Below are 57,150 nucleotides of genomic sequence, written 5' to 3' on the forward strand. Positions count from 1 at the left end.
CCTGCCTGTCACGCAGGGGGTCGCGGGTTCGAGTCCCGTCCGTTCCGCCACCCTAATTAGGGGCGTAGTTCAATTGGTAGAGCACCGGTCTCCAAAACCGGGTGTTGGGGGTTCGAGTCCCTCCGCCCCTGCCAGAAATAATCCTTAGCATCTGCTAAGGATTTTTTTTTGCCTTTTTTCAGGCAAATCACCTCTTGCGCTAGTACCTTTCTGATACTTCAAAAGATCTGAAGAGCATCCTTGCCCTTCAGAACGCCCTATTCGATAACGTTAACCTTCAAAAGATCCTTTATCTGGTTCTGTTTATCACTGTTTTGCAGCCAAATCGCATATAACGGGCGAGACAATGTTTCTGTGTCCATCACAGGATAAAGACTCTCTTTCGGCTCAGCCCACGAAACCGGTAACCAGGTACAACCATTCAGTTTTGGTAATTGCTGATGGGCCACTTCCGCTGAACTGGTCGTTAAAGTCGGCACATCATCACTGGCGATCAACCCAGACTCATGCTGCTGAAAATCCGGCCCCCATTCCAGGCGCAAATAATTGAGATCGCTTTTCTTCTTCTCTGGCTCGGCGCTATAGAGAGCAAGCGTGAAATGGCCTAATAACTGGCTGCTGAACTCATCCATCTTTGGCGTCTCGGTCGTTATCAGTAGATCGAGTTGCCTCTCATGTAATTGTTTTACCAGAGATTGTCGTTGGGCAATGCGCGCTTCAAACTGAAGGTTATCTTGCAAATGGTAAAGCCGTGAGAGCCAGTCACTCAGCATGCATTCCCAAAGCGATGCGCTGGCACCAATTGAAAATTGATGGTGCCGAGAGGTATGCGCGACCTCTTTACGGGCGGCTTGCCAGGTACTCATAAGCGTTTCTGCATAGGGCAGCAGCTTCTCGCCGGCCGCGGTCAGGCGAATATTATTACGATGGCGGGTGAAGAGATTAACCCCCAGCTGGTTCTCCAGTTGGCGAATACGAAAGCTCACCGCGGATTGCGTCAGATAAAGTGCTTCCGCTGCGCGCCCGAAGTGACGAGTCCTGCTCACTTCGAGGAAAGTTTTTAACAATTCCGTATCCACTGTTTTCTCCGCAAAATTTTTTGTCGTAATGATTTAAATGTTTTGTTTTACACTCTGTCAAGCGTAACTAATACTCCGCGCCATAAATAGCTCGGCCAAAGAATTAGGAGCGTGCAGGATGGCGGAAAGCTTTACGACGACTAATCGTTTTTTCGACAATAAAAATTATCCTCGCGGGTTTTCCCGTCACGGTGATTTCACCATCAAAGAGGCGCAACTGCTTGAACGTCATGGTTATGCTTTTAACGAGCTGGAACTCGGCAAGCGTGAACCGGTGACTGAAGAAGAGAACCAGTTTGTTGCCGTTTGCCGTGGTGAGCGTGAACCCAACACGGAAGCTGAACGTGTATGGATCAAGTATATGGCACGTATTAAACGTCCGAAGCGTTTCCATACTCTCTCAGGTGGAAAACCGCAGATGGAAGGCGCGGAAGATTACACTGAATCCGAGGATTAAGAAAAAAGGGGCTACGGCCCCTTTTTTTATGCCAACATATTTTGCAGATGAATGAGTAGCCTGTCGATTGCCCGATAACTTAACGCTTCCTGCAGATGTTCCCGACGAATGGTTTCCTGCTTTTCAAGATCCGCGATGGTTCTGGCTACCTTCAGTAACCGCTGCCAGGCGCGTACGGATAAACCCAGCCGTGTCAGCGTCTCTTCCAGCCATTTCCCATCTTCTTTCGTCAGTGCACAGAAGCGCCTGGTTTCACTGCTCTCCAGCTGCGCGTTGAGCTTATGCTGGCGTTGATGCTGTCGCGCCTGCGCCTCAACTACTCGCGCACGAACAGCATTACTGCCTTCACCCCCTTGTTGAGGTTCACTCATTAAACCGCGTGTGGGCAACGGTATCTCCAGGGAGAGATCGAAGCGGTCGAGGAAAGGGCCGGATAACTTTCCCAGGTAACGTAATGTTTGCTCTGGCGAACAGCGATTATGTTTGCCCTGATAATGGCCGGTTGGGCTTGGATTCATAGCTGCGATCAATTGAAAGCGGGCGGGGAAAGTGACTTTTGCCCTGGTGCGTGAAATATGGATCTGCCCGGATTCAATTGGTTCACGTAATGCATCGAGAACGCGGCGTTCAAACTCGGGGAGTTCATCAAGAAAAAGCACGCCATTATGCGCCAGAGAGATCTCGCCCGGTGCTGGTATCGATCCTCCACCAACCATGGCAGTTAATGAGGCGCTGTGGTGCGGCGATCGAAAGGGCCTGTGCTTCCAGTGACGGGTCAAGCTCGCGCTATTGATTAAGCTCATCACCGCCGCGCTCTCTAATGCTTCGGTATTAGAGAGCGGAGGAAGTAAGCCGCTCATTCGGCTGGCCAGCATGGTTTTCCCCGTACCCGGCGGGCCAATCAGAAGCAAGTTATGTCCTCCGGCCGCTTTAATTTCCAGCGCACGTTTCCCTTGCTCCTGACCGATAATGTCCCGCAAATCTTCTCTGCGCTCATCCTCCAGCTCAGCCAGGGGAGCAGGGTTCAACAACGTCTGTTTACCTTCCAGAAACGCACACACCTCCAGAAGATGATTCGCCACCAGGCACGCCTGGGTCTCAGCCAGACTCGCTTCCGCTTCGTTCTCTTTCGCAATAACAATTCGCCTGTTAGCCTTCACGGCTTCCATAACGCACGAGATAGCGCCGGGAACGCCGCGTAACGCGCCCGTAAGCGCTAACTCACCCACGAATTCGTAATGGTCGAGTGATGCCGCGTTCACCTGCTCAGAGGCTGCCAGGAGCGCGATAGCGATAGGTAAGTCATATCGTCCACCCTCCTTAGGGAGATCTGCGGGTGCCAGGTTAATGGTGATCCGCTTTGCGGGGAAATCATAACCACTATTGATAACGGCACTACGTACGCGATCCCGGGCCTCTTTCACCGTTGTCTCAGGCAGCCCGACAATGGTTAACCCCGGCAGCCCATTGCTGATATGGACTTCGACGGTCACAAGCGGCGCGGCGACACCTAATACCGCTCTTGTATAGATTACTGACAACGCCATAGACCCTCCTTGTCGATAGCATTATCTTGCCGCCTCCAGCTTGTTTCATCAGGCAGATATCGTTACTACGCGTTTGTTTCCAACATATCGCTGCAATTTCATATGTGTTTCCCCACGCTGGAAGGAAGATCGCACTTTGCTAACCAGACTATAAATCCTGAAATATTTTCACCTCATATTTTTGCTATATAAAACAAGCGCTTTTAAGTTAATCCTCTTGCCTGTCAAAAGAGGCGTCATAATTTTTTCTTGTGCCTCATTGCAAATCTGTGTTAACTCTTTAGGCATTCCTTCGAACATGAAGCAAGAACAGACAACTATGACAGCCCTTCTACGAGTGATTAGCCTTATCGTGATTAGCGTGGTGGTGATTCTTATCCCACCGTGCGGGGCTGCACTTGGACGAGGAAAGGCTTAAAAATCAAGCCTTAACGAACTAAGACCCCCGCACCGAAAGGTCCGGGGGTTTTTTTATCACCAAAAAACGCAAATCAGGAACAGAAATGAATATCAGCATAAAATTCTGTTTCTCACGATATTCGACGGGGATGTAGCTATGAATGGAGCACAATGGGTGGTACATGCGTTGCGAGCGCAGCAGGTCGATACGGTTTTCGGCTATCCTGGCGGTGCAATCATGCCGGTTTACGATGCGCTATATGACGGCGGCGTGGAACACCTATTGTGTCGGCATGAGCAGGGCGCGGCGATGGCGGCCATCGGTTATGCTCGCGCAACGGGTAAAACCGGCGTCTGCATCGCCACTTCTGGCCCTGGTGCGACAAACTTAATCACCGGTCTTGCGGATGCGCTGCTGGATTCCGTTCCGGTGGTGGCGATCACCGGGCAGGTTGCTGCGCCGCTGATTGGCACTGACGCTTTTCAGGAAGTGGATGTGCTGGGCATGTCCCTCTCCTGTACCAAACACAGCTTCCTGGTGGACTCCCTGGATGCGCTGCCGCGCGTGATGGCGGAAGCGTTTCATATCGCCAACTCCGGCCGCCCCGGCCCGGTGTTAGTTGATATCCCGAAAGATATTCAGCTCGCCGTCGGTAACTGGGAGCCTCACTTCGTTACTGAGCAAGAGGAGGTTGCATTTCCACAGGCTGAGGTTTATCAGGCCGCAGAGATGCTCGCTCAGGCGAAAAAACCGATGCTCTACGTTGGCGGCGGCGTTGGGATGGCGCAAGCGGTTCCCGCCCTGCGCGCGTTCCTGGCAGAAACGAACATGCCGATTGCCTGCACGTTGAAAGGCTTAGGCGCGGTAGCATCTGACTACCCCTATTATCTTGGTATGCTGGGCATGCACGGCACGAAAGCGGCTAACTTTGCCGTACAGGAGTGTGATTTGCTGATTGCCGTTGGCGCGCGTTTTGATGATCGTGTGACCGGCAAACTGAACACCTTCGCGCCTCATGCTCGCGTTATCCATATGGATATCGACCCGGCAGAGATGAGCAAGCTGCGCCAGGCGCACGTTGCCTTGCAGGGCGATTTAAATGCGCTGCTCCCTGCGCTGCAACAGCAGTTGGCGATCGATGAGTGGCGTCAATACTGTGCCGATCTGCGCCACGAGCATGCCTGGCGCTACGATCACCCCGGCGAGGCGATCTATGCTCCGCTGCTGTTAAAGCAGCTTTCCGATCGCAAAGCGGAAAATAGCGTCGTGACGACAGATGTTGGCCAGCATCAGATGTGGGCTGCCCAGCACCTGAGCTTCACCCGTCCGGAAAATTTCATCACCTCCAGCGGCTTAGGCACCATGGGCTTTGGCCTGCCCGCCGCCGTTGGCGCGCAGGTTGCGCGTCCGGAGGATACGGTAATCTGTATCTCCGGTGACGGCTCCTTCATGATGAATGTGCAGGAGCTGGGCACCGTAAAACGCAAGCAGTTACCGCTGAAGATCGTTTTACTCGATAACCAGCGATTAGGAATGGTTCGCCAATGGCAGCAGTTGTTCTTCAATGAGCGTTACAGTGAAACCACCCTGACCGATAACCCCGATTTCCTCATGCTGGCCAACGCCTTCGGCATCCCAGGCCAACACATTACCCGTAAAGACCAGGTTGAAGCGGCACTTGACGCAATGCTCTCAAGCGATGGGCCCTATCTGCTTCATGTCTCGATCGACGAACTCGAGAATGTCTGGCCGCTGGTGCCGCCCGGTGCCAGTAACTCACAAATGCTGGAGAAATTATCATGATGCACCATGACGTCGCTGTTGAAGCCCGCTTTAATCCGGAAACCTTAGAACGCGTGCTGCGCGTAGTGCGCCACCGTGGCTTTCAGGTATGTGCCATGAACATGGAAACGGCCTGCGATGCGCGCAACATAAATATTGAATTGACCGTTGCCAGCCCGCGGCCTGTCGAATTACTGTTTAGCCAGTTGAGCAAACTTGTCGACGTTGCCAGGGTCGATATCCGGCAGCGCGCTACATCATCATCATCACAACAAATCCGCGCGTAAGCGCAAAAGGAAGCATAATGACGACGAAAAAAGCAGACTACATTTGGTCCAATGGCGAGATGGTACGTTGGGAAGACGCGAAAGTTCACGTAATGTCTCACGCATTGCACTACGGTACGTCTGTGTTTGAAGGTATTCGCTGCTACGACTCCTACAAAGGGCCGGTTGTTTTCCGCCATCGTGAGCATATGCAACGTCTGCGCGACTCCGCCAAAATCTACCGCTTCCCGGTCTCCCAGAGCGTTGACGATCTGATGGAAGCGTGCCGCGCGGTGATCCGCAAAAATAATCTGACCAGCGCCTATATCCGTCCGCTGGTGTTTGTTGGTGATGTTGGCATGGGCGTTAACCCGCCGGCAGACTACACCACCGATGTCATCATCGCCGCCTTCCCGTGGGGCGCCTATCTGGGCGCAGAAGCGCTGGATCAGGGCATTGATGCGATGGTCTCCTCCTGGAATCGCGTAGCACCGAACACTATTCCAACTGCTGCGAAAGCGGGCGGTAACTATCTCTCCTCCCTGCTGGTCGGTAGCGAAGCGCGCCGCCATGGTTATCAGGAAGGTATCGCGCTGGACGTTCACGGTTATATCTCTGAAGGCGCGGGCGAAAACCTCTTCGAAGTGAAAGATGGCATCCTGTTTACCCCGCCGTTCACCTCCTCTGCGCTGCCGGGTATTACCCGCGACGCCATCATCAAGCTGGCAAAAGATCTCGGTATCGAAGTGCGCGAGCAGGTGTTGTCTCGCGAATCGCTCTACCTGGCTGACGAAGTATTTATGTCCGGCACAGCGGCTGAAATCACGCCGGTGCGCAGCGTCGATGGTATTCAGGTTGGCGAAGGTCGCTGCGGCCCGGTTACCAAACGTATTCAGCAAGCATTCTTTGGCCTCTTCACCGGTGAAACGGAAGATAAATGGGGCTGGTTGGATCAAGTTAATCCATAAATACCCGTCATACTTCAGGTTGTCGGTGTGTTGGCGACACGCGTTCAGCCCAGTCACTTACTTATGTAAGCTCCTGGGAATTCGCTCGCTTGTCGCCTTCCTGCAACCCGAATTATTTAGGGTAGAGCAAATAAATATGGGATGGCACGCACCATCCCATCGACAAGAGAGACGGGAGTAAAGAGCATGCCTAAGTATCGTTCCGCCACCACCACACATGGGCGCAATATGGCGGGCGCCCGCGCGCTGTGGCGCGCTACCGGAATGACCGATGACGATTTCGGTAAGCCGATCATTGCCGTCGTCAACTCGTTTACCCAGTTCGTGCCAGGCCACGTTCACCTGCGCGATCTCGGTAAGCTGGTTGCGGAGCAGATCGAAGCCGCAGGCGGCGTGGCGAAAGAGTTTAATACCATCGCCGTGGATGACGGCATCGCCATGGGTCACGGCGGCATGCTTTACTCTCTGCCTTCGCGTGAACTGATCGCCGACTCCGTTGAATATATGGTAAATGCCCACTGCGCCGACGCGATGGTGTGCATCTCCAACTGCGACAAAATCACCCCGGGGATGTTGATGGCCTCTCTGCGCCTCAACGTTCCGGTCATTTTTGTCTCCGGCGGCCCGATGGAAGCCGGGAAAACCAAACTCTCCGACCAGATCATCAAACTCGATCTGGTGGATGCGATGATTCAGGGCGCTGACCCGAAAGTCTCCGACGATCAGAGCGAGCAGGTTGAACGCTCCGCCTGCCCGACCTGCGGCTCCTGCTCCGGCATGTTTACCGCCAACTCGATGAACTGCCTGACCGAAGCGCTCGGCCTGTCGCAGCCGGGTAACGGTTCGCTGCTGGCCACCCACGCCGATCGCAAAGAGCTCTTTATCAATGCTGGCAAACGCATTGTTGAGCTGACCAAACGTTACTACGAGCAGGATGATGAAACCGCGCTGCCGCGCGCGATCGCCTGCAAAGAAGCGTTTGAAAACGCCATGACGCTGGATATCGCCATGGGTGGCTCCACCAATACCGTGCTGCACCTGCTGGCAGCAGCGCAGGAAGCGGAAATTGATTTCACCATGAGTGATATCGACCGTCTCTCCCGCCATGTGCCGCAGCTGTGCAAAGTGGCACCGAGCACACAGAAGTACCACATGGAAGATGTTCACCGCGCGGGCGGCGTGCTGGGCATTCTGGGCGAGCTGGATCGCGCCGGTCTGCTCAACCGTGAGGTAAAAAACGTGCTCGGCCTGACGCTGCCGCAGACGCTGGAAAAATATGATGTGATGCTGACCCAGGACGAGGCGGTGAAAACCATGTTCCGCGCGGGTCCGGCAGGCATCCGCACCACCCAGGCGTTCTCGCAGAATTGCCGCTGGGATACGCTGGATGACGATCGCGCCGAAGGGTGTATCCGCTCCCTTGAGCACGCTTACAGCCAGGAGGGCGGTCTGGCGGTGCTGTACGGCAACTTCGCGGAGAACGGCTGTATCGTCAAGACCGCAGGCGTTGATGACAGCAACCTGACCTTTACCGGCCCGGCGAAAGTGTATGAAAGCCAGGATGCGGCGGTTGAAGCGATCCTCGGCGGGAAAGTGGTCGCGGGCGATGTGGTGGTTATTCGTTATGAAGGGCCGAAAGGCGGGCCGGGCATGCAAGAGATGCTCTATCCGACCAGCTTCCTGAAATCAATGGGCCTCGGCAAAGCGTGCGCGCTGATCACCGACGGTCGTTTCTCTGGCGGCACCTCTGGCCTCTCTATTGGCCACGTTTCACCGGAAGCTGCCAGCGGCGGCAATATTGGTCTGATTGAGGATGGCGACATCATCGCAATTGATATCCCGAACCGCGGCATCCAGCTGCAGCTGAGTGACCGCGATCTGGCGGCCCGCCGCGAAGCGCAGGAAGCCCGTGGCGATAAAGCCTGGACCCCGGTTAACCGTGAGCGTCAGGTCTCCTTTGCGCTGCGTGCTTACGCCACTCTCGCTACCAGTGCGGATAAAGGCGCAGTACGCGACAAATCCAAACTGGGAGGTTAATGATGGCCGACGCCCAACCCCTCTCTGCCGCCCCCGAAGGGGCGGAGTATCTGCGCGCCGTGCTGCGCGCGCCGGTCTATGAAGTGGCCCAGGTCACGCCACTGCAGAAGATGGAGAAGATCTCTGCCCGGCTGGATAACGTTGTGCTGGTGAAGCGGGAAGACCGCCAGCCGGTGCACAGCTTTAAGCTGCGCGGGGCCTACGCGATGATTGCTGGCCTGAGCGCAGAGCAGAAAGCCCACGGCGTGATCACCGCTTCGGCGGGCAACCACGCCCAGGGCGTGGCGCTATCATCCACCCGGCTCGGCATCAAATCGCTGATTGTGATGCCGGTCGCGACGGCAGATATCAAAGTCGATGCTGTGCGCGCGTTTGGCGGCGAAGTGCTGCTCCATGGCGCAAACTTTGACGAAGCGAAGGCCAAAGCGATTGCCCTTTCACAGCAGCAGGGCTACACCTTTGTGCCGCCGTTCGATCACCCGATGGTGATTGCCGGTCAGGGTACGCTGGCGCTGGAGCTGTTGCAGCAGGATGCGCATATCGATCGCATCTTTGTGCCGGTCGGCGGCGGTGGGCTGGCGGCGGGCGTCGCGGTATTGATTAAACAGCTGATGCCGCAAATCAAAGTGATTGCTGTTGAAGCGGAAGATTCCGCCTGCCTGAAGGCGGCACTGGACGCCGGTTATCCGGTCGACCTGCCGCGCGTGGGGCTGTTTGCCGAAGGCGTGGCGGTCAAACGCATCGGTGATGAGACCTTCCGGCTCTGCCAGGCTTATCTTGATGACATCATCACCGTTGATAGCGATGCCATCTGCGCGGCAATGAAAGATCTGTTTGAAGATGTCCGCGCGGTGGCGGAACCGTCAGGCGCGCTGGCGCTGGCGGGGATGAAAAAGTATATCGCCAAACATAATATTCGCGGCGAACGGCTGGCGCATGTGCTCTCCGGCGCGAACGTCAATTTCCACGGCCTGCGCTATGTTTCCGAGCGCTGTGAGCTGGGCGAACAGCGCGAAGCGCTGCTGGCGGTCACCATTCCGGAAGAGAAGGGCAGCTTCCTCAAATTCTGCCAACTGCTGGGCGGCCGCTCGGTGACGGAATTTAACTACCGTTTTGCGGATGCGAAGGATGCCTGCATTTTTGTCGGCGTGCGCCTGAGCCGCGGGCTGGAAGAGCGCAAAGAGATCCTCGCTCTGCTGCATGAAGGCGGCTACAGCGTGGTGGATCTCTCCGATGATGAGATGGCGAAGCTGCACGTGCGCTATATGGTGGGTGGGCGCCCGTCTAAGCCGTTGCAGGAGCGTCTTTACAGCTTCGAGTTCCCGGAGTCGCCGGGCGCACTGCTGAAATTCCTGCATACGCTAGGCACGCACTGGAATATCTCGCTGTTCCATTACCGCAGCCACGGCACCGATTACGGGCGCGTGCTGGCGGCGTTTGAGCTGGGCGAGCATGAGCCGGATTTCGAAACCCGGCTTAATGAACTGGGCTATGAGTGTCACGATGAGACCCATAACCCGGCATTTCGCTTCTTCCTCGCCGGTTAATGTCCCGGCAGGATCTGCCAGAACGCGTTAATAAGCGGCTCATGCAGCCGCTTTTTTTGTGCGCAGACGCCAAGCTCGAACGGTGTTTTTTCATCGCTACGCTCAAGGATCATCACGCGGTTGCGCACCGGTTCAGGGCTATTCTCCAGCACCACTTCCGGGATTAGCGCCACGCCACAGCCCAGCGCAACCATCGAAACCATCGCTTCGTGGCCGCCGACGGTGGCATAAATCGACGGGTTGCTGATTTTATGGCGGCGGAACCAGAGCTCAATACGGCGGCGCACCGGCCCCTGATCCGGCAGAATAAATGGCACTGTCGACCAGTCCGGATCGGGCTGCGAGACCTGGTTGCGTACCGGGCAGGGCAGCGCCGGGGCAATCAGCACGACCGCGAGATTCTCCAGCATTGAAAAGGCTACGGCACCCGGCAACGTTTCCGGTTTGCCGGCAATCGCCAGATCCGCTTCGCCAGTCACCACTTTTTCCATCGCATCGGCGGCATCGCCGGTAGAGAGCTTAATCTCCACCGACGGGTGTTCCGCGCGAAAGCGATCGAGTATCGGTGGTAAATGGCTGTACGCCGCGGTCACAGAACAGAAGAGATGTAGTTCGCCGGAGAGTGAAGGGCCTTGCTGATCGAGAGTGTGCCGCAGCTGCTGATACTGCAATAACGTCTGCTGGGCAAAAACCCGCAGCTCTTCGCCCGCTTCGGTCAGCGTGACGGTGCGGTTATCACGTACAAAGAGCGGTTGGCCGAGATCTTCTTCCAGCCGCTGGATCTGGCGCGAAAGTGTCGAGGGGCTGACGTGCATGGCGCGCGCACTGCGGCCAAAATTGCGGCTCTCCGCCAGGTGCAGAAACATTTTCAGATCGCGTAAATCCATGAGACCCGCTCCACAAAATTACATTGCAAAAATTGCAATGTCACATTGTTAATATATCAATTTAAGCAACGCATTTCCTGACATATAGTGGGTTCAACCTCGCGCAACAGCGAATCGAACAATAAGCACGACACAACATCTACGGAGTACACCATGGCTAACTACTTTAATACACTGAACCTGCGCCAGCAGCTGGCGCAGCTGGGCAAATGTCGCTTTATGACGCGTGAAGAATTTGCTGATGGCGCAAGCTACCTTCAGGGTAAAAAAGTGGTCATCGTCGGCTGTGGCGCACAGGGTCTCAACCAGGGGCTGAATATGCGTGACTCCGGTCTGGATATCGCTTACGCCCTGCGTGCAGAAGCCATTGCTGAGAAGCGCGCCTCCTGGCGTAAAGCGACTGAAAACGGTTTTAAAGTCGGCACTTACGAAGAGTTGATCCCGCAGGCGGATCTGGTGGTGAACCTGACGCCGGACAAACAGCACTCTGACGTTGTGCGTACGGTTCAGCCGCTGATGAAAGATGGCGCGGCGCTTGGTTACTCTCACGGTTTCAACATCGTCGAAGTGGGCGAGCAGATCCGTAAAGATATCACCGTAGTAATGGTGGCACCGAAGTGTCCGGGTACCGAAGTGCGCGAAGAGTATAAGCGTGGTTTCGGCGTGCCGACGCTGATTGCGGTTCACCCGGAAAACGATCCGAAAGGCGAAGGCATGGCGATTGCCAAAGCCTGGGCCGCAGCGACCGGCGGTCATCGCGCTGGCGTGCTGGAATCCTCCTTCGTTGCCGAAGTGAAATCTGACCTGATGGGCGAGCAGACTATCCTCTGCGGCATGTTGCAGGCGGGTTCGCTGCTCTGCTTTGACAAGCTGGTGGCGGAAGGTACCGATCCGGCTTATGCGGAAAAACTGATTCAGTTTGGCTGGGAGACCATCACCGAAGCGCTGAAGCAGGGCGGTATCACACTGATGATGGATCGACTCTCCAACCCGGCCAAACTGCGTGCTTACGCGCTCTCCGAGCAGCTGAAAGGCATTATGGCGCCGCTGTTCCAGAAGCATATGGATGACATCATCTCCGGCGAATTCTCCTCCGGCATGATGGCAGACTGGGCGAACGACGATAAGAAACTGCTGACCTGGCGTGAAGAGACCGGTAAAACCGCGTTTGAAACCGCGCCGCAGTATGAAGGCAAAATCAGCGAGCAGGAGTACTTCGACAAAGGCGTACTGATGATCGCGATGGTGAAAGCGGGTGTTGAGCTGGCATTCGAAACCATGGTCGCTTCCGGCATCATCGAAGAGTCGGCTTACTACGAGTCTCTGCACGAGCTGCCGCTGATCGCCAATACCATCGCGCGTAAGCGTCTGTACGAAATGAACGTGGTGATCTCCGATACCGCCGAGTACGGTAACTACCTCTTCTCATACGCCTGTGTGCCGCTGCTGAAAGAGTTTATGACCACGCTGCAGACCGGCGACCTGGGCAAAGCGATTGCTGAAGGTGCGGTAGATAACGCGCAGCTGCGCGATGTGAATGAAGCGATTCGCAGCCATGAGATTGAGAAAGTGGGTCACAAACTGCGTGGGTATATGAAAGATATGAAGCGTATCGCCGTCGCAGGCTGATTTTCGCAGAACAGTAACAGAAGCCCGGTAAATGCTACCGGGCTTTTTTATTAGTTGCGGTACAGCACTTTGATGATGTGGTAACCGAACTGGGTGTGCAGCGGGCCGGTTGGCTCCAGCACCGGGCAGGAGAAGACCACTTTATCGAACGCCGGAACCATCTGGCCCTGGCGGAATTCGCCTAAGTGACCGCCCTTTTTGCCTGACGGGCAGATAGAGTGTTTTTTCGCCAGCTTCTCGAAATCGCCGCCGTTTTTGATCTGCTCCAGCAGGTCCAGCGCCAGTTTCTCTTCTTTAACAAGGATATGCAGTGCTGCTGCGGTTTTTGCCATGATCGTGCCTTGAGTGAGGTTATTGAGGCTGGCTATACTACCACGCCTTTATACACTTCGGCCTTCAGCCTGCCTCTTTGTTGGCCCGTCGTCGCCTTGCCGAATCGGTGTATTTTCCCTGACTTTCATTGAGTGATGTTTCTTTATGCGTTTAAACCCCGGACAACAACAAGCCGTCGAATTTGTCACCGGACCTTGCCTGGTGCTTGCAGGCGCGGGATCCGGTAAAACACGCGTGATCACTAATAAGATCGCCCACCTGATCCGCGGCTGCGGCTATCAGGCGAAGCATATTGCCGCCGTCACCTTTACCAATAAAGCGGCGCGCGAAATGAAAGAGCGCGTGGCACAGACGTTGGGGCGTAAAGAGGCGCGCGGCTTGATGATCTCAACTTTCCATACGCTGGGCCTGACCATCATCAAGCGTGAGTATGCTGCGCTGGGCATGAAAGCCAATTTCTCACTGTTTGACGATACCGATCAGGTAGCGTTGCTCAAGGATCTTACCGAAGGGGTGATCGATGACGATAAGGTCGTGCTGCAACAGCTGATCTCAACGATCTCCAACTGGAAAAACGATCTGCTGACGCCGCAGCAGGCTGCCGCGCAGGCGGCGGGCGAACGGGATCGCATTTTCGCGCACTGCTATGGTCTCTACGACGCGCATATGAAGGCGTGTAACGTTCTCGACTTTGACGATCTGATTTTGCTGCCGACGCTGCTGTTACAGCGCAATGAAGAGGTGCGCGAGCGCTGGCAGAACAAAATCCGCTATCTGCTGGTGGATGAGTATCAGGACACCAACACCAGCCAGTATGAGCTGGTAAAACTGCTGGTTGGCCAGCGCGCGCGCTTTACGGTGGTAGGGGATGACGATCAGTCGATCTACTCCTGGCGTGGTGCGCGACCGCAAAACCTCGTTCTGTTAAGCCAGGATTTCCCTGCGTTACAGGTGGTGAAGCTGGAGCAGAACTACCGATCTTCCGGGCGCATTCTGAAAGCGGCCAACATCCTGATTGCCAATAACCCGCACGTTTTTGAAAAGCGGCTCTTTTCGGAACTGGGCTACGGCACCGAGTTGAAAGTCCTCAGCGCCAACCATGATGAGCATGAGGCCGAGCGCGTCACCGGCGAGCTGATCGCCCATCACTTTATCAATAAAACGCAATATAAGGATTATGCGATCCTCTATCGCGGCAACCACCAGTCGCGCGTGTTTGAAAAATTCCTGATGCAGAACCGTATTCCTTACAAAATTTCCGGCGGCACCTCATTCTTCTCGCGCCCGGAAATTAAGGATCTGCTCGCTTACTTGCGCATACTTACCAATAGCGATGATGACAGCGCTTTTCTGCGCATCGTTAATACGCCGAAGCGCGAGATTGGTTCCGCGACGCTGCAAAAACTGGGCGAATGGGCGATGGTGCGCAATAAGAGCCTGTTTGCCGCCAGCTTTGATGTCGGCCTCAACCAGACGCTCACCGGGCGTGGTTATGAAGCGTTAACGCGCTTTACCCAATGGTTAGGCGAAATCCAGCGGCTTGCGGAGCGCGAACCGATCGCCGCAGTGCGCGATTTAATCCACGGCATTGATTACGAATCCTGGCTATTTGAAACCTCGCCCAGCCCGAAAGCCGCTGAGATGCGGATGAAAAACGTCAATACGCTGTTTGGCTGGATGACGGAGATGCTCGAAGGCAATGAGCTGGATGAAGCAATGACGCTGGCCGAAGTGGTCACGCGCTTTACCCTGCGCGATATGATGGAGCGCGGCGAAAGCGATGATGAAGCGGATCAGGTGCAGTTAATGACCCTTCACGCTTCGAAAGGCCTCGAATTCCCCTATGTCTTTTTAGTCGGCATGGAGGAGGGGCTGTTACCGCACCAGAGCAGTATTGATGAGGATAACGTCGACGAAGAGCGACGTCTGGCTTATGTAGGCATTACCCGCGCACAAAAAGAGCTGATCTTTACCCTGTGCAAAGAGCGTCGCCAGTATGGCGAGCTCGTGCGCCCGGAGCCGAGCCGCTTCTTGCTGGAGCTGCCGCAGGACGATCTTATTTGGGAGCAGGAGCGTAAAGTTATCAGCGCTGAAGAGCGGATGCATAAAGGCCAGGCGAACGTCGCTAATATTCGTGCCATGCTGGCCAAAGCGAAAGGCCAATAAAATAAGCGGAAGCTTCCCGAATAAACATCAGGAAGCTTCTGTTTTTATTTCTTTAAATATTATTCGGAAATTTATTTTCTATTGAAGCATATTTATTGTATGCTTCATTTTCTTCGTTATTAATCGTGACCCTCTTCTCACTCTTATTAAATGTAGAGATATATCTCGTATAATCTTTGACATTATCAAATGGCGCTTGTAGTTTAATTTATGTCACACCTCTGCTGTATATCAGTTATTTATATTTATTGTCTAAACATGTTTATAAGGATATGAATATGAGCGAAAACCTCGATCATTTTCTTCGGTCGTTAATTGATAAGCTAACGGATTATGATATCGCAGAGCTTAATCACGATACCCCCCTCGAAGCGCTGGAACTGGTTAGCCTTGATTTTGTGACAATTAAAGTCGAAGCGAAAACAGTGCTCGGCATTGATATCGATTTGAATGCATTAGCCCAGTCGCAGGCTGAAACTTACGGCGATTTAATCCGCTATTTGCAAAAGAACGTTTTTCAGGGGGAATAAAATGGATGCTGCCGCACATCACGGACAACGCGTTGTTATTACCGGCTACGGTGCCATTTGCTCATTAGGTGAGAATAGCGAGCAAATATGGCAAGCGATACGCGATAAAAAATCAGGCTATGAAATATGGGACGACCCGGGAAAAGGCGTCGGTGCTAAATTTTTCGGCCGGGTCACTTCTCCCCTTAATCTCTCTCGCTTCTCCAGAAAAGTCCTTAAAAATGCCCCGCGTTTTGCCGAGTTTGGCCTGATTGCCGCGGATGAAACCATCACCATGGCCTTCGGTAACGAGCAGGATATTTTTTCCCACTACGATCCATGCGACTGCGGCGTCATCTTTGGTACCGGCTGGGCGGGTTTTGATTGCTCAACCATCAACTATTACGCCTATTCCGATCCCCATTCGCTGACCGCATCGGCGCACAGCTGTTTTCACTCGATGCCGAGCATCGGCACCTCACTTATCACCGTCAACTGGAAGCTCAGGGGCTATCAAAATAGCCCGGTTGCCGCTTGTGCCACGGGCAATATCGCCATCGGCGATGCCTATGAAATTATCCGCAGCGGAAAAGCGCGCATGATGATTGCCGGCGGCGGCGAAAGCCTGATGCAGCCTTTCACCGTCTGGTCTGTCGATATTCTTGGTGCCTTGTCGAAAGAGCAGCAGGATGTTGTTAAGGCCTGCTGTCCTTTCAGCCTCGACCGAAGCGGGTTTATCCTCTCCGAGGGCGCTGCAACCGTCTGTCTTGAGCGGCTGGAAGATGCGCTGGCGCGTAATGCGACTATCTACGGTGAAGTGGTGGGCTATGCGAATCACAGCGATGCTTACGTTAATCTCACCGCGCCTGCGCCCGATCTTATTGGCAGAGTGACCACTATCCAGCGGGCGATGGCGTATGCCGGGCTTGGGGTTGAGGATATTGACTATATCAATGCCCACGGTACCTCGACGCCGATGAATGATTACAACGAAACGCTGGTGTTAAAAGAGGTGTTTGGCGAGCGGGCGCAGGCTATTCCGGTTTCCAGCACCAAATCTTATACGGGCCATCTTATTGCCGCGGCTGGTGGGGCGGAAACGATATTCTGCCTGAAAAGTATGGCCGATCGGATGATCCCGGCGACGATAAATCTTCAACGGCCAGACCCGAAGTGCGATCTCAACTATGTCCCGAATGACCATCTGTTCGGTCAGAAATTAGATCACGTCGTGAATGTGAATTACGGCTTTGGTGGGGCAAACAGCTGCCTGGTACTGAAGAGGTTCTCCGCATGATAAGACGCTATGGGGCGCAGGATATCGAGCGATGGGCGCAATTTTCCGGCGATCGCAATCGTGTTCACTTTGATAAAGCCTTTGCCATAAAAAATGGCCTGAAAGGTATTATCGTGCAGGGCATGCTCACTTTGCTTGATGCGAAGTTACTGCTGGCAGAGAGCCTCGGGCAAACCTCTATGCTCCATTTCTATATTAAAAAGCCGGTGCCGATAGATACGGACATTGAGATAAGCGTGAAGGGTGACGGGGAGAGGAAAAGTGTCGCTGTTAAAGTGGGCGGTGATCCGCAGAATATCGCTATTACCGCGGCGGTTTTAGCGCAAAAGCCGCCGGATCCCCCCGTATGCGCCTCTCCTGTGGCAGTCAGCGGGCAAACTATCCAGACGCATCTTGCACAATTGAAAGTCTGTTATCCGCACATTACCCATCAATGGGTCATGTTTGATACGTTGCTCTTTTCAATTTGTTTTAATCAACGGAAAGATGACTACTTTAAAAAGCAGGCTGAGAAAATAGCTAAACATCATCCTTTAGAAAATATTACGACCTATCATGTGGCGAATAAGATTTTTATTCACCAGCGATTACTTACCGGCGGCGAATTAAACTATTCTCACCTCCAGTATCTGGTCGAAGATAAAGATATTTATATCGATAAGGATTCTGCTTACAACACCTTTACTATTCATGTGCTGGAGAATAATGAGATTATTTTCCAGTCCTCTATCGATTGTTTAACCAGAATTTACGATCGCTCGCAGGAAAGTTAAAGGATTAACAAAATGGGTAACAAGAAATGGGTTTTAGTCACGGCAGGTAGCCGTGGCATCGGGGCTGCTATTGTCAAAGAGCTGGTGCGGCAAGATTATCATGTTGTTTTCACCTACAAAAATAATAGCGCGCTTGCGGCCGTACTTATGCACTCGCTTAACGTTAATCACGAGGTTTGCTGGTGCTACCCCTGTGATGTGGCGAGCGTTGAATCGGTGAAAGCACTCAGCGAAACATTACGTAAAAATCATGGCACTCCCTACGCGATTATTAATAACGCCGGCATTACTAAAGATGCGCTCAGCTTTACTATGAGCCTGGATGACTGGCTGGATGTGATTAATACCAACCTCAACTCGCTCTTTTATCTCAATCACTGTCTGCTTAATGAGATGTTAATGCAGAGGGATGGCTGCATTATCAATATTAATTCTGTGGCTGGCTTACGCGGCAACGTCGGTCAGGCGAACTATTCAGCATCAAAATCCGCGCAGTATGGCTTTACCAAAACGCTGGCCCGTGAGGTGGGGAATTTTAATATTCGCGTGAACTGCATTGCGCCCGGCCCGGTGAAGACCGACATGCTTTCGGCGCTGCCGGAAAAAGCCGTGTCACAGCTTGTTAAAATGACCCCGCTGAGGAAGCTGGGGCAGCCCGAAGATGTGGCGCTCATGGTTGCTTTTCTGCTCGGTAGAGGCGGGAAACATATTACCGGACAGACCTTTGTTATCGACGGCGGCTTGTCCATTTGATCAGGACGTTCAAATGAAGAGGAAAAGAGTATGGATCTTAAATTAAGAGCGGTACCGCAGGAAGTGTATGGCGTGATGGAGTTGAATGATAATTTTAATTTTCAGTGGAACCCCGATCCCGTCTCTTCGCTTATTGGCCTTGGTACCTCCTATGTGCTGGAGTTCTTCGAATTCTACGGTGAGCGCATTGGTGATTACTACGATGAGTTTATTCCGGAGTCGCCGCAGAAGGATGAGCGCTTCGCCCTGTTTGTGACGCAAGAAAAGAGGCATGCAGCGGCACACCGGAAACTCAATAACTTTATTACCAAAGGCATCGCTCCGCCGGTCCGGGAGACGTTCCATCCCCGCGTTTATGATTTCCTGTATGGCGCTTATAAAGAGATGGCTGAGCCGATTATTGGCGGCATCGAGCGCGATAAGGCCAACGGTAAAAAAGCCGATGGTGCCTTTTTTAAAGAGGCGGTACGCAGCATTGCGATATTTGAAAGCCAGGTGTGCATGACCGGGCTCTCTTTCTTTGAAAACCTGTTTGAAGACGGCCGCTTTGAACTGGTGAGTAATCTCTCTGGCAACCTCGGCGTGCTCTATTTACTGGGCTATCACTACACCGAAGAGATGGAGCACTGCTGCGTTTCGATCGAAGCGTTCGAAACCATTTATCAGGAAAAAGTCTGGACCCGCGCCTTAGTCGATCAACATATCCACAGCCGCGACCTGCTTGCCAGCCAGGTCCTGCTTTCAACCCTGCATGTCGCCAGAATGCTTAACCAGCCGCTTACCGTTGAGCAGATCACCAACAGCGTGGCCTACCAGTATCGTGAGCAGATGGCGAAGAAATACATCGTTGAAGGGTTCAATGCCCGAGAGCCGGAGATCCTCGCTCGCCGTAAATCGCTGGTCGAACGCTGGGACAACGAGTGGGAACCGCGTTTGTTAGAGAAGATCGCGCAGCGTATCCGCGCAGGTGCCTGAGGGTAACGTTCTACTCTCGCTGATGCCTGACGCCCGTTGGGCATCAGCGAATAACATGCAGAAGAGTGATGATGACGCAGACCAGCCAGATGCAGCACTTTGTCAGCCATGACAATCAGCAAATACCTTATCAGCTCTTTCCGGCGCGCGCGCAAAATGGCCCTGCGGCGGCCATCGTGCTGTTGTATCGCAACGCGGATCTTAAAGAGAAAATTGCCGCACTCGGCTTGCCAGAGTGTACCTTTTTCGCCATCGATTTTACCCCCGGTACGATCAACGCAGAGACGTCCGACGGTTCATCGGTGCTCTCGCTACAAAGCTATTATTTTCAGCAATTTATTGAGCATATAACCACGCAGCACGGGCTGCGCACGCAGGATATTGCCCTGATGGCGCACCATGAGTGCGCGGTAGTTATCGCCGCCTGGGTGGTGGATTATGCCCCTGAGATCCGCGCCGTCACGCTTCTCTCGCCGCGCTTTTTGCTGAGAAAACGCGATCTCTTATTGGCGTTGCTTAAAAAGCCAAAGGCGTGGAATACGCTGCGCGATCTGCGCTATACCAGCCAGCGTATTTTTCGCAGCGTATTCGCCTGGCCAACGCCGACGCAGCTTGTGTTGACGCAAACCGACCGCAGAGCCGCTGCGGGTACGTTAATGACCTTTTATGCCAATCTGGGTAGCAGCGCAAAAACGGTGTTAATGAAGCCGGATAGCGGCTTCGGCTGCCCAGGCCAGTTGTGGGACAAGGCTATGCTGGCCCAGACACGTGCCTTTTTGCGGCTGCACTTCTCTCAGCATCACCCGGTGCCTTCGCTATTTGATTCCTGGCAGCAGGGCGCAACATGGGAGGAGTATGAGAGGCTACGTATGCCGGAAAAAAGTCTGTTACGGCGCGGCTACTGGGCGCTGGCGAATTTTGCGCTGTGCGCCCTGGGGCACTTCTCTTCGGGGATTCGAATAGGGCTGGAAACCGGTTTCGACTCCGGCGCGTCGCTGGAGTATGTCTATCAAAATCAACCAACGGGTAAAGGCGCTGTGGGCAGAGCGGTTGATCGCTACTACCTCAATACGCTTGGCTGGCGCTGTACGCGACAGCGCAAACAACATGTTGAAGCGCTGATCGCCATGGCGGCGTCGCTTCTGGCGCAGCAGGATCAGGTGGTACGCCTGTTGGATATCGCCGCCGGCCAGGGTCGCTATATTCTCGACGCTATCGAAAAAATAGAGCCGCCGGTGGAGCATCTTCTGCTGCGCGATTTTGATACTGCCAATGTGGAGGAGGGGAACCGTCTGCTGCTGCAGCGAGGGTTAAATGAGCGCGCGCGCTTCGAGCAGGGCGATGCTTTTTCACCCGCCGATCTCGCGACGTTGCCTGCTGACCGTACTCTGGCGGTGGTGTCGGGGTTCTATGAACTCTTCAGCGATAACAACCTGGTGCTGGCCTCGCTCAATGGCCTCGCCAACGCGGTGAAAAAAGGGGGATATCTGGTCTATACGACCAAGCTGTGGAACCCAAAACTGGCGCTGATGGCGCGCGTATTGCCCAGCCACCAAAAAGGGGCGTTCTGGTTACTGCGCCGGCGCGCCCAGCGTGAGATCGACCAGATGGTGAAGCGGGCCGGTTTTGCCAAAGTGACTCAGCGGGTAGATGGCTGGGGATTGTTCAGCGTGACGCTGGCGAAAAAGGTGAGGTAGGGTAATCGATTTATCGCCGCGAAAGGAGTTCGCGGCAATAGATTGAGGTGCTTAGCGAATAACCAGCGCCCAGTGAACGTAGCTTTGCCACTGGCTCTCCTGATCGATCAGCTCTGCGCCCAGCGGATGGCTCGCCAGCCAGCCCGGCGGCAGCGCCAGCGTGAGCTGTTCACCCTGCGCGGTGACCGAGATTTCCGGCAGCAAATCATCACGACGACGGCTGGCGAAAATAATCGCCAGGCGCAGCAAGCGGCAGAGATGCTCCGCCACGCGCGGTGGAACGGCATTTTGCTGATGCAGAGAGGAGAGATCGACTGCATTGGTCTGGTTGAGCAGCAGCGTAGCGAGCAGCTTTTTCTGCGCGGGAGTAAAGCCCGGCAAATCAAGGTTACGCACCAGCCAGGCGGCATGAAGCGGTGCCTGTTTAAACTCAATGCTTAAACCTATTTCGTGCAGTTCGCAGGCGACATGCAGGATTTCAGTGCTGTAGGCGTCTAAATCCCAGCTTGTCGAAACACTTTGCGCGAATCGCTCTGCCAGCATTGAGACGCGTCTCGACTGATCGATATCCACCATAAACCGGCGCTGGATGTTGCGCAGGGTACGGCTGCGAATATCCTGATCGACCGCCAGATGAAGCATGCCGTAAACCAGCCCTTCGCGCAGCGCGCCGCCGGCGAGGGTCATGCTCTCAATGTTCATTTCGGTGAAAATGGCGATCAGAATGGCGAGGCCGCTGGGGAAAACCAGCGCGCGCTCGAGGGTCAGCCCTTCGATCTCCAGTTCTTCAAGCCGACCGCACTGGATTGCGCGCTGCTTAAGCTGCTGGAGTTTGGCGAGGGTGATGCGCTCATCCATGCCCTGCGCCATCATAATCTCTTGCAGCGCCTGCACGGTGCCCGACGCGCCGACACACACTTTCCAGCCGTGACGACGAAGCTCATCCGCGACCGGACGCAGCACTTCGCGCGCCGCCTGCTCTGCGGTGTCGAAATTCTCCTGCGCCAGATGACGATCGGTAAAATAGCGCTCGAGCCAGGTAACGCAGCCCATTGACAGGCTGAAAAGCGAGGTGGTTTGTGCCCCGGTGCCGGTCACAAGTTCCGTGCTTGCGCCACCAATATCAACCACCAGACGCTGATCCGCGCCGCCGGTGGTGTGGGCAACGCCCTGGTAAATCAGACGCGCTTCTTCTTCGCCGCTGATCACCTGTACCGGACAGCCGAGGATCTCCTGCGCTTTGTCGAGAAACTCATGCGCATTGACGGCCAGACGCAGCGTGGCGGTCGCCACCACGCGGATCTGCTGTTGCGGGATATCTTGCAGACGTTCGGAAAAGAGGCGCAGACATTGCCAGCCACGCTCCATCGCCTCCTGAGAGAGGCGATTGTCCTGGCTCAGGCCCGCCGCCAGGCGGACTTTGCGTTTAATACGCGACAGAGTCTGGATACTGCCAGCCACCTCGCGCACAACCAGCATATGAAAACTGTTGGAACCGAGATCAATAGCTGCGTAGAGCGAGGCGGAACCGAGCATAGTAATTAACCTGAACGACGACGATTACGCGGCGCGCCACCACCACTACGGCGCGGGCCATTAGCCGGGCGAGAACGCGTCAGGCGTTTCGGCGGCGGCAGTTCGCTGAGCAGCGCATCCGGGTTGTATTTGCTGACCGGAATAGAGTGACCAATATAGGTCTCAATCGCTGGCAGGTTCAGCGCGTACTCTTCGCACGCAAGGCTGATCGAGTTGCCGCTGGCACCTGCGCGACCGGTACGGCCAATACGGTGAACGTAATCTTCGCAGTCATCCGGCAGATCGTAGTTAAAGACGTGCGTTACAGCCGGAATATGCAGACCACGTGCCGCGACGTCTGTCGCAACCAGGATATCGAGATCGCCACGGGTGAACTCATCGAGGATACGCAGGCGTTTCTTCTGCGCCACGTCACCCGTCAGCAGCCCAACGCGATGACCATCGGCGGCCAGGCTGCCCCAGATCTGTTCACAACGGTGTTTGGTATTGGCAAAAACAATGGCGCGATCCGGCCACTCTTCTTCAATCAGGGTCTGCAGCAGACGCATTTTCTCGTCGTTGGACGGGTAGAAAAGCTCTTCTTTAATGCGGTGGCCGGTTTTCTGTTCCGGTTCCACTTCAACATATTCTGCGTTGTTCATCTGCTCGAATGCCAGTTCACGCACGCGGTAAGAGAGCGTAGCGGAGAAGAGCATATTGAGACGCTGGTCGGTTGCCGGCATACGGCGGAACAGCCAGCGGATATCTTTAATAAAGCCCAGATCGTACATACGATCGGCTTCGTCCAGCACCACGACCTGAATCGCGCCCAGGTTAATATGGTTCTGTTTGGTGTAATCGATCATACGACCGGTGGTGCCGATAAGAATATCGACGCCGCTTTCCAGCACTTTCAGCTGTTTGTCGTAGCCATCACCGCCGTAAGCCAGACCCAGCTTCAGTCCTGTTGACTGCGCCAGCGGCTCTGCATCAGCGTGAATTTGCACCGCGAGTTCACGTGTCGGCGCCATGATAATCGCGCGCGGCTGGTTAACTTTACGGTCTTCGATTGCAGGGTGAGAGAGGAGATAATGAAACGTTGACGTTAAAAACGCCATCGTTTTACCGGTACCGGTTTGCGCCTGACCTGCAACATCACGACCCGCCAGCGTTAGCGGAAGGGCGAGAGCCTGAATAGGCGTGCAATTATGAAAGCCTTTAGTTTCAAGGGCTTCTATCACTTTTGGGTGCAGGGCGAAGTCGGAAAACTTCTGTTCTGTTAAATGTGTTTTGCTCATAGTGTGGTAGAATATCAGCTTACTATTGCTTTACGAAAGCGTATCCGGTGAAATAAAGTCAACCTTTAGTTGGCTATTGTGGCATCAACACGTTGCTGTTTTATGCTACACCAACATGCCAGGCTTATTCCTGTGGAGTTATATATGAGCGATAAAATTATTCACCTGACTGACGATAGTTTTGACACGGATGTACTCAAAGCGGACGGGCTTGTGCTCGTTGATTTCTGGGCAGAGTGGTGTGGACCGTGCAAAATGATCGCCCCGATTCTGGATGAGATCGCTAATGAGTACGAAGGCAAGTTGACCATTGCGAAACTGAACATCGACCAGAACCCAGGCACCGCGCCGAAGTATGGTATCCGTGGCATTCCGACCCTGCTGCTGTTCAAAAACGGCGAAGTGGCGGCGACCAAAGTGGGCGCACTGTCCAAAGGTCAGTTGAAAGAGTTCCTGGACGCTAACCTGGCGTAATCCCAGACTCTCACCGGTGCGGCCAGCTATCCTAAATTGCCAGGATTGCTGGACGCCCGACCCCAGCCGTGCTAATTTAGTTTTGACTTCGTTCTAAACATATCTATAGTTGTTTGAACCTTGCGTTACCCCAATACTTCCCGCTGAGCATCTCAGCCGCGTTGAGAAGTAGACAGATTCCGGGCTTGTCGCTCATTCCGTCTTATCGTTTCAGTTCTGCGTACTCTCCTGTGACCAGGCACCGATTAGACATGAGTTGATGGCCGCTAACAGGCATGGATGACCCTGCCATACCATTCACAACATTAAGTTCGAGTATCACCCCGAGTTTAAGAACCCACACCATTATGAATCTTACCGAATTAAAGAATACGCCGGTTTCTGAGCTTATCACTCTCGGCGAAAATATGGGGCTGGAAAACCTGGCCCGTATGCGCAAACAGGACATCATTTTTGCCATCCTGAAGCAGCACGCAAAGAGTGGCGAAGATATCTTCGGCGACGGTGTGCTGGAGATTCTGCAGGATGGATTTGGTTTCCTCCGTTCCGCAGACAGCTCCTACCTTGCCGGCCCCGACGACATCTACGTATCCCCCAGCCAAATCCGCCGTTTCAACCTCCGCACCGGTGACACCATTTCAGGTAAGATTCGCCCACCTAAAGAAGGTGAACGTTACTTTGCACTGCTGAAAGTTAACGAGGTGAACTACGATAAACCGGAAAACGCGCGCAATAAGATTCTGTTTGAGAACTTAACGCCGCTGCACGCGAACTCTCGTCTGCGTATGGAACGTGGTAACGGCTCTACTGAAGATTTAACCGCCCGCGTTCTCGATCTGGCTTCGCCGATTGGTCGTGGTCAGCGTGGTCTGATTGTGGCACCGCCGAAAGCCGGTAAAACCATGCTGCTGCAGAATATCGCGCAGAGCATCGCTTACAACCATCCGGACTGCGTGCTGATGGTGCTGCTGATTGATGAACGTCCGGAAGAAGTGACGGAAATGCAGCGCCTGGTGAAAGGTGAAGTGGTTGCGTCAACCTTCGACGAACCGGCCTCCCGCCATGTGCAGGTTGCTGAAATGGTTATCGAAAAAGCGAAACGTCTGGTTGAGCATAAGAAAGATGTCATTATCCTTCTCGACTCCATCACCCGTCTGGCGCGTGCTTATAACACCGTTGTTCCGGCTTCCGGTAAAGTGTTGACCGGTGGTGTGGATGCGAACGCCCTGCACCGTCCGAAGCGTTTCTTCGGTGCTGCGCGTAACGTGGAAGAGGGCGGTAGCCTGACCATTATCGCGACGGCGCTGATCGATACCGGTTCGAAGATGGATGAAGTGATTTACGAAGAGTTTAAAGGCACCGGTAACATGGAGCTGCACCTCTCACGTAAAATCGCAGAAAAACGCGTCTTCCCGGCGATTGATTACAACCGCTCCGGTACCCGTAAAGAAGAGCTGCTCACCACACAGGAAGAGCTGCAGAAAATGTGGATCCTGCGCAAAATCATTCACCCGATGGGTGAGATCGATGCGATGGAGTTCCTCATCAACAAGCTGGCTATGACGAAGACGAATGATGAGTTCTTCGACATGATGAAGCGCTCTTAATTTAAATAAACCCCCGAAGCGCCACGTTTTTACGTGGCGTTTTTCATTGGTGGGCTATACGCTATAGGCACTGGACCAGGCATTATCCAGGGCTGGCGAGACCGGATAGGTTATTGATCTTCAAAATATCTGCTGGTTTAAAAGAAAAAGATAATATCAGCGTAAGGCTCGCTTTCTCCTTTTATGGGCCATAGCTCTGTCGTTATACTGTTAGGATAAACATTAGCTGAGAGCATGCATTGTGAATCTACTCACTGCTTTTACTGAATTATTCAGTATTTTTTTGTTTACTATGCTTTTCTTATTTGTTGCGCGCAAAGTAGCAAAACGGATCGGTCTGGTTGACAAGCCCAACTTCCGTAAGCGCCACCAGGGATTGATACCGCTGGTTGGTGGCATCTCGGTCTATGCGGGTATCTGCTTTACCTTTGGGATCACAAACTACTATATTCCTCACGCCGCTCTCTATCTTCTTTGCGCCGGCGCGCTGGTTTTAATTGGCGCGCTGGACGATCGCTTCGATATCAGCGTTAAATTCCGTGCTTCTGTTCAGGCCCTGGTCGCCGTCGTAATGATGGTGGTCGGTAAACTCTACCTTAGCAGCCTTGGTTACATCTTCGGTTCATGGGAGATGGTTCTCGGCCCGTTCGGTTACCTGCTGACGCTCTTTGCCGTGTGGGCCGCGATCAACGCCTTTAATATGGTCGACGGTATCGACGGTTTGCTTGGCGGGCTCTCCTGTGTGTCGTTTGCCGCGATTGGCTTCATTCTGTGGTTCGATGGTCAATCAAGCCTCGCGCTGTGGTGCTTCGCCATGATTGCCGCGATTTTGCCCTACATTCTGCTCAACCTGGGCGTGCTTGGGCGCCGCTACAAAGTCTTCATGGGTGACGCCGGGAGTACGCTCATCGGCTTTACCGTGATTTGGATTTTACTGGAAACCACGCAGGGCAAAACTCACCCCATTAGCCCGGTGACGGCGCTGTGGATAATCGCCATTCCGCTGATGGATATGGTAGCGATTATGTACCGTCGCCTGCGAAAAGGTATGAGTCCTTTCTCTCCCGATCGCCAGCATATTCACCATCTGATCATGCGCGCAGGTTTTACCTCTCGTCAGGCATTCGTTCTTATTACGCTTGCCGCTGCGCTGCTCGCAACGATAGGCGTCGTTGCGGAATACCTTCATTTGGTCCCTGAGTGGGTAATGTTGGCATTATTCTTGCTAGCATTCTTTCTGTATGGCTACTGTATTAAGCGTGCATGGAAAGTGGCGCGTTTTATCAAACGGGTAAAACGCAGAATGCGCCGTAGCAGAGGTCAAAAATCAACACTAACCAAGTAAAATCGGGAAAGCGATGATTCAACAAGCGTCGGAAACACCTTCAGCGTTTACGGAAAATGAACTGGATATTCGGGGTTTGTTTCGTACTTTGTGGGCAGGAAAATTTTGGATTGCTGGCGTAGCGCTGCTCTTCTCGTTGCTGGCGCTAGTCTGGACCTTTTTCGCTCCCCAGGAGTGGGGGGCGACCGCTGTTACCGACCGACCGACCGTCAATATGCTTGGCGGTTACTACTCCCAGCAGCAATTTTTGCGCAACCTGGACGTAAAGGCGAACCTTGCGCCCGCCGATCAGGTTTCTGTCATGGATGAAGCGTATAAAGAGTTCATCATGCAGCTTGCAGCATGGGATACGCGTCGCGATTTCTGGTCGCAAACCGACTATTACAAGCAGCGTCGTGTTGGCAACAGCAAAGCGGATGCCGCGATGCTCGACGACCTCATCAATAATATCCAGTACACGCCAGGTGATGTCGTGCGTAACCAGAATGACAACGTCAAACTGATCGCCGAAACCGCGCCGGACGCGAACAATCTGCTGCGTCAATATATTGCTTTCGCCAGCCAGCGCGCCGCCAGCCATCTGAACGATGAACTGAAAGGCGCATGGGCGGCACGTACTATTCAGATGAAAGCGCAGGTGAAACGTCAGGAAGAGGTCGCCAAAGCTATCTATAACCGACGTGTCCACAACGTTGAGCAGGCGCTTAAAATCGCTGAGCAAAACAATATCTCGCGCAATGTGACCGATATTCCGACGGATGAGTTGCCGGATTCCGAACTCTTTATGCTTGGTCGCCCGATGCTGCAGGCACGTCTGGAAAACCTGCAGGCGGTAGGGCCGCAATACGATCTGGACTATGATCAAAATCGGGCGATGTTGAATACCCTCAACGTCGGCCCAACGCTGGATCCGCGTTTTCAGACCTATCGATATCTGCGTACACCGGAAGAGCCGGTGAAACGCGACAGCCCGCGTCGTGCTTTCCTGATGATTATGTGGGGAATTGTCGGTGCGTTAACCGGAGCTGGGGTGGCGTTAGCACGTCGCCGTTCGAACTAAACGCCGTCTGAGATGGAGGCGCTATGCCTCCATCCTCTAATTAAAGAGAATCGTTGTGAAAGTACTGACCGTATTCGGCACGCGACCAGAAGCCATCAAAATGGCACCGCTGGTTCATGCGCTGGCAAAGGATCCTGACTTTGAGGCAAGAGTTTGCGTCACTGCACAGCATCGGGAGATGCTCGATCAGGTGCTGAACCTCTTCTCTATCGTCCCGGATTACGATCTAAATATTATGCGTCCCGGGCAGGGGCTAACCGAAATTACCTGCGGTATTTTGCAGGGATTAAAACCCATTCTTGAAGCGTTCCGCCCGGATGTCGTGCTGGTTCACGGCGACACCACTACCACCATTGCTGCAAGCCTCGCCGCATTTTATCAACGCATACCCGTAGGGCATGTGGAGGCAGGCCTGCGTACCGGCGATCTCTCATCTCCCTGGCCGGAAGAGGCTAACCGCACGCTGACAGGTCATCTGGCGATGTACCACTTCGCGCCGACGGAGAACTCCCGGCAGAATTTACGCCGGGAAAACGTCGCCGATGAGCGCATTTTTGTTACCGGCAATACGGTAATTGATGCGCTCTTCTGGGTACGCGATAGCGTGATGAACAACCCCGCGCAATATGAGGCGCTGGCAGCCCGCTACCCTTTCCTTGATGCAAAGAAAAAGCTGGTGCTGGTTACCGGCCACCGCCGGGAGAGCTTCGGCCAGGGCTTCGAACAGATTTGTCACGCGCTGGCGGATATCGCTGCCCGGCATGATGATGTCCAGATTGTCTATCCCGTGCACCTCAATCCTAATGTCAGCGAGCCGGTAAACCGCATTCTCGGGCCGGTTGAGAACGTTTTTTTGATTGAGCCGCAGGATTATTTACCCTTCATGTGGTTGATGAACCACGCCTGGCTGATCCTGACGGACTCCGGCGGCATTCAGGAGGAGGCGCCTTCACTGGGTAAACCGGTGCTGGTGATGCGTGACACGACCGAGCGGCCAGAGGCCGTCGATGCCGGAACCGTAAAACTGGTGGGCACCGATCGCCAGCGCATCGTCGATGAGGTCACGCTCCTGCTTAATGACAATGAAGCATGGCAGACCATGAGCCGCGCGCACAACCCTTACGGGGATGGGCAGGCTTGTGGCCGAATTTTGCACGCACTTAAACACAATCAGGTAACACTATGAGCTTTACAACCATTTCCGTGATTGGCCTCGGCTACATTGGCCTGCCTACCGCAGCGGCTTTTGCCTCCCGGCAGAAGCAGGTCGTAGGGGTGGACATCAACGCGCGTGCCGTGGAGACCATTAACCGTGGCGAGATCCACATCGTTGAGCCGGAACTGGATAGCGTAGTAAAAGCGGCGGTGGAGGGCGGTTACCTGCGCGCCAGCACCACGCCTGTTGCGGCAGACGCCTACCTGATTGCGGTGCCAACACCGTTTAAGGGCGATTACGAGCCGGATATGGCCTATGTTGAAGCGGCTGCAAAATCCATTGCCCCCGTGCTGCATAAAGGCGCGCTGGTGATCCTCGAATCCACCTCACCGGTTGGTGCGACGGAGCAGATGGCAGAGTGGCTCGCCGAGGCGCGCCCGGATCTCACCTTCCCTCAGCAGGCTGGCGAGCAGGCGGACGTGAATATCGCCTACTGCCCGGAGCGCGTGCTGCCGGGCCAGGTAATGGTAGAACTGATTAAAAATGACCGCGTGATTGGCGGTATGACACCTAAGTGTTCTGCCCGCGCCAGCGAGCTTTATAAAATCTTCCTTGAAGGCGAGTGTGTGGTCACTAACGCCCGCACCGCCGAGATGTGCAAGCTGACAGAAAACAGCTTCCGCGACGTTAACATCGCTTTTGCCAACGAACTGTCGCTGATTTGCGCCGATCAGGGGATCAACGTCTGGGAGCTGATCCGCCTGGCGAATCGCCATCCGCGCGTCAATATTCTGCAGCCCGGTCCAGGCGTCGGCGGCCACTGTATCGCGGTCGACCCATGGTTTATCGTGGCGCAGAACCCCGATCAGGCAAGGCTTATCCGTACCGCGCGTGAAGTGAACGATCACAAACCGCACTGGGTGCTGAACCAGGTGAAAGCCACCGTCGCCGATTGCCTCACTGCGAGCGGCAAGCGCGCCAGCGAGGTTAAAATTGCCTGCTTCGGGCTGGCGTTTAAACCGAACATTGACGATCTGCGTGAAAGCCCGGCGATGGAGATCGCGCATGACATCGCCCAGTGGCACAGCGGCCAGACGCTGGTCGTCGAACCGAATATCCACATGCTGCCGGAGAAAATGGCCGGGCACAGCACGCTGGTCAACACCCAGGATGCGCTGGCGCAGGCCGATGTGCTGGTGATGCTGGTCGACCATAAGCAGTTTAAAGCGGTCGATGCCGCCACCATTTCGCAGCCGTGGATCGTCGATACCAAAGGCGTCTGGCGCTAAGGATTTAGCATGGCGGTGCATGGCACGATAGATGAGCTGGTATGGGAAAGCGCTTTTTTTGGTCTGCGCAGCGCGATTATTCGTCTGAATCCTTCCGCACCCGCGCTTACTGGCGCAGATTTTGCACAGTGGGAACGCCTGCAGGTGAAATTGCCCGCCGCGCAAACCCATCAGCTTGATGCCCTGCAGCAGTTGGGTTTTCAACTGGTCGAAGGTGAGATCGATTTGCGATTGCCGGTTGCCGCGCAGGGTGTCGATCCGGTCGCCACTGTGGCAGGTGAAAGCGATATTCCGGCGCTACGCCAGATGGCGGCAGAGATGTTTGTCCAGAGCCGCTTTCGCGCGCCCTGGTATGCGCCTGAGGCGAGCGGTCGTTTCTACGCGCAGTGGATTGAAAATGCGGTAAAGGGCCTTTTCGATCACCAGTGTCTGATTTTCCGCGCGCAGGAGGATGCCATCAGCGGTTTTGTCTCCCTTCGCCAGCTTAATGAGCACGAGGCGCGTATTGGCCTGCTGGGCGGACGCGGTATGGGCGAGAAATTGATGCAGGTGGCGTGCCAGTGGGCGCGAGCGCGGCAGTTAACGCACGTGCGTGTGGCGACCCAGCTTGGGAATACTGCCGCACTTAAACGATATATTCAGAGCGGCGCGAACGTAGAAAGCACCGCCTTATGGCTATACAGGTAACGCTATGATCCCTTTCAATGCACCACCAGTAGTAGGAACGGAAATTGACTACATGCAGTCGGCAATGGGCAGCGGGAAATTATGCGGCGACGGCGGTTTTACCCGCCGCTGCCAGCAGTGGATGGAGCAGCGTTTTCGCAGCGCCAAAGTCCTGCTGACGCCTTCATGCACCGCATCGCTGGAGATGGCCGCGCTGCTGCTGGATATCCAGCCTGGCGATGAAGTGATCATGCCGAGCTACACCTTCGTCTCCACCGCGAACGCCTTTGTGCTGCGTGGAGCGAAGATCGTCTTCGTTGATATCCGTCCGGATACGATGAACATCGATGAGACGCGGATTGAAGCGGCGATCACCGATAAGACGCGCGCGATTGTGCCGGTGCATTACGCGGGCGTTGCCTGTGAAATGGACACCATCATGGCGATCGCGCAAAAGCATAAGCTGTTCGTGGTGGAAGATGCCGCGCAGGGCGTGATGTCGACCTACAAAGGACGGGCATTAGGCACCATCGGCCATATTGGCTGCTTCAGTTTTCACGAAACCAAAAACTACACCGCGGGCGGTGAAGGCGGCGCGACGCTGATTAACGATCGCGCGCTGGTTGAACGCGCAGAGGTGATTCGCGAAAAGGGCACCAATCGCAGCCAGTTCTTCCGTGGGCAGGTTGATAAATACACCTGGCGTGATATCGGCTCCAGCTATTTGATGGCCGATTTGCAGGCCGCCTACCTGTGGGCGCAGCTGGAGTCGGCCGATCGCATTAACCAGCAGCGGCTGGCCTTGTGGCAAAACTACTATGATGCGCTCTCCCCGCTGGCAAAATCCGGGCGCATTGAGTTGCCCTCGATTCCGGCAGAGTGCAGCCACAACGCGCACATGTTTTACATTAAGCTGCGCGACGAAGCGGATCGCAGCAAGCTGATTGCCTTCCTGAAGGAAGCGGAGATTATGGCGGTGTTCCACTATATCCCGCTGCACGCCTCGCCGGCCGGCGAGAAGTTCGGCACCTTCCACGGCGAAGACCGCTATACCACGCAAGAGAGTGAGCGGTTGCTTCGCCTGCCGCTCTTCTACAACCTGGCGTCGGTCAATCAGCGGACGGTGATCAGCACGCTTCTGAGCTACTTCAGCTGATATGTCACTGGCAAAAGCATCGCTCTGGACTGCCGCAAGCACGCTGGTCAAAATCGGCGCGGGTCTGCTGGTGGTTAAACTGCTGGCGATGGCGTTCGGGCCATCCGGCGTCGGACAGGCGGGTAACTTTCGCCAGCTGATAACCGTGCTTGGCGTGCTGGCGGGCGCGGGGATTTTTAATGGCGTCACTAAGTTTGTGGCGCAGTCTCATGACGATCCCGCGCGTCTGCGCGTGGTTGTCGGTACCTCCTCGGCGATGGTGCTCGGCTTCTCAACCCTGCTGGCGCTGCTGTTCCTGCTCGCTGCCGCGCCCATCAGCCAGGGGCTGTTTGGTCATACCCACTATCAGGGGCTTGTGCGCTTAGTCGCGCTGGTACAGATGGGCATCGCCTGGGCCAACCTGCTGCTGGCGGTAATGAAAGGGTTCCGCGATGCGGCGGGGAATGCGCTGTCGCTGATTATCGGTAGCCTCATTGGCGTGCTGGCCTGGTATCTCTGTTACCGCATTGGCGGCTATCAGGGTGCGCTGCTGGGGCTGGCGCTGGTGCCTGCGCTGGTGGTGATCCCGGCGATGGCGATGCTGCTGAGAAGCAAAGCGATACCGCTGCGTTTCTTTAGGCCGCAGTGGGATCGTGTGCTGGCAGGTCAGCTGGGTAAATTTACCCTGATGGCGCTCATCACCTCATTTACGATGCCGTTGGCTTACGTGATGATGCGAAACCAACTTGCTGCCCACTACAGCTGGGATGACGTGGGGATCTGGCAGGGGGTAAGCACGATATCGGATGCTTACCTGCAGTTTATTACCGCCTCGTTTAGCGTCTATCTGTTACCGACGTTGTCGCGGCTGGTGACAAAGCAGGAGATCTCGCGTGAAATCGGCAGGTCACTGCGCTTTGTGCTTCCCGCCGTGGCGGCGGTGAGCCTCGGCGTCTGGCTGCTGCGCGATGTAGCAATCTGGCTGCTCTTTTCCGAGAAGTTTATCGCCATGCGCGATCTCTTCGCCTGGCAGCTGGTCGGGGATGTATTGAAAGTGGGGGCTTACGTCTTTGGCTATTTAGTCATCGCGAAGGCCTCGCTTCGATTCTATATTCTGGCTGAAATAAGCCAGTTTGCGCTGCTGACGCTCTTCGCGCGCTGGCTTATTCCGGCGCATGGCGCGGCGGGCGCGGCGCAGGCCTATATGGCCACCTACATTATCTATTTCGCTGTTTGTTGCGGCGTTTTTTTGATTTGGCGTAAAAAGGCATGACTGCACTGATTCACATACTGGGATCGGATATCCCACACCATAACCAAACTGTGCTGCGCTTCTTTAACGACCATCTTGCGGCATCGGGAGAGTATGCCCGCGAGTTTATGGTTGTCGGGCGCGACGAGTCGCAGCGGACGCTCTATCCCGCGCTGACGCTGCATTTTTATCCCGACAAAAAGAGTCTGGCAAAAGCGGTCATCGCGCGGGCGAAAGCGCAACGTCAGCAGCGCTTCTTCTTCCACGGCCAGTTCAATTTCGATCTCTGGCTGGCGCTGCTGCAAGGCGCTATCAAGCGCGAGCAGTTCTACTGGCACGCCTGGGGCGCCGATCTGTATGAAGTCTCCCGCAGCCTGAAATTCCGTCTCTTTTATCCGCTGCGCCGTTTAGCGCAGCGTCGCGTAGGGCGTATCTTTGCGACTCGGGGCGATCTGGCGTGGTTTGCCGAACGTAACCCTAAAGTGCCTGGTGAACTGCTCTACTTCCCAACACGTATGGATCCGGCGCTGAACAACATGGCGGATGAACGCCCGCAGACGGGCAAGCTGACGATTCTGGTCGGCAACTCCGGCGATGCGAGTAATGAGCATATTGCCGCCCTGCAGACGATCCACCGTCAGTTTGGCGATACGGTCAATATCATTGTGCCGATGGGCTACCCGGCGAATAACGACGCTTATATCGCGTCGGTGCGCCACGCCGGGCTGGCGCTTTTTAGCGCTGACAACCTGCGCATCCTCGATGAGAAAATGGATTTTGATGCCTATCTCGGGCTGCTCGCGCAGTGCGATCTGGGCTATTTCATTTTTGCCCGCCAGCAGGGGATCGGCACGATGTGTCTGCTGATCCAGGCGGGCGTACCTTGCGTGCTGAACCGTGAAAACCCCTTCTGGCGCGATATGGTGGCGGAGGGTATTCCCGTTCTCTTTACCGGCGATGCGCTGGATGAGGCGGTAATTCGTGAGGCCCGCCGCCAGCTGTTAGCGGTGGATAAAAACGCCATCGCCTTTTTCAGCCCACATTACGAAACGCTGTGGCACAAAGCGCTCCTTAACGCTGCGGGGATCAACGGATGAGCCCACTCGAATTTTGCGGACTGTTTGTTATCTGGTTGCTGGCGACGCTGTTTATCGGCACGCTCACCTGGTTCGAATTTCGCCGCGTACGTTTTAACTTTAACGTCTTCTTCTCGCTGCTCTTTTTGCTGACCTTCTTCTTCGGTTTTCCGCTGACCAGCGTGCTGGTGTTCCGCTTCAATGTTGGCGTTGCGCCGCCCGATATCCTGATGCAGACGCTGCTGGCGGCGGCCTGCTTCTATGGCATCTACTATGTGACCTATAAAACGCGGCTGCGCGCCTCGTCGTCGCTGACGCCGCGGCGTCCGCTCTTTACCATTAACCGGGTAGAGGCGCATCTGACATGGGTGATCCTGATGGTCATCGCACTGGTGAGCGTTGGCATCTTCTTTATGCACAACGGGTTTTTACTCTTCCGTCTGCACTCCTATAGCCAGATTTTCTCCAGCGAAGTCTCCGGTGTAGCGCTGAAGCGCTTCTTCTATTTCTTTATTCCGGCGATGCTGGTGGTCTACTTCCTGCGCCAGAATGCCCAGACCTGGCTCTTCTTTTTGGTCAGCACCGTGGCGTTTGGCCTGCTGACCTACATGATTGTTGGCGGTACGCGCGCCAATATCATCATTGCCTTCGCCATCTTCCTGTTTATCGGCATTATTCGCGGCTGGATCTCGTTGTGGATGCTGGCGGCGGCGGGCGTGCTCGGCATTGTTGGCATGTTCTGGCTGGCGCTGAAACGCTACGGGCTGGATGTGCGCGGTGATGAAGCGTTTTACACCTTCCTCTACCTGACGCGCGATACCTTCTCGCCGTGGGAAAACCTCGCCCTGCTGCTGCAAAACTACGACAAGATTGAGTTTCAGGGGCTGGCGCCAATTGTGCGCGACTTTTACGTCTTTATCCCCACCTGGCTGTGGCCATCGCGCCCGGGTGTTGTGCTTAACACCGCGAATTACTTTACCTGGGAAGTGCTGAATAACCACTCAGGGCTGGCGATTTCGCCAACGCTGATTGGCTCCTTAGTGGTGATGGGCGGCGCGTGGTTTATTCCACTGGGCGCGGCAGCAGTAGGGCTTATCATCAAATGGTTCGACTGGGTTTATGCCCTGGGCAACCGGGAAACGAACCGCTACAAGGCGGCGATCCTGCACAGCTTCTGCTTCGGGGCGATCTTCAACATGATTGTGCTGGCGCGTGAAGGGCTGGATGCGTTCGCCTCTCGTGTGGTCTTTTTCCTCGCCGTTTTCGCTTTCTGCCTGCTGGCGGCGAAACTGTTGTACTGGTTATTCGATAGCGCCGGGTTGATACAGCGTCGCGGTGCGCGCGCGGTCAAACCGCTCTCCCAGTTGTAAAAGGATCAAACATGACGGATAAGACGGCGGCACCGCTGTATGACCTGCGCGGCCTGAAGTTGATTGGCTGGCGCGATATGCCCCACGCGCTGGATCATCTCTTCGGTGACGGGCGCGTAGAGCAGGGCACGCTGGTGGCAATCAATGCCGAAAAAATGCTGACGCTGGAAGATGATGCCGAGGTTCGCGCGCTGATTGAGGCGGCGGAGTTTAAATACGCCGATGGCATCAGCGTTGTGCGCTCAATACGCAAAAAGTTTCCGCAGGCGCAGGTCTCACGCGTGGCGGGTGCCGATTTGTGGGAAGCGTTAATGGCGCGGGCAGGGGAGACGGGCACGCCGGTCTTCCTGGTGGGCGGTAAGCCGGATGTACTGGCGCAAACCGTGCAGAAACTGCGTGACCAGTGGCAGGTGAATGTTGTGGGTTGCCAGGATGGCTACTTCAAACCCGAGCAGCGCGAGGCGCTGTTTGCAGCCATTCGCGACAGCGGGGCGAAGATCGTCACCGTGGCGATGGGCTCGCCGCGGCAGGAGATTTTTATGCGTGACTGCCGCCTCGTTTACCCGGATGCGCTCTATATGGGCGTTGGCGGAACCTACGATGTCTTTACCGGACATGTTAAGCGTGCGCCTAAATTCTGGCAGAACCTCGGCCTTGAGTGGCTATACCGCCTGTTATCGCAGCCTTCACGGCTGAAGCGCCAGCTCCGTCTGCTACGCTATTTACGCTGGCACTACAGCGGAAAACTCTGACCCCCTCCGGCGGCGCAATGCGCTGCCTTTTCTCCTCTGGCTGCTCTTTTATTGCGCGCCACCAGGATTTTTTATACACATCGTTTGCCATTTCCGTCGATTTAAGAAACCATTCGCTCTCTCACTGCAGCGCCGCGCTCATTTTGCGTCCTCCCTCTCGCGGGGCGGAGCAGCATGGCCTGTTAGGAGATGAGGGAAACTCATAACAATAACCCGCGACGCGGGCGAAGCATGAAGCAAATACAACAGAGGATTTATGGCCGAAAAACAACCCGAACTTCAGCGTGGGCTGGAGTCTCGTCACATTGAATTAATTGCCCTTGGCGGCACCATCGGCGTTGGCCTGTTTATGGGCGCCGCCAGCACCCTGAAGTGGGCTGGCCCGTCAGTTCTGCTGGCCTATATTATCGCCGGGCTTTTCGTCTTCTTTATTATGCGTTCGATGGGCGAAATGCTTTTCCTCGAGCCGGTCGCCGGATCGTTCGCGGTCTACGCTCATCGTTACATGAGCCCCTTCTTTGGTTATCTCACCGCCTGGTCCTACTGGTTTATGTGGATGGCGGTAGGGATTTCGGAAATCACCGCCATTGGCGTCTATGTCCAGTTCTGGTTCCCGGATCTCGCCCAGTGGATACCGGCACTGATTGCCGTTGGGCTGGTGGCGCTGGCGAACCTTGCGGCGGTGCGCCTGTATGGCGAGATTGAGTTCTGGTTTGCGATGATCAAAGTCACCACCATCATTGTGATGATCATCGTGGGCCTGGGCGTGATTTTCTTCGGCTTTGGCAATGGCGGTCACTCCATCGGCTTTAGCAATCTCACCGAGCATGGCGGCTTCTTCGCCGGCGGCTGGAAAGGGTTCCTCACCGCGCTCTGTATTGTTGTCGCCTCGTATCAGGGCGTTGAGCTGATTGGTATTACCGCGGGTGAAGCGAAAAACCCGCAGGTGACGCTGCGCAGTGCGGTAAGCAAGGTGCTGTGGCGCATCCTGATTTTCTATGTTGGCGCAATCTTCGTTATCGTCACTATCTTCCCGTGGAATGAAATTGGTACCAACGGCAGCCCGTTCGTCCTGACCTTCGCGAAAATCGGTATTACCGCGGCGGCAGGTATTATCAACTTTGTTGTGCTGACGGCGGCGCTCTCCGGCTGTAACAGCGGCATGTACAGCTGTGGCCGTATGCTCTATGCACTGGCGAAGAACCGCCAGTTACCGGCAGCGGTTGCCAAAGTCTCGAAAAACGGCGTACCGGCGGTGGGCGTGACTATCTCGATTATCATCCTGCTCATCGGTTCATGCCTGAACTACATCATTCCTAACCCGCAGCGCGTGTTTGTCTATGTCTATAGCGCCAGCGTGTTGCCGGGCATGGTGCCGTGGTTCGTGATCCTGATTAGCCAGCTGCGTTTTCGCAAGGTTCACAAAGAGGCGATTGCCAGCCATCCGTTCCGCTCGATGCTGTTCCCGTGGGCGAACTGGCTCACCATGGCCTTCCTCGTCTGCGTACTGATTGGCATGGGATTCAATGAAGACACCCGTATGTCGCTGTTTGTCGGCGTGATCTTCCTGGCAGCCGTAACGCTGGTATATAAGCTATTTGGCTTCGATCGCCGTGCGGCAACGCCTCGGATGGGTGAATAAGAGACAAAGTGCGCAAAGCATAACCAAACGCGCATTTTTCTTCAAAAAAGCACTAGACAGCTGCCCCCGAAGTCCGTACTATCCACCCCCGCAACGGCGCTACGCGCCCGTAGCTCAGCTGGATAGAGCGCTGCCCTCCGGAGGCAGAGGTCTCAGGTTCGAATCCTGTCGGGCGCGCCATTTTAACCCGGCGCTTGAGCTGCGGTGGTTCGTGAATTATCACGATACCGCGTGAACAGATTTACAGTGGTGGCTATAGCTCAGTTGGTAGAGCCCTGGATTGTGATTCCAGTTGTCGTGGGTTCGAGTCCCATTAGCCACCCCATTATTTAGCAGTAAAAAGTTTCGTGGCGATGCGAAGGTGGCGGAATTGGTAGACGCGCTAGCTTCAGGTGTTAGTGTCCTTACGGACGTGGGGGTTCAAGTCCCCCCCCTCGCACCACAACTTTGATTGAACAAAAAAGTCAAAAAGCAGTAAAAACGGCGAGTAGCGCAGCTTGGTAGCGCAACTGGTTTGGGACCAGTGGGTCGGAGGTTCGAATCCTCTCTCGCCGACCAATTTTGAACCCCGCGTAAGCGGGGTTTTTTGTTTTCTGCGGTTCAGGTTTTCCTCATTTTCTCCCTGTTGCTCTTCAGCGACATTCTTATCAGGCGCTGTCGCCTATCAGCTACATGTAACCTGTTGATTAAAAACCCTTTACCCAAAATGGCGTAGATATGTCGTCCCATAGCGACACATTGTGTCTGCACAGAAGCGTGTGAAGGCGCTCACTGCCCGCCAGCAGCCTGAATATAGAGGTTTCTTAAAAGGTTGCGTGATGTAACATTTCTTAATGCAGGGTTGGCACGCTATGTGCAATAATACAGGGGTAGATGCTCATTCCATCTCTTATGTTCGCCTTCTGGCCTCATAAACCCAGGAATGACGCAGAGCCGTTTTATGGTGCTTATCGTCCACCGAGAGATGTCGCTTCGGCCTCATCAAACACCATGGGCATAACGTTGAGTGAAGCACCCATTAGTTGTCAAAGACCTGTTTTAACGCCTGTCAGTGTATGCTGACAGGCGTTTTTTTATGGCGGGAGAAAGAGAGGCTTCGCGCCACAGATAAACACTGTAACGCGAAGGGAAGGGCTTAAGCGGGCGGATTGTTCTGCAGCGTTAACAGCAGGCCATCGCGACGCATTGTTGCGGCCTCTTCAGGCTGGCGCAGGCGGTCGAGACAGTCTGCGAGCCAGGCGTAATCAAACGCATCCGGGCGCTGTTTCAGCGCAGCGCGGAATGCAATCGTCGCTTCCTGCCACTCACCATGTTTCATCAGCGACTGACCGAGCGTGCTCCACAGCAGCGGGCGATCGCCCTGCGTTTTGATCTGCTGGCGCAGCACTTTTTCAACCTGTTCCGGGTTATTGGTCTTCAGACGCGGGATCACCAGCACCAGACGATCGTCATACTGCCGCTTCAGGCCGTCGAGAATGATCTCCTGCGCGGTGTCATGATCGTCACACTCAATTAAGTGCTCCGCCATTGCCACCTGCAGCGCCACCTGATGACGCGTTTTACGGCTCTGATTCTTCCACCAGCCCTTCAGACCATCGCTGCCCTGATCGGCACGCGCCTGATCCATAATGCCGATCCACGCCTGTTGCTGCAGCATGTCGCGGTGCTCTTCATCGCCAACGTTAGCTTTCGCCATCGAAGGAATGATATCGAGCAGCGACGTCCACGCACCGGTGCGAATATAGGCCTGTTCCGTCAGACGCAGCACTTCCGGATGGCGCGGTGCGATCTCCAGCAGTTTATCGACGCCGTGACGCGCAGCATGGTTCTCATTGCGCGCCAGTTGCAGACGAACGCGGGTGATCTCGACCGGAATCGGGTCATTCTCTGCCAGTTCGGCAGCACGCTGGAGGTGCTGGTTAGCGCGCATTTCATCGCCTCGCTGCTGGGCGGCTTCCGCTGCCAGCAGATAGTTAACCAGCGGTTGTTCCGCGTGATCGGCATTTTTCGACATCAGCTTCTCAACCTGCTGATAATCGCCTTCCGCCAGCTTCAGCAACGCCTGTTCTGTCTGTTTGCGTGCGCGACGGCGCTTACGGCCCATAAACCAGCCGCGAGTATGCGCGCCGGTACGGAAGATCCGACGCAGCAGCCACTCCAGGGCAAAGAAGACCACCAGCGTCAGCACCAGCATGATCGCCAGACCCGTGACGCTGGTTTCAATGTTGTAGTTATCCGTCTGGATCAGCACATAACCCTGATGCCCGGCGAGCATCGGGCCCAGCACGATCCCGGCGAGAAGCAGTGCAAAGAGCAATAATACTTTCAGCATAATTATTCTCCCTGCGCTGCATCGGCGGGCGCTGCGGGCGCCTGTTCAGACGGCACAGCGGGCTGCGCGAGCAGGTTGCGCACGCGGGTCTGCATCAATTTTTCCAGAATCGGCTGGCTCTGGAGCGATTCAGGCAGCTCCATGGCGATAGATTGCTGACCGAGCTTATCCACCTCTTCGAGAAACGCTTTGGTGGCCGCATCGTCCGTATCGTAGTAGGCGCGAACCCACGTCGACACGTTATCCAGCGCCTGTTTATAGGTCTCTTCCTGATGACGCGGAACGGCCTGCGCCGCGACCAGCAGGCGCGAGCGGATGTTCTCACGCAGATAGACATCCTGATTCGGCGCTAACAGCGGTACGGCGGTCTCATCGCGGCGGCGAATGGTAATAAAGCTGTCCATAAAGTTGCGCCAGCTTTTTTGCAGGTTAACGCGCCACTCGCTGATGGAGCTTGAGAGCTCGCCGCTGTCGGAATCCATCGGCGAATCATCGTCGTTATTGTCGGCGAGTCGCAGGTTATCGATCTGGTTGGAGAGCTGGTTCAGCTTGAGAATGGCCCCGTCATAATCGACCTGGGTCACAGATGAGAGGCTGGCGATATCGTCGGTGATGGCACGACGCGCAGTAATCAGGCTCGGATCGTTCATATCCGCAAGACTTGCGTCAGCGCTTTTCAGCAGCGCGGCCGCGGTGGTGACATCCTGATCGCTCCACAGCTTACGGCCCGCCAGTTTGACGAGGAAATCAGCCTGCGCCAGCTGCCAGGTTTTGGCATCGGAGCCGGAGATGGTCGCGACTTTCTGCTGAACTTCATCAAGCTGCTTCGCCAGCGCTTCGCTTTGGCGTTTTTCTGCCGCCAGCGCATCAGCCTGCTGTTTAATCACCCCTTCCAGCTCAGTACGCTGCTTATCCTGCGTCTGTTGTAGCGCGATCAGCTGGTCGGCGATTTCGCCATTGCTGGTTTGCAGGGTTTTATTTTGATGCTTCACCCAGCCATAAAGCCCGGCGCCCGATGCCAGCGCAATAGCGATGGCGATCGCGCTTAGCGCGAGGCTGGTCCTGTTAGCGCGTCTCTTCTTCTCTGCTTTCTCCGGCAGCGGCGTTACGCCGTCAGCCGCTTTGGTCTCTTCAACCACGGCGGAGGAGTTTTCGTGTTCCGTCATTATGGCTTCCCATTATGAGAGTTATTGTAATGCGCGAAGCAGCGCATCGTTGTCGGCATTGTCAGCGACCTGAATCTCTTGCCAGCCCAGTTCCCGGGCAAGGTTCGCCAGACGTTCGCTTACCACCACCAGGCGGCAGCGAAGTAACCAGTTCTCCCGATACCAGGGAGGAATAAGTGAAAAAAGTTGCTGCAGCATTTCGCCGCTGGTGACCACCAGCGTTGAGACGCCCCGCGTATGCCAGCGCATCGCTTCTTCTGCACCGTCATAAAATTTTGCACTGCGTTGATAACACTCGCAAAATTCAACATTCGCGCCGCGCTCAGTTAACGTTTCCGCCAACAGCTCGCGTCCGCCATTGCCCCGTAAGATTAGCGCATGCTTGCCCTGAACATCTTGCAATTCAGGTAATTGTAGCAACACTTCGCTGATTTCCCGGTCGTGAGGGTAGCGTACATCGATACCGCTTACCGTATGCAGCGCGAGTGCGGTGGTTCGCCCAATGGCAAACCAGGCCGGTTCCTTCGGGAAGGAGAGGCCAGCTTGCTGCAAATGGGCATGCGCGAAGGAGACAGCGTGCTGCGACAGCACAAACGCGAGGTCATTCGCGCCGAGCCTGGCAAGCTTACCGGGTAATAAAGGCAGCTCACGACCCGGCGTGAATTCAATCAACGGAAAGCTCCAGGCCACCAAACCCAGTGTGCGCAGTCGGCTCACTAACTCTTCCCCGGAGGGAGAGGGACGGGTGACCAGGATACTCATGCGGGGGCTTCTCCGTTGTAAATATCAGCAAGAATGGCGCGCGCGCCGTTATCCAGCAGCTCTTCGGCCAGCGAGATGCCCATCTTTAGCGCATCTTCCGGTTGGCCGCGACGCTCGCCGCGTATCATCGTCGAACCATCCGGCGCGCCAACCAGCCCGCGCAACCAGAGTTCGCCCTTAATCAATTCAGCATAGCTGCCGATTGGCACCTGGCAGCCGCCTTCAAGACGGGTGTTCATCGCCCGCTCGGCTTTAACGCGGATTGCGGTCTCATCATGATTCAGCGGTTGCAGCAGCGCGCGGGTGCGCGCATCGTCAAGACGGCACTCAACGCCTACCGCGCCCTGGCCGACGGCCGGGAGTGAGATTTCCGGCGGCAGCGCCCAGCGTACGCGATCGCTAAGACCAAGGCGGTTAAGACCGGCGACGGCGAGGATAATCGCATCGTATTCGCCGTTATCGAGCTTGCTCAGGCGGGTGCCAACGTTGCCGCGCAGCGAGCGGATCACCAGATCGGGGCGCAGCGCAGCCAGCTGACACTGGCGACGTAAACTTGAGGTGCCGACAATACTGCCTGCGGGCAGTTCGTCCAGAGACTTATAACGATTAGAGACAAAGGCGTCGCGCGGATCGTCGCGTTCGCAAATCGTCACCAGACCGAGTCCATCGGGAAAGTCGACCGGGACATCTTTCATTGAGTGCACGGCGATGTCGGCGTGGTTGTCGAGCAGCGCCCGTTCAAGCTCTTTGACGAACAGGCCTTTGCCACCCACTTTCGCCAGCGGCGTATCGAGGATCACATCGCCGCGCGTGACCATCGGCACCAGCTCAACGGCTAACCCCGGATGGCTCGCTTCAAGGCGCGCTTTTACATAATGTGCCTGCCAGAGCGCAAGCGGGCTTTGCCGTGTGGCAATTCTTAAAACATTGTCTACCATGCTTGATACCGTCAATTTCGTCCGTTGACCATCCTAACACTGTTGCATTAGGGTGTCAGTGTTCACGGTCGATTGCGGGTCTCGCGCCGCGCAACAGGCGCAGCGCGGGATGTAATTCGGAATTTACAGAGTGCGTTTAATGCTAAACTGGTTTGTAGCGCATCTTTCTTTACGGTCAATGAGCAAGGTGTTAGATTGATCACGTTTTAGACCATTTTTTCGTCTGTCCTCCCATAACGATAACGACGAAAAAAGGGCAACGGCTACTTTTGGATTTTCTGTCTACGCACCCCTTTTCAAGCTGCGGCCTACAAAACATCAGCATGAAGGTGTGTATAAAACATCAGGCGATATGTCTTGTACCTCTATATTGAGACGCTGAAACAGCGACTGGATGCCATTAATCAACTGCGTGTGGATCGCGCGCTTGCTGCCATGGGCCCTGCTTTTCAGCAGGTTTACAGTCTGCTGCCGACATTACTGCACTATCACCATCCGCTGATGCCTGGCTACCTTGACGGTAACGTTCCCAATGGCATTTGCCTCTACACGCCTGATGAAAACCAACTCCACTACCTGAACGAACTTGAGCTGAACCGTGGCCTGCCTGCGCAGGATGCGCCGACCGGCGAACTGCCGATCACCGGCGTCTACTCCATGGGCAGCACCTCTTCGGTTGGGCAGAGCTGCTCTTCCGATCTTGATATCTGGGTCTGTCACCAATCCTGGCTCGATAATGACGAGCGCCAGCTGTTACAGCGTAAATGCAGCCTGCTGGAGAGCTGGGCGGCTTCCCTTGGCGTGGAAGTGAGCTTCTTCCTGATTGATGAGAACCGCTTCCGCCATAATGAAAGCGGCAGCCTCGGCGGCGAAGATTGCGGCTCAACGCAGCACATTTTACTGCTCGATGAGTTCTACCGCACCGCCGTGCGCCTGGCAGGTAAACGTATTCTTTGGAATATGGTGCCGGGCGATGAAGAGGAGAATTACGACGATTACGTCATGACGCTCTACGCGCAGGGCGTTCTGACCCCGAACGAGTGGCTCGATCTGGGCGGCTTAAGCTCGCTCTCGGCGGAAGAGTATTTCGGTGCCAGCCTGTGGCAGCTCTATAAGAGCATCGACTCGCCCTATAAAGCGGTGCTGAAAACCCTGCTGCTCGAAGCCTACTCCTGGGAATATCCGAATACCCGCCTGCTGGCGAAAGATATTAAACAGCGCCTGCACGACGGCGAGATCGTCTCCTTCGGTCTCGATCACTACTGCATGATGCTTGAGCGCGTCACCCACTATCTGGAAGCGATTGAGGATCCGACGCGTCTTGACCTGGTACGTCGATGTTTCTATTTAAAAGTGTGTGAAAAGCTGAGCCGCGAACGCGCCTGCGTCGGCTGGCGTCGCGAAGTGATCACGCAGTTAGTGAAAGAGTGGGGCTGGGACGAAGCGCGCCTCGCAATGCTCGATAACCGCGCTAACTGGAAAATCGATCAGGTGCGCGAAGCGCACAATGAGCTGCTTGATGCGATGATGCAGAGCTACCGTAACCTGATCCGCTTTGCCCGCCGTAATAACCTGAGCGTCTCCGCCAGCCCGCAGGATATCGGGGTCTTAACCCGTAAACTCTACGCGGCGTTTGAAGCGCTACCGGGCAAAGTGACGCTGGTGAACCCGCAGATTTCACCGGATCTCTCCGAACCGAACTTAACCTTTATTCATGTGCCGCCGGGCCGCGCCAACCGTACCGGTTGGTATCTCTACAACCGTGCGCCGAATATGGACTCCATCGTCAGCCATCAGCCGCTGGAGTATAACCGTTACCTGAACAAGCTGGTCGCCTGGGCATGGTTTAACGGCTTGCTGACGTCGCGTACGCGCCTGTTTATTAAGGGCAACGGCATTGTCGATCTGCCGAAGCTGCAGGAGATGGTTGCTGATGTCTCGCACCACTTCCCGCTGCGCCTGCCTGCGCCGACGCCGAAAGCGCTCTACAGCCCGTGCGAAATCCGTCATCTGGCGATTATCGTCAACCTGGAGTACGACCCGACCGCGGCGTTCCGTAACCAGGTGGTGCACTTTGATTTCCGCAAGCTTGATGTCTTCAGCTTCGGCGAGCAGCAAAACTGCCTCGTTGGCAGCGTCGATCTGCTCTATCGCAACTCGTGGAACGAAGTGCGTACCCTGCACTTCAACGGCGAGCAGGCGATGATTGAAGCGCTGAAAACCATCCTCGGCAAAATGCACCAGGATGCCGCGCCGCCGGACAGCGTCGAAGTCTTCTGTTACAGCCAGCATCTGCGTGGCCTGATTCGCACCCGCGTGCAGCAGCTGGTCTCTGAATGTATCGAACTGCGCCTCTCGACGACACGTCACGAAACCGGTCGCTTTAAAGCGCTGCGCGTGGCGGGGCAAACCTGGGGCTTGTTCTTCGAGCGCGTGAACGTTTCGGTGCAGAAGCTGGAAAACGCCATTGAGTTTTACGGCGCTATCTCTCATAACAAGCTGCATGGTTTGTCGGTGCAGGTGGAGACCAACCACGTTGAATTACCGGCGGTGGTGGATGGCTTTGCCAGCGAAGGGATTATTCAGTTCTTCTTTGAAGAGGCGGGGGAAGAGGGCTTTAACATCTATATTCTGGATGAGAGCAACCGCGCCGAAGTGTATCACCACTGCGAAGGCAGCAAAGAGGAGCTGGTGCGTGACGTAAGCCGCTTCTTCTCCTCCTCCCACGATCGTTTTACCTACGGCTCGAGCTTTATCAACTTCAACCTGCCGCAGTTTTACCAGATTGTGAATGTTGAAGGGCGCGCGCAGGTGATCCCGTTCCGCAACCAGGCGATCAGCACCGCATCGCCGGCCAATCAGGATAACGCCGCACCGCTGTTGCAGCAGTACTTCTCCTGATAGTGCTGCCCGGTCTCCCGGGCAGTGCGTCTTAGCGGAAAGTGACGCTTTCGCCTGCTTGCTGGCTTGCCGCCTGCTCCAGCAGATCCCAGAAGGTTTCGCCGCTGCGATCGCAGACCCACTCATCCCCTTTGAGATTGAAATGGTAACCGCCCTGTTTTGTCGCCAGCCACACCTGGTGCAGCGGCTCCTGACGGTTAATGATGATTTTACTGCCGTTCTCAAAGCTGAGGGTTAATACGCCGCCGTTGATTTCACAGTCGATATCGCTATCGCCGTCCCACTCATCCAGGCGTTCTTCGATGGTGAGCCACAGGCCGTCGGCGAGGCGATGAAATTCTGAATCGTTCATTCTGCTTTCCTGTTTTTTATGATGGCCGCAGTATAACGCGAAACATTTCCCGTTGCCCTAAACGTGCAAACTCTTGCTTTTGTGTCTTCTCCTGCGATGATAGAGCGCAGTAAGAATGAACTCACAGGCAACGATAATGAAAGATCTGTTTCGCACGCTGGCCGTAGTGCTGACTCTGTTCAGCCTGACGGGCTGTGGTCTGAAAGGGCCGCTCTACTTCCCTCCGGCCGATAAAACCGCGCCGCCGCCAACCAAAACGCAGGAGAGCACGATCCAGCCTACTATTCCGGATAGTAACGATCGGGGCGATACCGGCTCGCCGACCCAGGTGAATTATTGACGTTACCGCTCTGTACCCGCGTAAATGGAGTAGATAATGCAGTTCTCAAAGATGCATGGCCTTGGCAACGATTTTATGGTCGTCGACGCGGTGACGCAGAACCTCTTTTTCTCCCCGGAGTTGATCCGTCGTCTGGCGGATCGCCATCTTGGCGTAGGCTTCGATCAACTGCTGGTGGTTGAGCCTCCTTACGATCCTGAGCTCGATTTTCACTACCGTATTTTTAACGCTGACGGCAGCGAAGTGTCGCAGTGCGGCAACGGCGCGCGCTGTTTCGCCCGTTTTGTGCGTCTGAAAGGTTTGACCAATAAACGTGACATTCGCGTCAGTACAGCGAACGGGCGTATGGTATTGAGCGTAACGGAAGATGAACTGGTGCGCGTCAATATGGGCGAACCGAACTTCGAACCGTCGCAGGTGCCGTTTCGCGCGAACAAAGCTGAGAAGACCTATATTATGCGCGCGGCGGAACAAACCGTGCTCTGCGGCGTCGTATCGATGGGCAACCCGCACTGTGTTATTCAGGTCGATAGCGTGGAAAACGCACCGGTAGAGACGCTGGGACCGGTGCTGGAGAGCCATGAGCGCTTTCCTGAGCGCGCCAATATCGGCTTTATGCAGGTCGTCAAAACCGATCATATCCGCCTGCGCGTTTTCGAGCGCGGCGCAGGTGAAACGCAGGCGTGCGGAAGCGGTGCCTGCGCAGCCGTTGCCGTCGGCATTCAGCAAGGCTTGCTGGCGGAAAGCGTTCGCGTGGAGTTACCGGGCGGTCGACTTGATATCGCCTGGAAAGGCCCGGGCCAACCGCTGTACATGACTGGCCCGGCGGCACATGTCTATGACGGGTTTATTCATCTATGAAGCAACCAGGGGAAGAATTGCAGGAGACGCTGACGGAGCTGGAAGATCAGACCGTTGCCGACTATTTGGTGCGCCATCCTGACTTCTTTATCCGTAACGCGCGGCTGGTGGAACAGATGCGCGTGCCGCATGCGGTGCGCGACACGGTTTCTCTGGTGGAGTGGCATATGGCGCGCTCGCGCAACCACATCAACGCGCTGGAAGAGAACATGACGCTGTTGATGGAGCAGGCGAGCGCCAATGAAGGGCTCTTTTATCGCCTGCTGCGTCTGCAAAGCCGGCTGGCTTCCGCGCCAAGCCTTGATGAGATGCTGAACCGCCTGCACCGCTGGGCGCGTGATTTAGGGCTGGCAGGCGCCACGGTGCGCCTCTTTCCGGATCGCTGGCGTCTCGGCGCGCCGTCGCGCTACACCCATCTTTCCCTGTCGCGTCAGGCGTTTGAGCCACTGCGCATTCAGCGGCTTGGTCACCAGCATCACTATCTGGGATCGCTCAACGGGCCGGAGCTGTTGCTGCTGTTGCCGGAAGCGAAAGCCATCGGTTCAGTGGCGATGTCGCTGATGGGGCAAGATGGCTCGCTCGGCGTGGTACTGTTCAGCAGCCGCGATCCGCACCATTATCAACATGGTCAGGGTACCCAGCTGCTGGAGGAGATCGCGCAGATGCTGCCGGATCTGCTTGAGCGCTGGATCGCGCGCGCATGACCGCTTCGCCGCTCTTCCCGCTCGTTACCCGCTTTTTGCGTTACCTCGGCGTTGAGCGCCAGCTCAGCCCGATCACCCTGCGCAACTATCAGCGCCAGCTGGACGCCATAATGGCGATGGCGGACGATCTCGGCCTTAAAAGCTGGCAACAGTGCGATGCTGCCACGGTGCGCTCGATTGCCACCCGCAGCCGCCGCAAAGGGCTGGGTGCGGCGAGTCTCGCGCTACGGCTCTCCGCCCTGCGCAGCTTCTTTGACTGGCTGGTGAGCCAGGGCGAGCTGCCCGCCAACCCGGCGAAAGGGATCTCGGCGCCGAAAGCCGCGCGCCATCTGCCGAAAAATATCGATGTCGATGATGTAAACCGCCTGCTGGAGATCGACATTAACGATCCGCTGGCGGTGCGCGACCGCGCGATGCTGGAAGTGATGTACGGCGCGGGCCTGCGTCTGTCGGAACTGGTCAATCTCGATATCAAACACCTCGATCTGGAGAGCGGCGAAGTGTGGGTGCTCGGAAAAGGCAGCAAAGAGCGCCGCGTGCCGATAGGCCGCAATGCGGTGAGCTGGGTTGAGCACTGGCTCGATCTGCGCGAGCTGTTTGGCGCGCAGGACGATGCGCTGTTCCTCTCAAAGCTTGGCAAGCGCATCTCGGCGCGCAATGTGCAGAAACGGTTTGCCGAATGGGGCATTAAGCAGGGGCTGAACAGCCATGTGCATCCGCATAAACTGCGCCACTCGTTTGCCACCCATATGCTGGAGTCGAGCGGCGATCTGCGCGGCGTGCAGGAGCTGCTCGGCCACGCCAATTTATCCACCACCCAGATCTATACCCATCTTGATTTTCAACACCTTGCTTCGGTCTACGATGCGGCGCATCCGCGCGCAAAACGGGGGAAATAATGCGTTTTTACCGCCCACCAGGCGAGATCTCGGCGATCACTTTCGACCTGGACGACACCCTTTATGACAACCGGCTGGTGATCCAGCGTACAGAGCAGGAGTCGCTGGCCTTTTTGCAGGGCTACCACCCGGCGCTCAGCACGCTGGAGAACAGCGAATTCAAGCGCCTGCGCCAGGCGCTGCGCGAAACCGAGCCGGATATCTACCACGATGTCACCGAGTGGCGGCGACGCGCCGTTGAGCGCGCTATGCTCGATGCCGGGCTGACGGCAGCAGAGGCCGCGGCCGGTGCCGAAGCCGCCATGGCCAACTTTGCGCACTGGCGCAGCCGCATTGATGTCCCGGACGAGACCCACGACACGCTGGCGAAGCTGGCAGAAAAGTGGCCGCTGGTGGCGATCACTAACGGTAATGCGCAGCCGGAGCTGTTCGGGCTCGGCGATTATTTTAAATTTGTACTGCGTGCCGGACCGGACGGGCGCTCAAAACCCTTCAGCGATATGTATCACCGCGCCGCTGAGCGTCTTGGCGTGCCCATTGGCAACATTTTGCACGTTGGTGACGATCTCACCACCGACGTTGCGGGCGCGATCCGCTGCGGCATGCAGGCCTGCTGGATCAAACCCGAGGGCGCAGATCTGCTGCAAGCCAGCGACAGCCGCCTGTTGCCGCATATGGAAATTTCGCGGTTGGCATCCCTCACTACGCTGATATAATCACCCATTGTTCTGTATAAAATACCAGGGTTTTGGTGGCGGGCGCGGCGCGAATACGCCCACGCAAACCGGACCCTGGTACGCGAAGCGCCACCGGCGTTTTGTTCAATTCCTGATGACTACGCGACGGTACCTATGGACGTTTCTTATCTGCTCGACAGCCTCAATGACAAACAGCGCGACGCCGTAGCGGCGACACGCAGCAATATGCTGGTGCTGGCGGGAGCGGGAAGCGGCAAGACGCGCGTGTTGGTGCACCGTATCGCATGGCTGATCACCGTAGAGAACTGCTCGCCCTTCTCGATTATGGCGGTCACCTTTACCAACAAAGCGGCGGCGGAGATGCGCCACCGTATCGGCCAGTTGATGGGCACCACCCAGGGCGGCATGTGGGTCGGCACCTTCCACGGGCTGGCGCACCGGCTGCTGCGCGCGCACCATATGGACGCGAAGCTGCCGCAGGATTTCCAGATCCTCGATAGCGAAGATCAGCTGCGCCTGCTCAAGCGTCTGATCAAAGCGATGAACCTTGATGAGAAGCAGTGGCCAGCGCGCCAGGCGATGTACTACATCAACGGTCAAAAAGATGAGGGCATTCGCCCGCACCATATCCAAAGCTTCGGCAATCCGGTGGAGCAGACCTGGCAGAAGGTCTACCAGGCCTATCAGGAGGCGTGCGATCGCGCCGGGCTGGTCGATTTTGCCGAGCTGCTGCTGCGCGCCCACGAGCTGTGGCTGAACAAACCGCATATTCTGCAGCACTATCGCGAGCGCTTTACCAATATCCTGGTGGATGAGTTCCAGGATACTAACAACATTCAGTACGCGTGGATCCGCCTGCTGGCGGGCGATACCGGCAAGGTGATGATTGTCGGCGACGATGACCAGTCGATCTACGGCTGGCGCGGCGCGCAGGTGGAGAACATCCAGCGCTTCCTCACCGATTTTCCCGGCGCGCAAACCATTCGTCTTGAGCAGAACTACCGCTCTACCAGCAATATTCTGAGCGCCGCTAACGCCCTGATTGAGAACAACAACGGGCGTCTGGGGAAAAAGCTGTGGACCGAAGGGACCGCCGGCGAGCCGATCTCCCTTTACTGCGCGTTTAACGAGCTGGATGAAGCGCGTTTCGTGGTTAATCGCATCAAAGCCTGGCAGGACAACGGCGGCCAGCTGACGCAGTGCGCCATCCTCTATCGCAGCAACGCCCAGTCGCGCGTGCTGGAAGAGGCGTTACTGCAGACGAGCATGCCCTATCGCATCTATGGCGGCATGCGCTTCTTCGAACGTCAGGAGATTAAAGATGCGCTCGCCTATCTGCGCCTGATCGCTAACCGTAACGATGACGCCGCGTATGAGCGCGTGGTGAATACGCCGACGCGCGGCATTGGCGATCGCACTTTAGACGTTGTTCGCCAGACCTCCCGTGAGCGCCAGCTGACGCTGTGGCAGGCGACCCGCGAGCTGCTGCAAGAGAAAGCGCTGGCGGGCCGTGCGGCGGGCGCGTTGCAGCGTTTTCTTGAGCTAATCGACGCGCTGGCGCAGGAGACGGCGGATATGCCGCTGCATGTGCAAACCGACCGGGTGATCAGCGATTCCGGCCTGCGCGCGATGTACGAGCAGGAGAAGGGTGAAAAAGGCCAGACGCGAATTGAGAACTTAGAGGAGCTGGTCACCGCAACGCGGCAGTTCAGCTACAACGAAGAAGATGAAGATTTAATGCCGCTGCAGGCGTTCCTCTCTCACGCGGCGCTGGAAGCGGGCGAAGGGCAGGCGGACACCTGGCAGGACGCGGTGCAGTTGATGACCTTGCACTCGGCGAAGGGGCTTGAGTTCCCGCAGGTGTTTATTGTCGGCATGGAAGAGGGGATGTTCCCGAGCCAGATGTCCCTTGATGAGGGTGGCCGTCTGGAAGAGGAGCGCCGTCTGGCCTATGTCGGCGTCACGCGCGCGATGCAAAAACTGACCTTAACCTACGCGGAAACGCGTCGGTTGTATGGTAAAGAGGTTTATCACCGCCCTTCACGCTTTATCGGCGAGCTGCCGGAAGAGTGCGTTGAAGAGGTGCGTTTGCGCGCCAGCATCAGCCGCCCGGTCAGCCATCAGCGGATGGGCACGCCGGTGGCGCAGAGCGATACGGGCTATAAGCTTGGTCAGCGCGTGCGCCACGCCAAATTTGGCGAAGGCACGGTGGTGAATATGGAAGGCAGCGGCGAGCACAGCCGCTTGCAGGTGGCGTTCCAGGGGCAGGGTATTAAGTGGTTAGTCGCCGCCTATGCGAAGCTCGAAACCGTGTAACCTTCAGAAAAATATCATCATTTTGTAATATTCTGCTAGCCTTATACGCTGAAGGGCAAATATTGCTCTTTAGCGTTTCGTTGCGTGTTGACGCCTCCTGAGTGCTGGCGTAACATGCGCGCACGATCACGCTAAGAGGACATTCGCCTTGGACACACCCAGTAGATGCTGGCTCAATTTCCTGGATTTCAGGAACAACTCCTAAGGCTTTCTCCTCACGCTGATGGCCTTAGAGGTTGTCGGCGACCCGCTTTATCCCCGTCGCGCTGAGTCAGACTGTTTAATGGTCTGAAACCCCAATTGTTTCTTGTGTGCCCTGCGAACTGTCCGATATTTTTTGCATTGGGAGTCCCGGCCATGCTGAGCGCATTTCAACTGGAAAACAATCGTTTAAGCCGTCTTGAGGCTGACGAAATCAAACACCTCGCCAGCTCGGTTTGGGTGGATTTGGTCGAGCCGGACGATGATGAACGTACCCGCGTGCAAACGGAATTGGGCCAGAATCTGGCTACGCGACCTGAACTGGAAGACATCGAAGCCTCGGCGCGTTTTTTCGAAGACGAAGACGGTCTGCACATCCACTCCTTCTTCTTTTATGAAGATGCGGAGGATCACGCAGGCAACTCAACGGTAGCATTCACCATTCGCGAAGGGCGTCTCTTTACCCTGCGCGAGCGCGAACTGCCCGCGTTTCGTCTCTACCGTATGCGCGCCCGCAGCCAGGAGATGGTTGACGGCAACGCCTACGAACTGCTGCTCGATCTCTTCGAAACCAAAATCGAACAGCTGGCGGATGAGATTGAAAACATCTACAGCGATCTGGAAAAACTGAGCCGCGTCATTATGGAAGGGCAGCAGGGCGATGAGTATGACGAAGCGCTCTCTACGCTTGCTGAGCAGGAAGATATCGGCTGGAAAGTGCGGTTGTGTCTGATGGATACCCAGCGCGCGCTGAACTTCCTGGTGCGCAAAGCGCGTTTACCGGCGGGTCAGCTTGAGCAGGCGCGCGAGATCCTGCGCGATATCGAGTCGCTGCTGCCGCATAACGAATCCCTGTTCCAGAAGGTGAACTTCCTGATGCAGGCGGCGATGGGTTTTATCAATATCGAGCAGAACCGAATCATCAAGATCTTCTCGGTCGTTTCGGTAGTGTTTCTGCCGCCAACGCTGGTGGCATCAAGCTATGGGATGAACTTCGAGTTTATGCCCGAGCTGCACTGGAGCTTCGGCTATCCCGGCGCGATTATCTTTATGATCCTTGCCGGTCTTGCCCCCTACCTCTACTTCAAACGCCGCAACTGGCTTTGAAGCCAAAAAAAAGGTTCAGCCTGCGCTGAACCTTTTTTCTTTACAGGCCCCAGGTCTGGATGCCTTTAACTTTATATTCGTGATACCAGACATTTGTTCGCATCATGATAAGCATGGGTACGATAAAGGAGAGGAAAGGGAAACCTATAAGAGCGGCGACTAATAATCCCAGTACGTTCAGCCCAATAGAGGTCAGCGCTTTTTTCCACAGGCCCAGGATAAAGAGATAAATACAGCCGAAGAAGAAAGCGTAGAAGTTTTGGTTAACTGTTACTTTCTCCCCAAATTTCATCTGCTTAAACGCTTGTTTCCACGCCGGAGTAGGACGCCAGAATCCGGGGTAGCCATTCTTTTCAAAAAATGCGAAGCGATACTTCCACTTGTCGCTCAGCGATTCATCTTTCTGGTAATCATAGTCGTTGATAGTACTCATTTTCCTCTCCTGAAAAACCCTGTCTTTTAAACTAATTAGCTGTTTTTACTTCCGTTGGCGCGAACATAAACATAAAAAATACCAGGCCGTCGAACCAAATATAGATCTGAGCGCCGAGCAGCAGATATTCATCATCCAGCACGAAACCTGCCGCGGAGACCACTGGCGAAATGAGATAAACCAGGATCGACAAAATGACGACATAACGCCCCTTTAATCCACTATCCCGGCAGCGCTGCGCATTGATATTGATCTTCACCCACGTGTAAACCAGCAGGCAGAGCAGCGGCAGTATGGGAAGCTTCGCCACGCTAACCATGGCAATTAAAAAAACAATATGCAGAAGCATAAAAGTAAGGAAATAGGGCTTACGCGCGAGGCATGCCTTGCCTGTTGGCCAAAAAATCCTGCGGATCATTTTTCCGGGTCGTCCTGAATAGCGTAATAATAAAGCGGCGAACATACCATTCAGTAGATTAATATGCGACGCGACGATCGAATAACCCACGAATATTTGTAGGTAGCGGGCGGCAATTCCGCCCGTCTGATTTGTTCCCTAAGCGGAATTAGCGTGTTTTACGTAATGCGCGCTGGGTATAAAGGGCATCCATTACGAAGATCGCCAGTGCCACCCAAATAAAGCCAAAGGTCACCATTTTATCCGCGCCGGGATGCTCACCGTAAAAGGTCACCGCCAGCACGAACATCAGCGTCGGGCCGATGTACTGAAAGAAACCGAGGGTTGAGAGGCGCAGACGTGTTGCCGCCCCGGTAAAGCAGAGCAGCGGCACGGTGGTCACCACGCCCGCCGCGATCAGCAGCAGATTGAGCGACAGGCTGTTTTGCGACATATGGCTGGTCGGGCTATCGGTAATGCCGAACAGCCAGATGGCCGCCACCGGCAGTAACCATAAGGTCTCTATCAGCATGCCGGTTTGTGCCTCAACGGCGATTTTCTTTCGCAGCAGGCCGTAGAAGGCGAAGCTAAAGGCGAGGCCGAGGGCGATCACCGGCAGCGAGCCAAAGGTCCAGAGCTGCACCAGCACGCCGAGCGCGGCGAGGATCACCGCCAGCCACTGCATACGACGAAAACGCTCGCCCAGGAAAAGCATCCCCAGCAGGATATTCACCAGCGGGTTAATAAAGTAGCCGAGGCTCGCTTCCAGCATATGGTTATGGTTGACCGCCCAGATAAACAGCAGCCAGTTACCGCCCACCAGCACCGCCGAGACTGCCAGCAGCAAAATCTTTTTCGGCGTTTGCAGCAGCGCTTTCACGCTCTTCCACTGGCGGCTTACGCTTATCAGCGCCAGCATAAAAAAGAAGGACCAGATGACGCGGTGAGTCAGGATCTCATCGGCGGGAACATACCAAATCACTTTGAAATAGGCGGGCGCAATGCCCCAGATAAAATAAGCGGCGAGCGCAAGTAATACGCCAAGCCGCGTCTGCTTTGCATCCATCAGAAAGACTCGTTGCGAAAATGTAACCGCATGGTACCCGATTTCGCAGGCCTGCTCACCCCACCATATAGGTAGCGGTTGCGCTGGCGATATGCACCTGCTCCTCGTTATGTAACTCCACGCGTGCAACCGCGACCTTATTACCGGCACGTAACAAACTGCTGCTGGCGGTAAACCGCGTACCGCGGCCGGGTCGCAGATAATCAACACGCAGATCAATCGTCCCCATGCGCGCCAGGCGCTGGCGCAGCTCCTCTTCGCTAATGGTTTCATGGCGGGTGAGGGTGCTGCCGACGCATACCAGCCCGGCGGCGACATCCAGCGCGGAGGCAATCACCCCACCGTGGAGAATGCTCTGCGCCCAGTTACCGACCATCATCGGCTGGTTATTGAAATGCAGTTCTGCGAACGCTTTTTCATAGCGCCCCAGCTCCAGGCCTAACGCACGGTTGTAGGGCATGTGATAGACAAAAATCTCGCCCACCATTTGCAGGGCTTGATCGGCGGTAAGAACGGCTGACATATCAATCTGATCCGATGAGTTAATGGAGTGTTAATTTTATGCTCAATGTTTGTTGATTGCTACTTTAAGAGCGATAGACGAGCAGTGACGCAAGAAATATGTAGAATACGTGCGGATAAGACTATTAACTAACTCAACAATAATTCGGAGCTTAAACCGATGCGCACCTGGCCGGGGTATATTTTCGCAGTGCTGGCACTGCCGTTTATGGCACTCGCACAAGAAGCAACCATCAAAGAAGTTCATGATGCGCCCGTCGTGCGCGGCAGCATCATCGCGAATATGTTGCAGGACCACGATAATCCGTTCACGCTCTATCCGTATGAATCCAACTATGTGCTTTATACCGATACCAGCGATCTGAATAAAGAAGCGATCCGCTCCTACAACTGGGCTGACAACGCGCGTAAAGATG

54 protein-coding genes and 5 tRNA genes (1 of these 59 only partly in view) are annotated in these 57,150 nt (G+C 55.3%); 44 read left to right on the plus strand and 15 right to left on the minus strand.

Translation table 11 applies throughout. The annotated features are described in order from the left end of the window. Window positions 1-58: 58 nt before the first annotated feature. Window positions 59-134: transfer RNA gene (locus IAE50_RS16850), tRNA-Trp, on the plus strand. Window positions 135-257: 123 nt separating this feature from the next. Here the strand turns inward: IAE50_RS16850 and hdfR are convergent. Further along, a complete protein-coding gene (gene hdfR / locus IAE50_RS16855) occupies window positions 258-1,079 on the minus strand; it encodes an HTH-type transcriptional regulator HdfR (RefSeq protein WP_042717906.1) in 822 nt (273 codons plus the stop codon). Window positions 1,080-1,197: 118 nt separating this feature from the next. Between hdfR and IAE50_RS16860 the strand changes: the two genes are divergently transcribed. After that, the gene (locus tag IAE50_RS16860) at window positions 1,198-1,536 is read left to right on the plus strand and encodes a DUF413 domain-containing protein (protein WP_023479578.1); all 339 of its coding nucleotides are present in this window, start codon (window positions 1,198-1,200) and stop codon (window positions 1,534-1,536) included. A gap of 26 nt (window positions 1,537-1,562) precedes the next feature. Here the strand turns inward: IAE50_RS16860 and IAE50_RS16865 are convergent, their stop codons facing one another. Next, on the minus strand, window positions 1,563-3,083 hold the full coding sequence (locus IAE50_RS16865; protein ID WP_200580771.1) for a YifB family Mg chelatase-like AAA ATPase: 1,521 nt from the start codon (window positions 3,081-3,083) through the stop codon (window positions 1,563-1,565). Window positions 3,084-3,402: 319 nt separating this feature from the next. Between IAE50_RS16865 and ilvL the strand changes: the two genes are divergently transcribed. The 6 genes from ilvL (at window position 3,403) to ilvA (ending at window position 10,083) form a co-directional block, all read left to right on the plus strand. After that, entirely contained in the window at window positions 3,403-3,501 is a 99-nt protein-coding gene (gene ilvL / locus IAE50_RS16870; RefSeq protein WP_200135319.1) for an ilv operon leader peptide, read from the plus strand. A 138-nt stretch (window positions 3,502-3,639) separates the two neighbouring features. After that, on the plus strand, window positions 3,640-5,286 hold the full coding sequence (gene ilvG / locus IAE50_RS16875; RefSeq protein ID WP_200135320.1) for an acetolactate synthase 2 catalytic subunit: 1,647 nt from the start codon (window positions 3,640-3,642) through the stop codon (window positions 5,284-5,286). Beyond that, window positions 5,283-5,552, plus strand: a complete 270-nt coding sequence (gene ilvM / locus IAE50_RS16880) for an acetolactate synthase 2 small subunit (protein WP_023479554.1) — start codon at window positions 5,283-5,285, stop codon at window positions 5,550-5,552. The genes ilvG and ilvM overlap by 4 nt, the downstream gene beginning before the upstream one ends. Window positions 5,553-5,569: 17 nt before the next feature. Beyond that, window positions 5,570-6,499, plus strand: coding sequence for a branched-chain amino acid transaminase (locus tag IAE50_RS16885; RefSeq protein WP_200135321.1), 930 nt, complete (start codon window positions 5,570-5,572; stop codon window positions 6,497-6,499). Between the two features lie 186 nt (window positions 6,500-6,685). Then, window positions 6,686-8,536 carry a dihydroxy-acid dehydratase gene (gene ilvD / locus IAE50_RS16890; RefSeq protein WP_042717916.1) on the plus strand — a complete coding sequence of 617 codons (1,851 nt, stop codon included), beginning with the start codon at window positions 6,686-6,688 and terminating at the stop codon, window positions 8,534-8,536. Window positions 8,537-8,538: 2 nt separating this feature from the next. Then, window positions 8,539-10,083, plus strand: a complete 1,545-nt coding sequence (gene ilvA, locus IAE50_RS16895; RefSeq protein ID WP_094193187.1) for a threonine ammonia-lyase, biosynthetic — start codon at window positions 8,539-8,541, stop codon at window positions 10,081-10,083. Here ilvA and ilvY read toward each other — a convergent pair. Continuing rightward, the gene (gene ilvY / locus IAE50_RS16900; protein WP_200580772.1) at window positions 10,080-10,970 is read right to left on the minus strand and encodes an HTH-type transcriptional activator IlvY; all 891 of its coding nucleotides are present in this window, start codon (window positions 10,968-10,970) and stop codon (window positions 10,080-10,082) included. The two genes, ilvA and ilvY, sit on opposite strands and share 4 nt — an antisense overlap. A 153-nt stretch (window positions 10,971-11,123) precedes the next feature. Here ilvY and ilvC point away from each other — a divergent pair, with 153 nt between their 5' ends. Continuing rightward, on the plus strand, window positions 11,124-12,599 hold the full coding sequence (gene ilvC, locus IAE50_RS16905) for a ketol-acid reductoisomerase (RefSeq protein ID WP_023479616.1): 1,476 nt from the start codon (window positions 11,124-11,126) through the stop codon (window positions 12,597-12,599). Window positions 12,600-12,649: 50 nt separating this feature from the next. Here the strand turns inward: ilvC and ppiC are convergent, their stop codons facing one another. Continuing rightward, complete coding sequence (ppiC, locus tag IAE50_RS16910) at window positions 12,650-12,931, minus strand: peptidylprolyl isomerase PpiC (RefSeq protein WP_001140255.1); 282 nt, start codon at window positions 12,929-12,931, stop codon at window positions 12,650-12,652. Between the two features lie 145 nt (window positions 12,932-13,076). On the opposite strand from ppiC, the gene rep reads away from it, so the two are divergent. From rep to IAE50_RS16945, 7 genes are all read left to right on the plus strand, one after another. Then, entirely contained in the window at window positions 13,077-15,098 is a 2,022-nt protein-coding gene (rep, locus tag IAE50_RS16915; RefSeq protein WP_200580773.1) for a DNA helicase Rep, read from the plus strand. Window positions 15,099-15,376: 278 nt separating this feature from the next. Next, window positions 15,377-15,628 (plus strand): phosphopantetheine-binding protein, encoded by a 252-nt coding sequence (locus IAE50_RS16920; protein ID WP_054803690.1) that lies wholly within the window; start codon window positions 15,377-15,379, stop codon window positions 15,626-15,628. 1 nt (window position 15,629) lies between these two features. Next, entirely contained in the window at window positions 15,630-16,904 is a 1,275-nt protein-coding gene (locus tag IAE50_RS16925) for a beta-ketoacyl-[acyl-carrier-protein] synthase family protein (RefSeq protein WP_094419049.1), read from the plus strand. Further along, window positions 16,901-17,677 (plus strand): MaoC/PaaZ C-terminal domain-containing protein, encoded by a 777-nt coding sequence (locus IAE50_RS16930; protein WP_200580774.1) that lies wholly within the window; start codon window positions 16,901-16,903, stop codon window positions 17,675-17,677. The genes IAE50_RS16925 and IAE50_RS16930 overlap by 4 nt, the downstream gene beginning before the upstream one ends. A 12-nt stretch (window positions 17,678-17,689) precedes the next feature. Then, window positions 17,690-18,430, plus strand: a complete 741-nt coding sequence (fabG, locus tag IAE50_RS16935) for a 3-oxoacyl-ACP reductase FabG (protein WP_042717929.1) — start codon at window positions 17,690-17,692, stop codon at window positions 18,428-18,430. A gap of 30 nt (window positions 18,431-18,460) precedes the next feature. After that, entirely contained in the window at window positions 18,461-19,405 is a 945-nt protein-coding gene (locus IAE50_RS16940; RefSeq protein ID WP_200580775.1) for a metal-dependent hydrolase, read from the plus strand. Between the two features lie 68 nt (window positions 19,406-19,473). Further along, a complete protein-coding gene (locus tag IAE50_RS16945; RefSeq protein WP_200580776.1) occupies window positions 19,474-21,102 on the plus strand; it encodes a class I SAM-dependent methyltransferase family protein in 1,629 nt (542 codons plus the stop codon). Window positions 21,103-21,153: 51 nt separating this feature from the next. Here IAE50_RS16945 and ppx read toward each other — a convergent pair whose 3' ends face one another. Continuing rightward, complete coding sequence (gene ppx / locus IAE50_RS16950) at window positions 21,154-22,638, minus strand: exopolyphosphatase (RefSeq protein WP_042717936.1); 1,485 nt, start codon at window positions 22,636-22,638, stop codon at window positions 21,154-21,156. A gap of 5 nt (window positions 22,639-22,643) precedes the next feature. Further along, complete coding sequence (gene rhlB / locus IAE50_RS16955; protein WP_023479570.1) at window positions 22,644-23,915, minus strand: ATP-dependent RNA helicase RhlB; 1,272 nt, start codon at window positions 23,913-23,915, stop codon at window positions 22,644-22,646. A 144-nt stretch (window positions 23,916-24,059) separates the two neighbouring features. Here rhlB and trxA point away from each other — a divergent pair, with 144 nt between their 5' ends. The 18 genes from trxA (at window position 24,060) to IAE50_RS17045 (ending at window position 39,297) form a co-directional block, all read left to right on the plus strand. Beyond that, window positions 24,060-24,389 carry a thioredoxin TrxA gene (gene trxA / locus IAE50_RS16960; protein ID WP_023479590.1) on the plus strand — a complete coding sequence of 110 codons (330 nt, stop codon included), beginning with the start codon at window positions 24,060-24,062 and terminating at the stop codon, window positions 24,387-24,389. 161 nt (window positions 24,390-24,550) lie between these two features. Continuing rightward, a complete protein-coding gene (locus IAE50_RS16965; protein WP_124971653.1) occupies window positions 24,551-24,649 on the plus strand; it encodes a rho operon leader peptide in 99 nt (32 codons plus the stop codon). A gap of 87 nt (window positions 24,650-24,736) precedes the next feature. Further along, entirely contained in the window at window positions 24,737-25,996 is a 1,260-nt protein-coding gene (gene rho, locus IAE50_RS16970; protein ID WP_023479599.1) for a transcription termination factor Rho, read from the plus strand. Between the two features lie 241 nt (window positions 25,997-26,237). Continuing rightward, a complete protein-coding gene (gene wecA / locus IAE50_RS16975) occupies window positions 26,238-27,341 on the plus strand; it encodes a UDP-N-acetylglucosamine--undecaprenyl-phosphate N-acetylglucosaminephosphotransferase (RefSeq protein WP_200135327.1) in 1,104 nt (367 codons plus the stop codon). Between the two features lie 13 nt (window positions 27,342-27,354). Continuing rightward, entirely contained in the window at window positions 27,355-28,401 is a 1,047-nt protein-coding gene (wzzE, locus tag IAE50_RS16980; RefSeq protein WP_094419055.1) for an ECA polysaccharide chain length modulation protein, read from the plus strand. Between the two features lie 55 nt (window positions 28,402-28,456). Then, window positions 28,457-29,587, plus strand: a complete 1,131-nt coding sequence (wecB, locus tag IAE50_RS16985; protein ID WP_023479595.1) for a non-hydrolyzing UDP-N-acetylglucosamine 2-epimerase — start codon at window positions 28,457-28,459, stop codon at window positions 29,585-29,587. Further along, on the plus strand, window positions 29,584-30,846 hold the full coding sequence (gene wecC, locus IAE50_RS16990) for a UDP-N-acetyl-D-mannosamine dehydrogenase (protein ID WP_200580777.1): 1,263 nt from the start codon (window positions 29,584-29,586) through the stop codon (window positions 30,844-30,846). Before wecB ends, wecC begins: the two co-directional genes overlap by 4 nt. A 9-nt stretch (window positions 30,847-30,855) precedes the next feature. After that, complete coding sequence (gene rffC / locus IAE50_RS16995) at window positions 30,856-31,533, plus strand: dTDP-4-amino-4,6-dideoxy-D-galactose acyltransferase (protein WP_200580778.1); 678 nt, start codon at window positions 30,856-30,858, stop codon at window positions 31,531-31,533. Window positions 31,534-31,537: 4 nt separating this feature from the next. Next, window positions 31,538-32,668 (plus strand): dTDP-4-amino-4,6-dideoxygalactose transaminase, encoded by a 1,131-nt coding sequence (gene rffA, locus IAE50_RS17000; protein ID WP_094419059.1) that lies wholly within the window; start codon window positions 31,538-31,540, stop codon window positions 32,666-32,668. Window position 32,669: 1 nt separating this feature from the next. Continuing rightward, window positions 32,670-33,920, plus strand: a complete 1,251-nt coding sequence (wzxE, locus tag IAE50_RS17005; protein WP_076770427.1) for a lipid III flippase WzxE — start codon at window positions 32,670-32,672, stop codon at window positions 33,918-33,920. Next, window positions 33,917-34,996 (plus strand): TDP-N-acetylfucosamine:lipid II N-acetylfucosaminyltransferase, encoded by a 1,080-nt coding sequence (locus tag IAE50_RS17010; RefSeq protein ID WP_200580779.1) that lies wholly within the window; start codon window positions 33,917-33,919, stop codon window positions 34,994-34,996. Before wzxE ends, IAE50_RS17010 begins: the two co-directional genes overlap by 4 nt. Next, window positions 34,993-36,345, plus strand: coding sequence for an ECA oligosaccharide polymerase (gene wzyE, locus IAE50_RS17015; RefSeq protein WP_042714906.1), 1,353 nt, complete (start codon window positions 34,993-34,995; stop codon window positions 36,343-36,345). Before IAE50_RS17010 ends, wzyE begins: the two co-directional genes overlap by 4 nt. An 11-nt stretch (window positions 36,346-36,356) precedes the next feature. Further along, entirely contained in the window at window positions 36,357-37,097 is a 741-nt protein-coding gene (wecG, locus tag IAE50_RS17020) for a lipopolysaccharide N-acetylmannosaminouronosyltransferase (protein WP_200580780.1), read from the plus strand. 256 nt (window positions 37,098-37,353) lie between these two features. Beyond that, a complete protein-coding gene (locus IAE50_RS17025) occupies window positions 37,354-38,739 on the plus strand; it encodes an amino acid permease (RefSeq protein ID WP_094419062.1) in 1,386 nt (461 codons plus the stop codon). Window positions 38,740-38,842: 103 nt separating this feature from the next. Beyond that, window positions 38,843-38,919: transfer RNA gene (locus tag IAE50_RS17030), tRNA-Arg, on the plus strand. Window positions 38,920-38,988: 69 nt separating this feature from the next. Then, a tRNA-His gene (locus tag IAE50_RS17035) sits at window positions 38,989-39,064 on the plus strand. Between the two features lie 30 nt (window positions 39,065-39,094). Further along, window positions 39,095-39,181 (plus strand) — tRNA-Leu (locus IAE50_RS17040). A gap of 39 nt (window positions 39,182-39,220) precedes the next feature. Then, window positions 39,221-39,297, plus strand: a tRNA-Pro gene (locus tag IAE50_RS17045). Between the two features lie 577 nt (window positions 39,298-39,874). On the opposite strand, the gene hemY is transcribed toward IAE50_RS17045, so the two are convergent. From hemY to hemC, 4 genes are read right to left on the minus strand one after another with little or no spacing between them, the layout of a single operon-like run. Then, window positions 39,875-41,071 (minus strand): protoheme IX biogenesis protein HemY, encoded by a 1,197-nt coding sequence (gene hemY / locus IAE50_RS17050; RefSeq protein WP_200580781.1) that lies wholly within the window; start codon window positions 41,069-41,071, stop codon window positions 39,875-39,877. A 2-nt stretch (window positions 41,072-41,073) separates the two neighbouring features. Then, window positions 41,074-42,237, minus strand: coding sequence for a uroporphyrinogen-III C-methyltransferase (gene hemX / locus IAE50_RS17055; RefSeq protein WP_200580782.1), 1,164 nt, complete (start codon window positions 42,235-42,237; stop codon window positions 41,074-41,076). 21 nt (window positions 42,238-42,258) lie between these two features. Next, a complete protein-coding gene (gene hemD / locus IAE50_RS17060; protein ID WP_200580783.1) occupies window positions 42,259-42,999 on the minus strand; it encodes a uroporphyrinogen-III synthase in 741 nt (246 codons plus the stop codon). Beyond that, window positions 42,996-43,937, minus strand: coding sequence for a hydroxymethylbilane synthase (hemC, locus tag IAE50_RS17065; RefSeq protein WP_200580784.1), 942 nt, complete (start codon window positions 43,935-43,937; stop codon window positions 42,996-42,998). Before hemC ends, hemD begins: the two co-directional genes overlap by 4 nt. Window positions 43,938-44,294: 357 nt before the next feature. On the opposite strand from hemC, the gene cyaA reads away from it, so the two are divergent. Continuing rightward, window positions 44,295-46,838, plus strand: coding sequence for a class I adenylate cyclase (cyaA, locus tag IAE50_RS17070; RefSeq protein WP_023479540.1), 2,544 nt, complete (start codon window positions 44,295-44,297; stop codon window positions 46,836-46,838). A gap of 31 nt (window positions 46,839-46,869) precedes the next feature. On the opposite strand, the gene cyaY is transcribed toward cyaA, so the two are convergent. Then, the gene (cyaY, locus tag IAE50_RS17075) at window positions 46,870-47,190 is read right to left on the minus strand and encodes an iron donor protein CyaY (protein ID WP_023479612.1); all 321 of its coding nucleotides are present in this window, start codon (window positions 47,188-47,190) and stop codon (window positions 46,870-46,872) included. Between the two features lie 136 nt (window positions 47,191-47,326). On the opposite strand from cyaY, the gene IAE50_RS17080 reads away from it, so the two are divergent. From IAE50_RS17080 to corA, 8 genes are all read left to right on the plus strand, one after another. Then, window positions 47,327-47,530: a lipoprotein gene (locus IAE50_RS17080; RefSeq protein ID WP_187800552.1), complete on the plus strand. Its 204-nt coding sequence runs from the start codon at window positions 47,327-47,329 to the stop codon at window positions 47,528-47,530. A 36-nt stretch (window positions 47,531-47,566) separates the two neighbouring features. Continuing rightward, window positions 47,567-48,391: a diaminopimelate epimerase gene (dapF, locus tag IAE50_RS17085; protein WP_023479551.1), complete on the plus strand. Its 825-nt coding sequence runs from the start codon at window positions 47,567-47,569 to the stop codon at window positions 48,389-48,391. Further along, complete coding sequence (locus IAE50_RS17090) at window positions 48,388-49,095, plus strand: DUF484 domain-containing protein (RefSeq protein WP_042714298.1); 708 nt, start codon at window positions 48,388-48,390, stop codon at window positions 49,093-49,095. The genes dapF and IAE50_RS17090 overlap by 4 nt, the downstream gene beginning before the upstream one ends. After that, the gene (gene xerC, locus IAE50_RS17095) at window positions 49,092-49,994 is read left to right on the plus strand and encodes a tyrosine recombinase XerC (protein ID WP_124970845.1); all 903 of its coding nucleotides are present in this window, start codon (window positions 49,092-49,094) and stop codon (window positions 49,992-49,994) included. The genes IAE50_RS17090 and xerC overlap by 4 nt, the downstream gene beginning before the upstream one ends. Then, the gene (yigB, locus tag IAE50_RS17100; protein WP_094419070.1) at window positions 49,994-50,710 is read left to right on the plus strand and encodes a 5-amino-6-(5-phospho-D-ribitylamino)uracil phosphatase YigB; all 717 of its coding nucleotides are present in this window, start codon (window positions 49,994-49,996) and stop codon (window positions 50,708-50,710) included. Before xerC ends, yigB begins: the two co-directional genes overlap by 1 nt. A gap of 135 nt (window positions 50,711-50,845) precedes the next feature. Beyond that, window positions 50,846-53,008, plus strand: coding sequence for a DNA helicase II (uvrD, locus tag IAE50_RS17105; protein WP_042714303.1), 2,163 nt, complete (start codon window positions 50,846-50,848; stop codon window positions 53,006-53,008). A gap of 148 nt (window positions 53,009-53,156) precedes the next feature. Continuing rightward, a complete protein-coding gene (ysgD, locus tag IAE50_RS26750; RefSeq protein ID WP_353656052.1) occupies window positions 53,157-53,213 on the plus strand; it encodes a YsgD/CorL family protein in 57 nt (18 codons plus the stop codon). 152 nt (window positions 53,214-53,365) lie between these two features. Beyond that, window positions 53,366-54,316, plus strand: a complete 951-nt coding sequence (corA, locus tag IAE50_RS17110; RefSeq protein WP_023479615.1) for a magnesium/cobalt transporter CorA — start codon at window positions 53,366-53,368, stop codon at window positions 54,314-54,316. A gap of 40 nt (window positions 54,317-54,356) precedes the next feature. Here corA and IAE50_RS17115 read toward each other — a convergent pair whose 3' ends face one another. The 4 genes from IAE50_RS17115 to yigI form a co-directional block, all read right to left on the minus strand. Next, window positions 54,357-54,749 (minus strand): DUF2628 domain-containing protein, encoded by a 393-nt coding sequence (locus tag IAE50_RS17115; RefSeq protein WP_200135341.1) that lies wholly within the window; start codon window positions 54,747-54,749, stop codon window positions 54,357-54,359. 31 nt (window positions 54,750-54,780) lie between these two features. Continuing rightward, window positions 54,781-55,167, minus strand: a complete 387-nt coding sequence (locus IAE50_RS17120; protein ID WP_200135342.1) for a hypothetical protein — start codon at window positions 55,165-55,167, stop codon at window positions 54,781-54,783. A 148-nt stretch (window positions 55,168-55,315) separates the two neighbouring features. Further along, window positions 55,316-56,212 carry an EamA family transporter RarD gene (gene rarD / locus IAE50_RS17125; protein ID WP_042714306.1) on the minus strand — a complete coding sequence of 299 codons (897 nt, stop codon included), beginning with the start codon at window positions 56,210-56,212 and terminating at the stop codon, window positions 55,316-55,318. Between the two features lie 55 nt (window positions 56,213-56,267). After that, window positions 56,268-56,735: an acyl-CoA thioesterase YigI gene (yigI, locus tag IAE50_RS17130; protein WP_023479602.1), complete on the minus strand. Its 468-nt coding sequence runs from the start codon at window positions 56,733-56,735 to the stop codon at window positions 56,268-56,270. A 159-nt stretch (window positions 56,736-56,894) separates the two neighbouring features. Between yigI and pldA the strand changes: the two genes are divergently transcribed. Further along, on the plus strand, window positions 56,895-57,150 hold the start of the coding sequence (gene pldA / locus IAE50_RS17135; RefSeq protein ID WP_139567409.1) for a phospholipase A. Its footprint extends 614 nt past the window's final position; only the first 256 of its 870 coding nucleotides appear in the window; it begins with the start codon at window positions 56,895-56,897; the stop codon falls past the right edge of the window.

Origin of the sequence: Kosakonia sp. S42 (assembly GCF_016624785.1) — a bacterium.
In the GTDB taxonomy this organism is placed as follows: Bacteria; Pseudomonadota; Gammaproteobacteria; order Enterobacterales; family Enterobacteriaceae; genus Kosakonia; species Kosakonia cowanii.

What these genes read in the sequence shown, in the direction of transcription:
- IAE50_RS17090 (WP_042714298.1), top strand. Translation starts at nt 48,388, where the DNA reads ATGAAGCAACCAGGGGAAGAATTGCAGGAGACGCTGACGGAGCTGGAA.
- hemD (WP_200580783.1), bottom strand. Translation starts at nt 42,999, where the DNA reads ATGAGTATCCTGGTCACCCGTCCCTCTCCCTCCGGGGAAGAGTTAGTG.
- IAE50_RS16885 (WP_200135321.1), top strand. Translation starts at nt 5,570, where the DNA reads ATGACGACGAAAAAAGCAGACTACATTTGGTCCAATGGCGAGATGGTA.
- IAE50_RS16860 (WP_023479578.1), top strand. Translation starts at nt 1,198, where the DNA reads ATGGCGGAAAGCTTTACGACGACTAATCGTTTTTTCGACAATAAAAAT.
- IAE50_RS17025 (WP_094419062.1), top strand. Translation starts at nt 37,354, where the DNA reads ATGGCCGAAAAACAACCCGAACTTCAGCGTGGGCTGGAGTCTCGTCAC.
- IAE50_RS17080 (WP_187800552.1), top strand. Translation starts at nt 47,327, where the DNA reads ATGAAAGATCTGTTTCGCACGCTGGCCGTAGTGCTGACTCTGTTCAGC.
- rho (WP_023479599.1), top strand. Translation starts at nt 24,737, where the DNA reads ATGAATCTTACCGAATTAAAGAATACGCCGGTTTCTGAGCTTATCACT.
- IAE50_RS17120 (WP_200135342.1), bottom strand. Translation starts at nt 55,167, where the DNA reads ATGATCCGCAGGATTTTTTGGCCAACAGGCAAGGCATGCCTCGCGCGT.
- xerC (WP_124970845.1), top strand. Translation starts at nt 49,092, where the DNA reads ATGACCGCTTCGCCGCTCTTCCCGCTCGTTACCCGCTTTTTGCGTTAC.
- ilvA (WP_094193187.1), top strand. Translation starts at nt 8,539, where the DNA reads ATGGCCGACGCCCAACCCCTCTCTGCCGCCCCCGAAGGGGCGGAGTAT.
- wzzE (WP_094419055.1), top strand. Translation starts at nt 27,355, where the DNA reads ATGATTCAACAAGCGTCGGAAACACCTTCAGCGTTTACGGAAAATGAA.
- corA (WP_023479615.1), top strand. Translation starts at nt 53,366, where the DNA reads ATGCTGAGCGCATTTCAACTGGAAAACAATCGTTTAAGCCGTCTTGAG.
- ilvL (WP_200135319.1), top strand. Translation starts at nt 3,403, where the DNA reads ATGACAGCCCTTCTACGAGTGATTAGCCTTATCGTGATTAGCGTGGTG.
- rhlB (WP_023479570.1), bottom strand. Translation starts at nt 23,915, where the DNA reads ATGAGCAAAACACATTTAACAGAACAGAAGTTTTCCGACTTCGCCCTG.
- IAE50_RS17115 (WP_200135341.1), bottom strand. Translation starts at nt 54,749, where the DNA reads ATGAGTACTATCAACGACTATGATTACCAGAAAGATGAATCGCTGAGC.
- ppx (WP_042717936.1), bottom strand. Translation starts at nt 22,638, where the DNA reads ATGCTCGGTTCCGCCTCGCTCTACGCAGCTATTGATCTCGGTTCCAAC.
- rarD (WP_042714306.1), bottom strand. Translation starts at nt 56,212, where the DNA reads ATGGATGCAAAGCAGACGCGGCTTGGCGTATTACTTGCGCTCGCCGCT.
- wecG (WP_200580780.1), top strand. Translation starts at nt 36,357, where the DNA reads ATGACGGATAAGACGGCGGCACCGCTGTATGACCTGCGCGGCCTGAAG.
- yigI (WP_023479602.1), bottom strand. Translation starts at nt 56,735, where the DNA reads ATGTCAGCCGTTCTTACCGCCGATCAAGCCCTGCAAATGGTGGGCGAG.
- ilvD (WP_042717916.1), top strand. Translation starts at nt 6,686, where the DNA reads ATGCCTAAGTATCGTTCCGCCACCACCACACATGGGCGCAATATGGCG.
- wecC (WP_200580777.1), top strand. Translation starts at nt 29,584, where the DNA reads ATGAGCTTTACAACCATTTCCGTGATTGGCCTCGGCTACATTGGCCTG.
- hemC (WP_200580784.1), bottom strand. Translation starts at nt 43,937, where the DNA reads ATGGTAGACAATGTTTTAAGAATTGCCACACGGCAAAGCCCGCTTGCG.
- uvrD (WP_042714303.1), top strand. Translation starts at nt 50,846, where the DNA reads ATGGACGTTTCTTATCTGCTCGACAGCCTCAATGACAAACAGCGCGAC.
- ilvM (WP_023479554.1), top strand. Translation starts at nt 5,283, where the DNA reads ATGATGCACCATGACGTCGCTGTTGAAGCCCGCTTTAATCCGGAAACC.
- rffC (WP_200580778.1), top strand. Translation starts at nt 30,856, where the DNA reads ATGGCGGTGCATGGCACGATAGATGAGCTGGTATGGGAAAGCGCTTTT.
- dapF (WP_023479551.1), top strand. Translation starts at nt 47,567, where the DNA reads ATGCAGTTCTCAAAGATGCATGGCCTTGGCAACGATTTTATGGTCGTC.
- IAE50_RS17010 (WP_200580779.1), top strand. Translation starts at nt 33,917, where the DNA reads ATGACTGCACTGATTCACATACTGGGATCGGATATCCCACACCATAAC.
- ilvC (WP_023479616.1), top strand. Translation starts at nt 11,124, where the DNA reads ATGGCTAACTACTTTAATACACTGAACCTGCGCCAGCAGCTGGCGCAG.
- ppiC (WP_001140255.1), bottom strand. Translation starts at nt 12,931, where the DNA reads ATGGCAAAAACCGCAGCAGCACTGCATATCCTTGTTAAAGAAGAGAAA.
- IAE50_RS16930 (WP_200580774.1), top strand. Translation starts at nt 16,901, where the DNA reads ATGATAAGACGCTATGGGGCGCAGGATATCGAGCGATGGGCGCAATTT.
- yigB (WP_094419070.1), top strand. Translation starts at nt 49,994, where the DNA reads ATGCGTTTTTACCGCCCACCAGGCGAGATCTCGGCGATCACTTTCGAC.
- IAE50_RS16920 (WP_054803690.1), top strand. Translation starts at nt 15,377, where the DNA reads ATGAGCGAAAACCTCGATCATTTTCTTCGGTCGTTAATTGATAAGCTA.
- trxA (WP_023479590.1), top strand. Translation starts at nt 24,060, where the DNA reads ATGAGCGATAAAATTATTCACCTGACTGACGATAGTTTTGACACGGAT.
- hemY (WP_200580781.1), bottom strand. Translation starts at nt 41,071, where the DNA reads ATGCTGAAAGTATTATTGCTCTTTGCACTGCTTCTCGCCGGGATCGTG.
- wzxE (WP_076770427.1), top strand. Translation starts at nt 32,670, where the DNA reads ATGTCACTGGCAAAAGCATCGCTCTGGACTGCCGCAAGCACGCTGGTC.
- ilvY (WP_200580772.1), bottom strand. Translation starts at nt 10,970, where the DNA reads ATGGATTTACGCGATCTGAAAATGTTTCTGCACCTGGCGGAGAGCCGC.
- rep (WP_200580773.1), top strand. Translation starts at nt 13,077, where the DNA reads ATGCGTTTAAACCCCGGACAACAACAAGCCGTCGAATTTGTCACCGGA.
- IAE50_RS16865 (WP_200580771.1), bottom strand. Translation starts at nt 3,083, where the DNA reads ATGGCGTTGTCAGTAATCTATACAAGAGCGGTATTAGGTGTCGCCGCG.
- hemX (WP_200580782.1), bottom strand. Translation starts at nt 42,237, where the DNA reads ATGACGGAACACGAAAACTCCTCCGCCGTGGTTGAAGAGACCAAAGCG.
- fabG (WP_042717929.1), top strand. Translation starts at nt 17,690, where the DNA reads ATGGGTAACAAGAAATGGGTTTTAGTCACGGCAGGTAGCCGTGGCATC.
- rffA (WP_094419059.1), top strand. Translation starts at nt 31,538, where the DNA reads ATGATCCCTTTCAATGCACCACCAGTAGTAGGAACGGAAATTGACTAC.
- wzyE (WP_042714906.1), top strand. Translation starts at nt 34,993, where the DNA reads ATGAGCCCACTCGAATTTTGCGGACTGTTTGTTATCTGGTTGCTGGCG.
- ilvG (WP_200135320.1), top strand. Translation starts at nt 3,640, where the DNA reads ATGAATGGAGCACAATGGGTGGTACATGCGTTGCGAGCGCAGCAGGTC.
- cyaY (WP_023479612.1), bottom strand. Translation starts at nt 47,190, where the DNA reads ATGAACGATTCAGAATTTCATCGCCTCGCCGACGGCCTGTGGCTCACC.
- IAE50_RS16940 (WP_200580775.1), top strand. Translation starts at nt 18,461, where the DNA reads ATGGATCTTAAATTAAGAGCGGTACCGCAGGAAGTGTATGGCGTGATG.
- IAE50_RS16945 (WP_200580776.1), top strand. Translation starts at nt 19,474, where the DNA reads ATGATGACGCAGACCAGCCAGATGCAGCACTTTGTCAGCCATGACAAT.
- IAE50_RS16925 (WP_094419049.1), top strand. Translation starts at nt 15,630, where the DNA reads ATGGATGCTGCCGCACATCACGGACAACGCGTTGTTATTACCGGCTAC.